Genomic DNA, 57,671 nt, shown 5'->3' with positions numbered 1-57,671 from the left:
TTAAAAGCTTGAGCTAGATTTAAACGTCTGGTCGCGGTGCGTTCGTCACCCATCGAAAGTATAAACGGATTTGCAGTAGTTTCAAGAAAAGCTAATCCAAAAGTTAAAATATATAATGACACCAAAAAGTAACCAAATACCTCAAATTTTGCTGCTGGAAAAAATAGTAACGCCCCAATTGCGTAAAGAATTAAGCCTAAAATAATTCCTTTTTTATAACTGTATTTTCTGACGAAAAGAGCGGCAGGTATGGCCATTGTAGCATAACCACCATAAAAAGCAAATTGCACTAAAGCAGCTTTGGCAGTAGATATTTCCATAACTGTAGCAAAGGCCGCAACCATAGGGTTCGTAATATCATTGGCAAAACCCCAAAGAGCAAATAATGAAGTAATTACTATAAAAGGTATGAGCATCTCTTTAGAGACTACCGGTATTTTTTTTGAGTCAGTCATTGTAAACTTGTTAATGTTAATGCTAAAGTATAAAAAAGCACTATCAATGTTAAGATATATACTATCTAAAAATTAACAGTGCTTTATTGTTATTTATTAAATATTCTAACGGTACTGAGCGTAAATTACTTTAGTTTGCAAGTATTCTTCCATACCGTGTTTTCCATCGGCACCACCTATTCCAGATTTTTTCCATCCGGCATGGAAACCTTGAATGGCTTCAAAGTGCTCTCTGTTGATATATGTTTCTCCATATTCTAATTCTTCTGCAGCATGCATTACTTTGTTAAAGTTTTCAGAGAAGATAGAAGATGTTAATCCAAATTCACAGTCATTTGCTAAAGCAATGGCTTCATCAAGAGTACTAAATTTCATGACTGGTAAAACAGGACCAAATACTTCTTCTTGAATAATTTGCATGTCTTGTCTTATATTAGTTAATAAAGTAGGTTGATAAAAATATCCTTTATCAAACTGTGGAGATCTAGATCCACCTACTAATACTTCAGCACCTTCTTTTTTAGCATATTCTACCATTTCAGTAACTTTGTCTAATTGATCTTTAGAAACCAAAGAACTCATATCTGGATTATTTTCCGAAAAAGCATCTTCTACCTTTATAGATTTCATTTTTTTGGTAACCATATCCAAAAATTGATCATGAATAGATTCTTCTACATATAGGCGTTCTGCACAGTTACATACTTGTCCGCTAAAAATAATTCTAGAAGATACCACAGCATTAACAGCCAATTCTAAATTAGCATCTGCACAAACAATTGCAGGAGCTTTACCACCTAGTTCTAAAGATACTTTTGTAATGTTTTCTGATGCAGCTTCCATTACTTTTTGACCTGCACCAACACTACCAGTTAAGCTGATAATACCTGTGATTGGACTCTTTGAAAGTGCATTACCAACAATACTACCTTTACCACAAACATAATTTAAAACGCCAGCAGGAAGATTTATCTTTTCAACCAATTCAGCAAATTCCATAACTGTATTTGGTGCTACAGAACTCGGGTTAATTACACAAGTGTTACCTGTAATTAATGAACCTGCAACTTTTCTTGCCATTACAAAAAATGGAAAATTCCAAGGTAAAATACCTACAGCTACACCAATTGGTGCTTTATGTAAGAAGATATGTTCTTTACTACGATCACTTTGTATAATTTCTCCTTCAATTCGTCTTGCGAAACCTGCGTAATAATCAAAATAATCTGCAGTAACATCAATTTCTACTTGTGCTAACCCCATAACTTTGGCTTGCTCTGAAGCCAATGTTTCTGCTAGAAAAACTCGATTTTCACGAATTACATCTGCCATTTTATTTAAATAACCAGCTCTTTCTATGGCTGTAAGAGATTTCCATGCGTGCTGAGCGTTTTTGGCAGCATCAAGTGCTTCATTTGCATCTGAAACGGAACCCGTTGGTACATGAGAAATCACTTCTTCTGTACACGGGTTTAAAATTTTTATCATTTCAGACGAAGTAGATTTTACAAATTTTCCATTTATGAATTGCTTAAATTCTTTCATTTTTTCTGTTATTTAAGATTAGTTAAATTAAAATTTATTGAAAGTCAAATAATAAGATTAATTTCTTTTGCATTTAAAAAGTGTCAAAAGAAAATTAGTTAGAAATAAAACTTTATTACGATATAAGCAAACATAATTTATTTAACTAGCGTAGTGTTTATCTGTATTAATCAAAAATATGTACAATTTAAACATAAAATAATACAATGCTAAAAAATCAATTTTTTTCTAGATGTATATAAAATTAGATTTGCGATGTTTTTTACTATCAACAATCCGTTAACCAGTATATTATAAAATGAATTAGGTGTATTTTCCAGATCTATAATTAGCAGGAGTAAGACCTGTAACTAATTTAAAGACTCTCGAAAAGTGATATCGATCTGAAAAACCAAGGTTAAAAGCAACATCTTCAATTGTTTTATTAGTATGTTCAAAAATGTCACATGCTTTTGCTATTTTTCTGTTTTGAATAAAACGATGTAATGTAATTGTCATTTCTTGTTTAAATAATCTTCCAAAGGAATTTGGAGCCATATTTGTTAGAGAAGCTAAATCAGGATTACTTAATTTTTTTTCAATATTTATTTCAATGAAACGGATCACTTTTAAGACGCGATCATCAATGTTAATCGTTTTCCATAACTCAGGACCTATACTAGTTAAAGACTCCTTTATAAAAGCTTGTAGCTTTAGGTTAAAAGTCAATTTAAAGTCTTTATTTTCAATTTTTAGTCTTTCGGTAAGATAAGTCAATCTGTTTTTTAGATAATCAGTTAATTCTATTTTTAGAATTCCAGGATATACATTGTCAAAAGGAATACCAAGATTAAAATGAATAAAAAAATGAATTAAATAATTCTCTTCATAATCCTTTTCATCGTAATTACTATTAAACTGTCTTCCAGATACATGAATTCCGGAATTGTAAATGTGTTTTTTTGTGAAACGTGAAGAGAACGATGTAAATGGAGGTATGATATAGAGGTAATCAGGATCCATATCATAAGTATTCTCATGGTGTATCAATTGTCCTCCTTTATTTTTATTCCAATAAAGCCTCCAAAAAGGAAAAACCATATCGTGACAATCCCATAAGTCTAGTAGCCAATATCTACAACAAAGCAATTTTAATTTTAAGTCTATAAAATTTTGCTTGTTTGATGAAGGATCGCCCAATTCAATGTTTTTTACCAACTTCATTTAGGTGTAATGTTTGAATTAGACACAAAAATACGGATTTTACATATTTGTTGAACTTGATATGAGAGTATTTTTGTAATATAAAATAAGATACATATTATGAAAACTTTAAAACTTCCAATTGAAGTAGAGAATGAATTACAAAAAGTATCCACAGTTGCTGGATATTTATGGCAAAGAGAATGGGCGGAAAGAAACGCAGGTAATATATCAATGAACTTAACCTCTTTTTTTTCAAAAGAAGAAGTAAAAGGTATCGGAAATGAAGTGTCTTTTGATTTTCCAAAAGGGGCAGGAGGAATGGTAATTTATATCACAGGAACGGGTTGTTATCTGAGAGATTTAGTAGATAAACTAGAAGAAGTTTCTTGTATATTATATATAAATGAAGCGGCAACTGCATATTCTATAATTTGGGGCGGTAATAGAGATAATTTTGGACCTACATGTGAATTGATTTCTCATGCAAGTATTCATTTATTCAACTCTATAAATCATCCAGAAAATTTAGCTGTAGTGCATACACATCCTCTTGAGTTAATCTGTATGAGTCATCATGAATTATTTGATGATGAAGAAGAGTTAAATAGACAAATTTGGATGATGTGTCCAGAAGTTAAAGTGTTTGTTCCAAAAGGAATTCATTGTACACCTTATGCTTTGTCTAGTACCGCAGATTTAGCCAAAGTAACAATCGATGCTTTTAAAACGAGAAATGTTTCATTATGGGAAAAACATGGTGCAACAGCAACAGCTCCAGATGTTATGAAGGCATGGGACTTTCTAGATGTTGCGAATAAAGGGGCTAAATTATTAATGATGTGTTGGTCTGCAGGTTTCAAACCAGCGGGTTTGTCTAACGCACAGTTAAAAGAATTAGAACAATTTACATAATTATAAAAACATTATAAATCATGAGTAGATTAATAGGTAGACTACCCAAAGTAGGCATACGTCCGGTAATTGATGGGCGAGAATTAGGCGTTAGAGAATCTTTAGAGGTTCAATGTATGGATATGGCCAAAGCTGCGGCTAAATTAATTGAAGAAACATTACGGTTTCCTAGTGGAGAAAAAGTAGAATGTGTTATTGCTGATACTACAATTGGTGGTGTTGCTGATGCAGCAGCTTGTGCTGATAAATTTAAGAGAGAGGGCGTAGAAGTTTCATTAACGGTAACCCCATGTTGGTGTTACGGTACAGAGGTTATGGATACAGACCCATTAACACCAAAAGCAGTTTGGGGATTTAACGGTACGGAAAGACCTGGTGCAGTATACTTAGCAGCAGCTTTAGCGGGGTATTCTCAAAAAGGATTACCGGCTTTTGGAATTTATGGAAAAGAAGTTCAAGATGAAGGTGATCAGACCATTCCACAAGATGTTTCTGAGAAAATTATACGTTTTGCAAAAGGAGCATTGGCAGTAGCTCAAATGAAAGGAAAATCTTATTTGTCTATCGGCTATAGTTCTATGGGTATTGCAGGTTCTATGGTAGACGTTAATTTTTTACAAGATTATTTAGGAGTTAGAGCAGAGTTTGTAGAATCTGTAGAGCTTTTAAGACGTATTGATAAAGGAATTTATGATCAAGAGGAGTATAAAAAAGCTCTAGCTTGGACTAAAGAAAACTGTAAAGAAGGAAAAGATTATAACGGTGATGAAGCTCAAAAATCTGCCGAAGAAAAAGAGAAAGATTGGGAGAAAGTTGTAAAAATGACGTTGATCTGTAAAGATTTAATGAATGGAAATCCTAAGTTAAAGGAAATGGGGTTTGGGGAAGAGTCTAAAGGGAGGAATGCCATTATGGGCGGATTCCAAGGGCAACGCCAATGGACAGATTATCAGCCAAATGCTGATTTTACAGAGTCTATTTTAAACTCATCTTTTGACTGGAATGGCATACGCCAAGCCTATACTTTTGCCACAGAAAATGATTGTTTAAACGCAATTTCTATGTTATTTGGTCACTTATTGACTAATAAAGCACAGCTGTTTTCAGATGTTCGTACTTATTGGAGTCCAGAATCTGTAGAGCGTGTAACTGGCAAAAAGTTAACTGGAATAGCAGAGAATGGAATTATTCATTTAATCAACTCAGGGTCTACAACGTTAGATGCCACAGCACAACAATCAGATGCTGAAGGAAATCCAACTATGAAGCCTTTCTGGGATATTTCTGAAGAAGAGGTTCAAAAATGCTTAGACAATACAAAATGGCCAGCGGCTATTTTTGAATATTTTAGAGGAGGTGGTTTTTCATCTCAATTTAAAACAAAAGGGAGCATGCCTATTACCATGTGTAGATTAAACTTGATAAAAGGTATAGGGCCTGTTTTACAAATTGCAGAAGGATGGAGTGTTGAATTACCAGAAGACGTTCACTATATTTTAGATGAAAGAACAAACCCAACATGGCCAACAACTTGGTTTGTACCAAGAACCACTGGTAAAGGGTTTTTTAAAGATGTTTATACGGTAATGGCAAAATGGGGAGCAAACCACGGAGCCATTTCTCATGGACATATTGGTGCTGATTTAATAGCATTGGCCTCTATGTTGCGTATTCCGGTAAATATGCATAATGTAGATGAAAATGATGTATTTAGACCAAGTGCATGGTCTGGTTTTGGAGAGGAATTAGAAGGGGCTGATTATAGAGCTTGCGATAATTATGGTCCATTATATGGGTTCAAATAAAAAGTTGAGTTAAGTTTATTATAAAAAGAAGTTTTTCATAAGTGTTTGAGTTAGAATTACTATACTCTTTTTATAATTAGAATTGGTTTTTCATTTGATTTTTCATCATAATCAAATGGAAAACCTTTTTAAATACTAATTACAATATAAAACAGTGAAGAAAGTAATTGCAATCATAGATATTGGAAAAACAAATAAGAAGTTATTTTTATTTGATGAAAACTTTAATGTCGTTTTTAATAACTCCAAGAAATTTGAAGAAATTAGGGATGATGATGGTTTTCCATGTGATGACATTGAAGCGATAGAAAATTGGATTCAGAATCAAATTAAAATAATTCAGGAGACAGGTAGTTTTAAAATTAAGGCTATTAATTTTACCACCCACGGTGCATCATTACTTTTTTTAAATAAAGAAGGGAAGCGTATAACTCCTTTATATAACTATTTAAAACCGTTAGATTTAAAAGATTTTGAGAACCTTTATAAAACAAATGGTGGCGTTGATGAGTTTTCAAGAAAAACAGCATCACCTGCCTATGGAATGTTAAATACAGGCATTCAAATGTTATCGATTAAAGCGAACAAACCAAAAATTTGGAATCAGGTAGATGCTATTCTACATTATCCTCAATATTTAAGTTACTTATTTACTAAAAAAATAACTGCAGATTTTACTTCGGTGGGTGCTCATACAGCTACATGGGATTTTGATACCATGCAATACCACAGTTGGTTAAAAGATGAAAATATTAATTTACCAGAACCATGTAAAGGAAACGAAGCTGTTATGTCAATTATTAATGGTGAAAGTATAGCTGTAGGTACTGGTTTACATGATAGTTCTTCATCAATTATTCCAATACTGAAAAAAGAAAAAGGAAATGACTTTGTGTTATTGTCTACGGGGACTTGGATTATTGCCATGAATCCGTTTAGCAAAGAAACGCTGACACAAGAGCAATTGAAAAATAATTGTTTGTGTTTTATGACTCCAGAAAAGCAGCAAGTAAAATCGTCTATGCAATTTTTGGGTCGCATTCATGAGGTATATTTAAAAGAATTGAGCGATTATTTTACGGTAGATTTGAATACCCATTTGGATCTAGTTTTAAGTAATGCACTATGCAATGAATTAATTGATGAGAATGCAACTATATTCTTGTCTGAAGGAATTGATACTGATTTTGAAGCACATAATGAGATTTTACATAAATTTTCTTCTTATGAATCGGCTTATTATCAATTAGTGTACGAAATCTGTAAAAAAGTAATTTCAGGAATTGATTTGATTACAGATAAAGATGCGAAAATTACAAAGGTTTATATTTCTGGAGGTTTTAATAGAAATAAGGTTTTTGTTAATTTTTTATCTTTACTAAAACCGTCTGTAACTATTAAAATGTCAGATGTTAAAAATGAAAGTGCCTTAGGTGCTGCTTTATTAATGAAAAATTATTTATAATAAGAAGAGCATCATTCTGCATTAGAATTGTTTCCATGTTAATATATTTTACATATTGATATTTACATCCAACACCTATTTTGCTCAAAAATAATTTGGTATTTAAAAACGTTAATTAATTTTACTTTATCAGTTGGCTAGGGGAGTGTCCAAACTGCTTTTTAAAACATCTACTAAAGTATAAAGGATCATTAAAACCTACCATATTGGCAACTTCAGAAACATTGTAATTTTTAGTTTTTAATAAAATTGCTGATTTTTTTAATCGAATTGTTCTTATAAATTCATTGGGCGATAAATCGGTTAATTGTTTTATTTTACGATAAAGTTTTGAAGAACTCATGGCGAGCTCATTACATAAAAACCCAGAAGTTAGTCCGGTATTACTCATGTTTTGTTCAACCAAAACCTTTATTTTTGAGATCAGCTCAATGTCAATTTGAGAGTGTGCCAATGTAATAACATCGGTCTCCACATCGCCAGAAAATTTTTGTTTTAAATTAAAATGGATACCGATAATATTATCAATGCGTGTTTTTAATAGTGAAGGGTCAAATGGTTTTACCAAGTATCCGTCAACACCAATTTTATAGCCTTTTATTCTATTTTCATTTTCTGCCAATGCAGTTAATAAAACGACTGCAGTATGGCTAATATTTTCATCATTTTTTAACTCTTCAACAAACTGGAATCCATCCATTATTGGCATCATAACATCTACAACACAAAGTACGGGTTTAATTTTTCTACAAACTTCTAATCCCTCTTTGCCATTTTCTGCTTGATATACTTTAAAAAAACTTGACAGATATTCAGCTACATACTTTCTTAATTCTAGGTTGTCATCTATTATTAATATTTTATGCTTAATATCAGTATTTGTTTTAATTTGTTTAACATCAATATCGCTTAATAAAGCAGGTTTAATGGTTACAGGTTTCTCAATTTCTACTCCAGTTGGAATAAAATTATATATTTCATCATTTTCATAAGCTTCTTTATAAACAGGGAGTTTAATAGTGAAAATACTACCAGAACCAGGCGTACTTTCTAATTGAATCTTACCCTTATGAATTTCTACAAGAGCTTGAACCAGAGACAAACCTATACCAGTTCCAGTAGTATTTTCTTTACTGTTTTTAGCTTGATAAAAGCGAGAAAATATTTTTTCATGACTTTCAACAGGTATTCCAATTCCGTCATCACTTACTTCAATAGTTAAGGTCTTTTTGTCTTCGGTAATACCCAAAAACAAATCTACATTACCATAGTTATTGGTAAACTTCATAGCATTGGAAAGTAGGTTGTATAAAATTTTAGTGTATTTGTCCATATCTATCCAACATTCTCCAACTTCGTCTTCAATATTTAAGTTAAAGTTTATATTTTTAGATTCAGAAAGTTCTAGAAAGGAATTAAAGATATCATTCGTTTTAGATAAAATTTCAGTTTTAGAAACTTTAAGTTTTAACTCACCAGTTTCTGCTCTTCTAAAATCTAAAATTTGATTCACAAGTCGCAGTAATCTATTCGCATTTTTATAAATTAAATCGACTCTACTTTTGGCATAGCCACTTGCACCGTCTTGATCTAGTAGTTGTTTTACTGGACCTAAAATTAATGTTAAAGGCGTTCTTAGTTCATGTGAAATATTTGTAAAAAAACGTAATTTTTCATTATTTAATTTTTCGTCACGCTCTCGCATTACTTTTTCTAACAATAATTCTTGCTTTAATTTTAGGCGAGATTTAATTTGTTTGCGTCCAAAATACAATAGTAACAAAAGCACTGATAATAATAGAGTTATGCCTTTGTAGCTAAACCAAAATGATGGTAGAATATTAATATTGTATGATGATGTTTCACTCCATTTACCATCGCTATTACTAGCTCTGACCTTAAAAGTATAATTGTTTGAGTATAAATTAGTGTATTGTACAGTTCTGGAATTACTAGTGGTTTCTACCCAATCTTTATCAAATCCTTCTAATTTATATTGAAACTTATTAAGTCGTTCATTTGCAAATGAAGGCACTGAAAATTGGATTGAAAAATTTCGATTACTATAGTTTAGTTCAATGCTTTTACCATAATTGATATCCGTTTGAAATGGTATTTGGCCATTAATTTTATGTCCAGGTAATATTTCTTCATTCTGAACTTTAAAATCAGTTATTATTGGTGCCGGAGACCACTTGTTTTCTTGCATTTTTGATGGGGAAAAATTAATTACTCCATTCTTTCCACCAAGGAATATTTTAGAATAATTAAAATTATAAAATCCACTAGAACTAAAAACATCCAATCTATTTCCGCTATTTACATGATAAATATTAGCAGTATTATTTTTAGTATTAAATTTTGCAATAGTGTTATTATTCATGTTTAACCATAAATTACTTTGCGAATCAATCAAAAAATCTGTAATCCACTTATCGGTAATTTCATTCGGCTCATTAACTTTTATAAAGCTATTCTTACTTTTATTATAAATACTTAAACCTAAACGAGTGGAAGCCCATATTTTACCTTTGTCATCAATAATGATGGCACTTACATTATTATGCGGTAGACCAGCTGTAGAATTTGGCTCAGACATAAATGAATCAATAGATTTTAGTTTATTATCGTATTTTATGATACCATTTTCCGTAGCAAACCATAAATTTTTATCACTGTCTATTGCTACTTTATTTATTTCATAATTTTTTAATAAATGTTCCCAGTTTACTGATGGTTTTAATGTTTTATTATTTATAATAATAGCACCTTCACCAAAGGAACATACAACTAAACTATTAGCATCAAATTCCACAAAACTTAGAACGGCTGAGTCATTAAAACCAATGTCAATTATTTTAGAAGAATTTTTTAAATAATCGTAAACCAAAACTTTACCATTCCACAAACCACAATAAAATATTTTCCCGTCAGTAGAAAAAATACTAGCGATATCAATATTGTCGTTATATAATGGGATAAAAGTATTCTCTTTAGAAATGAAAAGACCGTGGTGTCTTGTGGCTACTATAATTTTATCATCAAAAGACTTTGTAAAGCCACGAATTCTCGGAGCCTGATTATTAATGTATTTAGAGATATCCTTATTAATTTTAAACTGATTTTCGAATGGATCATATTTATCTAAACCATCTTCAGTACCAATCCACAATACGCCAGAACTATCAAAATAAAGTGCAGATATTAAATTATCAACTAATGAAGTACTGTCTGATAACTTAGAATAATGCCATTGAAAATCTCCATTTGCAATATCTTCCAATTGATTACAAACTAATAAACCACCTAAAGTACCCACCCAATACCTACCATCAGGAGCACGAGCTACTGAAAGAAAATAAGGACCCAAATTATCTCTTATTTCATTATCATTAATATATAAATTCTCAAAAGTATTTGTGTCTTTATTGTATTTATAAAGTCCTTCTCTGGTTCCTGCAAAAATTTCAGATTTATCATCTTCATATATAAAATTAATATAGGGGTTAACGGCAACTGAATTGGGAATTGATAAGGTATAATTGTTTACTTCAGTAATTTCACCAGTACTATTTAATTTAATTTTAGCAATTGATGCGGTATCATAAGAACCGACCCAAATATTACCATTTTTATCCTCAAATATTTCTTTTATATAATTATATCCCGGTAGTTCAACTTTTTCAAACCTATTTTCGTCAGGAAAGAATAAAAATAAACCTGTACTTTTTGTTCCTACCCAAATTCTTTTAAATTCATCTATATATACCGATCGAATCTCTTCATCAGGAAAAGTGCCTGGGTTATTTTTGTCTGGTAAAAATGTAGTAAATGTTTGTGTTTCTAACTCTAATCGAGTTAACCCTTTCCTAGTACCAATCCATAAATTATTGGATTCCTCATCAAGTTTTAGAACGGTTATGTCATCATTATACAATTCATTTTTAGTATTTGAATTACTTAAATACGTCTTGAATTGATAACCGTCAAATCTATTTAAGCCAGAAAATGTACCCAGCCATAAGAAACCCTTTCCATCTTGTACAATATGCCGTACTGAATTATGAGAGAGACCATCATTATCATTGTAATGTTCAAATTTTAAATCTTGAGCACCAATTTGCGTACTTATAGCAAGTATAAAAACGAATAAAAATCTCTTCATAAAGTTTAAAAAATTTCCCACTTAAATTGAATATATACTTCGATCCTAATATAAGGTTTTTAACCGTTTTATAGTATTTGAATCTAAATTTATTTGGAAGTGATTTGAAGGTTCTCCCTGACACATTTTTAAAAATAATTGTGCCCATAATTTTAATTGTGGATTGTCAGAATGTTTTAATTGATTACAGACAATTTTATAAGCTTCTAACCGATTTTTGTCAATATCAGTAAATGCCAATTCATCAGCATTTTTTATTTTATAAAAGTCATGAATCATGTCTAATCCATTCCATTTTTCATATGATTCAATGTCAATATTTTTTGCAGTCATTTCTCGCTTAAAGTTGTCATAACTAATGGCATCTTTAAAACCAAATTGCAGTAATTTTTTTCCTGACGAGTTGATCAACAATTCTCTAAATTCACGAGGCCAATCCTTTTTTAAAAAACGGAGTCTAACCAATTCTTTTAAATGAAATTCTGTAAAGTCCTTATAGGTTGAAGTAGTTAAAATGTCTTTATTCCAAATCGTATTTTCTTTTTCATTTTCTAAATGCTCATATTCGGCTTCATATAGTGGAAATAAAGATGTAAAGTCAGGTACACTATCAATTACAATCGTTTCAATTTCATAAACGTTTTTATCTTTAATTGTAAGTAACTTATAGGCGGGTACATAAGCTGCTAGGGATGGGATTTGAATATTTACTAAACTACCTGAATCTGTACTTCTATATCCAGTATCATTGATATGCATATGTCCGCCAAAATGTATTTTTATACCTGCTTTAATAAAGAATTCAGCAACAGACTCATCAGGAAGTCGATGCATTTGCATCTTGTCTTCTCCAAATAATTCCTTAATTTCTGCTGAGGCATCATCATTAAAATCAATGGTAGGATAATGACTAAATACGATTAGTGTTTTACCCAATTTTTTGGCACGTTCAGTTACTGATTGAAGCCATTTAAATAAGTGTTTTTTATGGGCCAAAACGTGGTTGTATCCTACGCTTGCGTTACTGTAATCTTTAGGATTTTTAGAGGTTTCTGAAATGTTATTTATAGGTACATATACGTTGGCATCTATTGCTAAAAACCACAAATCGTCAGCAGGTTCTACGAGGTAACTAACATCTGGAAGGGTATTGTTAGTTGCAGAAACAATGTAGTTTCTTTCGCTTAAAGACGATTGTTTTAAGGCATTTTCAAAAGTATAATCTTTATAAAGATAATTAGTAAATGGTGTTTCCCAATAGACATCTGAAGCTTTAGGGTAAAAACCAAAATCTTTTAACTCCGTTAGTATTTCTTTGTGACCTAGTTTTGCAATATCTTTTGTAATTACTACTGGTAATGCACTAGAGTCTCTTTTGGTATAGATTTCTGAAGTACTAAAAATGGGTTGTTTTCTACCATTTTCTCCTAAGAAATCTCGTTTGCCAGCATCTTGATAAAAGGGACGAACAGGATCATGATTACCTGTAGTTATGATAAATTGAATACCATGATTTTTAGTATACTTGTTTAGTATATGTTTTAAGCCTCTAATATTTATGGCTTGACCATCATCACTGAAATCGCCTGGTAAAACTACATATTTCACATTTTTTTTAACCACATCATCTAAAGCTGCTATAAAGGCAAAATAATTTTCGTTAAATAATCGTGTAGATTGCAACTGTGATTGCATTGTCCTTACTAAAGTATAGTTACCTGTTTTGGGATTTAATACACCTTTATAATCTGTGTCTGAAAATTCTCCGTAAATATCTTGTAAATGAACATCACTTAAAAATGCAATTTGAATATTAGTATTATTATTATTATTATTATTATTATTATTGGACACTTCATTGCCTTTCTTGCATGAAAATACCAGTAATAATATGAAGAACAGAGATGAAAAATTTATCTTAAAATTCAATTGAATACATTTTTACATTTTAGTTTCTTGAGGAAAGGCATATGAATTTTTCCAACCTCCTAAATCAATAAGAATTTGATCAATCATTACACCTGGATCTACCATCCAAATTTTTAGTGTATGTTTTCCTGCCTTATTTACAACTTGTTTTCCAACTTGAATTGTGGCATTTTTTAATACATTTTTTTTCCAATTTTCACTTCGACCAAACGTTTGAAAATCGAGTAGTACTGGCTCAGCATTATCAATAGAAACGGCACACCTAACACCTCTATCTTTAAAAAAAGCATGAGTGGGTACCGCTTGTATATTTACATTAACATCACCAAAATTAAAGGTATAAAAATCATATTCTAAAACAGGACTATTTTTCACTATATTTTCTATTGTAATTTGTGACTTTGCTGTTCTAGGTAATGCAACACTAACATTATCAGAATATCCTAGTCCACTATAAATTTCCCATTTAGCTTCATTTCCATCAGTTTTACGTGAATAATTTTCGGCATTTATAGATACAAAACCTTTGTCTTCAATGAAACCTTTATAAGTATTTAACACCTCTAGTTTCGGATTAAATACGGATACTCCAATGGTAATCACGGTATCATTTGATATTAAATCTATAGCAGAATTGACTTTGTAACTTGGTGGAATTAACTGATAATCATGGCCTAAAGGAGCTTCTTTTTTTGCTTCACCTTTTGGTACTTTATCCCAATCTATGGTTACCCAAAGTCGTTCTTCAAGATTGTTTTTATTAAGTTTTCCTTCTACTTTACTAATCTTAATCCAGTCTGCTTTAGGCTTAGCTTCCCATATCAATTCTCCATTGCCTTTTAGAAAAATATCTAGGAAATAACTATTTTTAGTATATGAATTAAAAACAGGAAGTACATCAGCATAACTATTTATAACTGAATTGTTTGCTTCCATTTGGTAACTTTCTAAAGCCAAACCTAATTCTGGAATATTGTTTTGAGTAGGAGCAGCGTAGGAGGGTTTAGAGAATACAGGTAAATGCCTTGGAGCCATACTCATAATATGATCCCATTTTCCATTCTTCAATGTCTTATTAAAATAGGTGGTTTCTTCTATTATGGATTCATAAGCTAGGGCTGATTTTTCTGCAAAATAGAGTGCACTTTGTCTTCCTTGTGATGCTAAGAATTTGTTTTTGTAGGCATATAACCATTTGTGATTCAAGTTTGCCGCACCAATAACAGGGTAGTAAATTAATTGATAAAAGGCATCTTGATCCTCTTTAGAAATTTTAGATTTTAGTGTGGTAACATCATTAATTAAATTCTGATAGGCACCAATTCGTTGAGACACTTCATCTCCATAATGGTATTGTGTAAATTCTGTTGGATTTGACTTTGTAACGGGTTCTACTTGACTCCATGCCATAAACTCTGGCCGTCTTTTAAACGCCAACGTATAGTATGAATGCATTAAATTGGAAATGCTTGTTGCATTTTCAGCACCAAATTCTCTTGAAGCCCAGCTTGTTTGATGTTTACTGATATCTTTATTTTTTTTGAAATCATTCATATTCCAAGCCATATCTAAAAATAATTCGATACTGTATTCATGTGGCTTAATATCTCCACAATTTAGTATCCATAAATCTTGCGATTTAAACTCATAGGCTTTAGACATTTCTTCCCACATTAAAACAGGGTTTGTAGAGTTTAACCATAAATAATCATGTGGTCTTCCCCAATACGAAGTGTGATAATAAACACCGGCTCCACCTGAACGCGATTGTTCATCAGGATTACTTAACTGACGCATATATCCATAATTATCGTCTGTCCAAACTAGGGTTATATCTTCTGGTAATTTTAATCCACTTTGGTAATAATGTAATACTTCTTTGTAAGGCACGAACGCTTGGGGTTTATCAACACCATTTTTAGAATATTTGTTAAGAATAGCTCTTTGGTCAGCAATTACTTGTTCTAATAAAGAAACCTGAGCGTCCGTATTATCTTCACCAACAATCATAGGTGAATCATGCTCTCCACGCATACCAACAGTGTAAATTCCATCAAAATTTTGAGTTTCTTTAGCTCGTTTTTTAAATAAATCCTTTATGACTTCGGCATTAGTATCATATCGATATTCTCCCATACTTTCGTGATTCCATTCTGCATTAATGTTGCACAACATGGGTTCTGCATGCGAACTCCCGATAACAATGGCATAATCATCAGCTACTTCCTTGTTTTTAGGATAATGGTAAAATGCTTTGGTACATTTATGCATGGCGGGCCAAATAGTATTGGCTCGTAAACGCAATAGTAATTCAAATACTTTAGCATATGTTTTAGGCCCAATATCACCGGTTTCAGGCTCAAAATTTAAAGCTGCCCAACGTTGTAATCCCCAATCTTCATCATTTAAAAAGATACCACGATATTTTACCGATGGTGAACCGTAAGTTGTAGTGACTATTGGAATAACTAATTCTTCTTTTTTAGTAGGGACAGCATCTGCCCACCATTCCCATGGAGAAACACCAATCATTCTAGATAATTCTAGTAATCCAAAAGCCGTAGCTCTTCGATCAGAACCTATAATAACTAATGCTTTTTTAATTTCTTTTGAAGGATTCTCAATGACTTGAATAGTATAGGTTTCCCATTTCCCAGAAACTTTTGAGACATCAATCTTATGTTTTGAAACGAACTGATCTATAAGTTTACTTTGTCCTAAGGTGCCTGCGATTATTTGATAAGGATTATTTTTAGTATCAGTTACTAGTTTTTTTTGAGTTACTTTAAAAATGTCATCTATTAACATTTCTGCAGCAATAGATACTACTTTGGCATCTCGTTTGTCAATGCGTAATGTGGCATTATTTTCATCTGAAATTAAGGGAAAGTTAATTGCAGTTTGTGCATTAAGTTGTAAACAAAACAAAAAACCAAGAAGTACAAATTTCAAATAATATTTGTTTCTAAACATCTTAATTCTTTTTAATTCTTTCATAACTATCATCATCAAATATTACTTTAAAATCAGATTTAAACAAAGTAGAGGGTATGTAATAATCTGTAGAGATTACTTGTGCACCAGATGCTTTAGCCTTTTCAAATCGTAAATAACTACTATTTCTTGCTTCCTTCGTTCCTGCATCTGCTCGTGTTCTTACCATATAACCTTTGGAAACTAACTCTTTGATATAATTGAAATTTTGAATTGGATCGTTAATAATTCTAAAAGCAGCTTCAGGGTTGCCTTCTTTGCTATTTACAAAAAGTACTCTGCCTTTTAAAGAAGGGTGTCCGTCCAAATAGCTATTGATTCTTTCTTCTTTTTCATCTAGTACAAATAAAAACTTTCCTTTTAAAGTATTTAGTTCTGGCCAACCCAATTTTAAAATAGCCTTCTCTAATGTTTTAAAGTTTCCACGTACATCATCAGGTGTGATTAATTTGGTATTAGAAAAAACACTTTTAATTTCTTTATCTATACTATTCAGTGCGTTTTTATCAAATGGTAATGGGTTTCTAGTTTGATCAACTTTTTGATCTTTTGTGTTCATTAAAATAATTATAGGGTAGTGGTCGGGGTGCTCTTCAGACCATTTTTTTAGTGCTTTTAAACCTTCTGTGAAAAGTAAATGATGACTTCTAAAATCGATATCTTGGATATGAAACATTTTTAAGCCAGGTAATTTTAGTTTCTCCTCACTATCAAAAGGCAACGGTTCTTGTCCAGCTAATTTCACAATATCTAATCCTTTAGGGTTTGAAAAGTATCCGCCTTTTGGGTCATAAAAAACATCTAATTCTAGATTCCTTAAACCTAAATCTAATTGCTTTATTAATGATATATGTCCATATTGCAAGCCTTTCATTTTCTTTGAATCTATTTTTTCTAAATAATCAAACAAAGGTTTTTCAATAGGAATTTTATAGGAGTTATGACTGCCAATTACTTGAATGTCATTTAAATGTTGAGCATTACTATCGTTGATTAAAATAAATATAAAAACCAGAACGAAGGGCAAATAATATGTTGAATAATTTTTCACTAATTGCTATTTTTATTTTTTTGAGTAAAAGTTTTGGCAAGTCGTTTACCAAATAACCTTTGACTTTGTGAATCAAAATGTAAATTATCTCCTTTATGATTGAAATCAGAAGTACTAATGACATACAAAAATTTATCTTTTTTGGCATGGTTATTAATAATTTGATTAATCGATTTCCAAGAATCACTATTTTTTCGATAGCCCCCAAGTTCTCCTACTAAAATGGGTAATTTTCTATTTCCTGTAGACCTACGGAATTTTTTAAATAGAATTTTTAAATTTTTATCGTAATTAAGAATACCATTTTTATTTGCATCACTTTCACCTTGGTGCCACAGTATACCTTTTACAATTCCATATTTTTTGGCTAATGTTACTTTCTCTTTAAAATTGGATAATAATTTGACATTTCTATGAATAGAATCACCAATCCATTGACTTATACTACTACCACCAACAGCAGTTGGGATCAATAATATAGATGTATTCTCTGGAGCATTTTTTAAAAGGTTTCTTGCAAAAGACATTCCACAATCAAGCCCTTCCATGTTAGGTTCATAGATATTAAGAGGTTCTTTTGCCTGTATTATTTCTTTGTTTTTATTAATTGTCAATATACGAGGAGAAGAAATAGTATCACTAGGTTCCACAAAAGCACGACCTGCCATATTGGATTGTCCTGCCATTAAAAATACCCAAACATTTTCTTTTTTAGGTGAATTCAGCAAAGGTTCTTCTTTCTTAGGAAAATTCAGTTCTCTTTGATATTTAGCAATTTCTCTTGAATCTAACCAATTTTCCATCCATTTTGCTGCCAAAGTGGGCCATGTTTCTGCAGCTATATTACCTGCTCTTAATCCATAACCATGTCCTCCTTTAGCTAACATATGCAATTCTATAGGAACTTTTTTATCTCTTAATGCTGTTGCCATCACCAACGAACTATTACCATAAGAATCATCACTAGTGCCAAAAATAAAAAATGGTGGTGTATTTTTATCAATCTTTAATTCAGGACTTAAATTTCTATTGTCTCCTTTATCTAAATATGCGGGATAGATAAGCATGGCAAAATTAGGTCGACTTGAAATATCATCAATAACATCAATACTTGAATATGATTTTTTATGATAATTTATAGCAGCATTAGCTGACAAATGACCGCCGGCCGAAAAACCCATAATGCCAATTTTTTGTGGGTCTAAATTAAATTCAACGGACTTACTTCTCACCAAGCGAATTGCTCGTTGAACATCTTGTAAAGCACCTTTTTCTTTTTTAGGAACTCTATACTCTAAAACAAAAGCCGTATAACCTAATTCATTTAACCATTGAGCAATTTCGTAACCTTCTTTATCTATAGCCAAAATTTGATAGCCACCGCCCGGACATACGATAATTGCTGCTTTTGATGCATTAGGATTTTCTGGTTTAAAGACAGTTAACGAGGGATTAGTAATATCTGTTAATCGTTTCACATTTCCGGAAACATTTTTAGTTTGAATTGCAGCGTGCTTATTTTCAGTTTCATTAGGAACTTTATCTGACCACAAATAAATCGTATCTTTGATTTGTCCTATAGTTACTAGTGAGAATAGGTAAAAAAAAGTAAATATTTTAAATTTATTTTTTATGTTCGTCATATTGTAATATTAAATAATTCTTAGGAATTATTCGAATTCAATTTTAAACCCAGTAATGGGAATTTCATTTTTAGAATAAGTTGGTAATTTTAACTCCAATCCCGTATTGGATTGTTTCCATTTTACGCTAGTTTTAGTATCTAATTGTATAATGCTTTTAATATTTGCGACACTTTTAGATGAAAGTGATTGAATGCTTATATTTTTATTATTAAAACTACAGATATATGCGTAAACAAAACCATCTTTTTTAGTAAATCTAATTTCAGGAAATATTTCTTTGGAAGTAGCATCATTAACAGCATCTTTCATCGTGTTTTTGTCATTCTGTTGTTTTACAACCTTTCTTTTTATAGAATATGAAGGTAATTCCTTTTGAATTTTCCAAGGGCTAGACCCATAAATACCTTCTGAATTTTTCTCCATCCATTTTCCAATTTCTGCTAATCTTTCTTGAGCCAAATCTGTAATTTCACCTTTCCCAGTTGGACCATTATTGAGTAACAAATTACCACCTTTACTTACAATTTCTAACAATTGTCTAGTGATCAATTCTGCCGATTTGTATACCGTATCATATTCAATATAGCCCCAATTTTTACCCATAGTAATACAGGCTTCCCAAGGTTTAACTTCTAAATTGTCAGCAATTTTCTGTTCCTCTACTTTATAGTCACCTAAATCATTTCCAATTCGGCTATTAATAATACAGTTTGGTTGTAACTTTAGAATTAATTCACGTAATTCTTTACTTTCTTCCAAACTAATATCATGTGGCGTATCAAACCACATAATGTCTATTTTTCCGTATTGTGTAAGCAATTCTTTTACTTGAGGTTTAACTTTCCTATCAAAATATTTATGGAATACTTTTATATCTTCATTTGGATAATCTACGAGGTTACTTCTCCCTCCTTTATTGGGCCAATTGGTAGGAACATCCGGGTCTTCCCAATCTCGTCCTAATGAATAATAAAATCCAAATTTCATATTGTATTTATGACAAGCATCCACAAGTTCTTTCATGGGGTCTTTGGCATAAGGCGTTTTCTCTTTGATGTTATAGCTATTAGAAGGAGAGTCAAACATAGCAAAACCATCGTGGTGCTTTGAGGTAATAATGATATATTGCATACCTGCTTGTTTTGCAGTTAACACCCATTTTTCAGCATCAAAATTAACAGGGTTAAAATCATTTGCAATTTTGCCATATTCTTTTAAGGATATTTTTTCATGAATCATGAAATGCTCATTTCCTTTTGCAATGTGTCCATCCCAATAACCTGCTGTTTGCGAATACAAACCCCAATGCATAAACATACCAAACTTGGCATCTTTCCACCAATCCATTTTATTGTTAGTTTGGGCCAAAGTGGTAGTTAAGGAGAAGCTTATAAAGCATAAACTTAATAAAATATTTTTGTTAAATAGTATTTTCATTTTTTACAAAATTATTATTGATTTAATACAATTGTTTTATTTAAGCGAATCTTTCACCTTGATGTAATAGTATACCTTTTATGCTTCCATACATTTTAGTATGGATCGCTTGTTTTTAAAATTGGATAATAATTTTACATTTCTATGATTGCAATCTCAATCCATCTATACTATGCATTTAACCATTGTACAATTTCACACCATCTCTATTTATAGCCAAAACCTGATAAACATCTCAGGTATTAAATAATCCTTAGGAATTATTCGAATTCAATTTTAAACCCAGTGATGGGAATTTCATTTTTAGAATAAGTAGGTAGTTTTAACTCCAATCCCGTTTGAGTTTGTTTCCCTTTTACGATAGTTTTAGTATCTAATTGTACAATGCTTTTAATATTTGCGACACTTTTAGATGAAAGTGATTGAATACTTATATTTTTATTGTTAAAACTACAGACATATGCGTAAACAAATCCATCTTTTTCAGTAAATCTAATTTCAGGAAATATTTTTTTGGAAGTGGCATCATTAACAGCATCTTTCATTGTGTTTTTGTCATTCTGTTCCTTTTCAGCATTTGTTTTGATAAAACTTGAAGGTAATTCCTTTTGAATTTTCCAAGGGCTCGACCCGTAAATACCTTCTGAGTTTTTCTCCATCCATTTTCCAATTTCTGCTAATCTTTCTTGAGCCAAATCTGTAATTTCACCTTTAGCAGTAGGGCCATTATTAAGTAATAAATTTCCGCCTTTACTCACTATTTCGAGCAATTGTCGCGTCAATAATTCTGAAGATTTATAAATAGTATCATACTCGATATATCCCCAATTCTTGCCCATGGTTATACAAGCTTCCCATGGTTTTGGTTCTACATCTTTGGCAATTTTTTGTTCCTTTACGTTATAATCGCCAAGGTTGTTACTTATTCTACTATTTATTATGCAGTGTGGTTGAATGCTTAAAATCAAATCTTTTAACTCCTGGCTTTCTTCCAATGTAATGTCCTGTGGTGTATCAAACCAAATTACATCTATTTTACCATATTGAGTCAATAATTCTTTAACTTGTGGTTTTAACTTTCTTTCAAAATATTTGTGAAATACTTTTATATCCTCATCGGGATAATCAACCAGATTGCTTCTACCACCTTTAAAGGGCTTGTCGGTTGGTACATCAGGGTCTTCCCAATCGCGACCCAAAGAATAATAAAATCCAAATTTCATATCGTGTTTATGGCAAGCATCCACAAGTTCTTTCATGGGGTCTTTGGCATAAGGCGTTTTCTCTTTGATGTTATAACTATTTGAAGGGGAGTCAAACATTGCAAAGCCATCGTGGTGTTTTGAGGTAATAATGATGTATTTCATACCAGCATTTTTAGCGGTAAGTACCCATTTTTCAGCATCAAAATTTACAGGGTTAAAATCATTGGCTATTTTACCATATTCTTTTAAGGAAATTTTTTCATGAATCATGAAATGCTCACTGCCTTTTGCTTTATGTCCATCCCAATAACCTGCTGTTTGAGAGTACAAACCCCAATGCATAAACATACCAAACTTGGCATCTTTCCACCAATCCATTTTATTGTTAGTTTGGGCTAAAGATGTAGTTAAGAAGAAGCCTATAAAGCATAAACTTAATAAAATATTTTTGTGAAATAGTATTTTCATTTTTGATAAAATTATTATTGATTTAATACAATTGTTTTCTTTAAGCGAATATCTTCAGAAGAAGCTCCTAGCATAAATTCATAGTCACCATTTGTAAAACTCCATTGTTTAGTTTCTTCATCCCAAAATTGTAATTCCTTTTTTAAAACTTCAAATTGTACTTGGTTTGATTTTCCGATATGTTGAGAAATTCTATTGAAACCAATTAACTTCTTTATGGGACTTTTATTAACAGATTCAGGTGCTTTAAAGTATAATTGAACTACTTCATCACCATTATAATTACCTATGTTTTTTACGGTAGCTGAAATAATAATCTTTTCGTCATTTTCTTTAATTTTTAAATCGCTGTAATCAAATTGAGTATAACTTAAACCATATCCAAAAGGATATAACACGTCTCCTTGAAAATACATATAGGTTCTACCATTTGATACTTCATAATCTTCCATTGGAGGCAAGTCATCAACAGATTTATAAAAGGTAAATGGCAATCTGCCGGCAGGATTGTAATCACCAAATAAAACATCAGCAATAGCTGTTCCTCCAGATTCTCCCGGATACCAAGCATCAATAATGGCTGGTATGTTATCGTCCATCCAATTAATAGCTAAAGAACTGCCAGCCACCAAAACAACAATCATATTTTGGTTTAGAGCATACATCTCTTTTAGATAATTAATTTGATCTTCAGGTAAATTTAATGATGTTCTATCTTTTCCTTCTTTTTCAATAGATTTATTTATTCCCATTACGGCGATCACATAATCACTTGATTTAGCAGCTTCTTTATCCTCTTGGTATATATCCTCAGTGCTATTTGGTACTTCCCATAGTAGTTGACAAATGGCGTCGCCACCATTATCAAAATACTCTAATTTAATAGCATATTTTTCGCCAGCTTCCATATTAATTTTGACTTGATCTGTAGTCGCTCCTCGATTGTGCCATTCATCTACAACCAACTTGTTGTTTAGCCATAACCGTATTCCATCATCAGAGTTCACTCCAATTTTATAGGAACCTGAAAAATTGGGCGTGATATAACCAGTCCATCGTATGGATTTATGTCTGTAATTGGTGTATGGATCTGGAGGGTTATTTACAGGGTCGAAATTTACAACTTTGTCAATACGAGTTTGCGGTGTGCCTTCTAAGAATTTATCATCAAAATATTCGCCAAATAAACCTGATTCATCATTAAAATCATTTCGTAAATTTTCTGCTTCCAAAAGATTTAAATTTCTTGCAGCCGTTTTCCATTTGACATAAGTAACAGCTATTTTATCACCTACTTTATTTCGAATACCTTCAAGTGGCGATATTGGTTTTATAACTGATAGTCCACTATAATCACCAAAAACAACCTGATTAGCGTTAAAACCAACTACTGCTATTTTTTTTATTTTATCAGAATTTAAAGGTAACGTATTATTGTGATTTTTTAAAAGAACAATGGATTGCCTTGATGTTTCAAGAGCCAAATCTTGATGTTTTTTAGAACCAATAACATCAGGTGAAATTTTTGTATATGGATTTTTTTCCGTGGAATCAAAAATACCTAATTTAAATCGTGCTCTTAAAACTCGGATAACCGATTTGTCAATTGATGCTTGTGAAACTAACCCATTTTTATAAGCCGTTAATAAGTGCTTTGCATAAATATCATCACCACATTCTAAGTCTAAACCACCTTCTATAGCAACTTTTGCAGCTTGTTCTTTAGTTTTTACAAATTGGTGTGATTTCACTAAATAGGTTGGAGCTCCACAATCACTCACTACATAACCTTTAAAGCCCCATTCTTCTCTTAATATAGTATTTAAAAGCCAATTATTTGCAGTACTTGGAATACCGTTTATGGCATTATAGGCACTCATTATAGACTGAACATTTCCTTCTTTAATAGCTGCTTTATAAGCAGGAAAATAATATTCACGTAATGATTTTTCTGAAACTACAGCGTTATAAGCAAATCGATTATCTTCTTGATTATTAGCAACAAAGTGTTTTGGAGTTGAAACTACTTTTAGGTATTTTTTATCATTTCCTTGCAGTCCTTTTACAAAAGAAACTCCAATTCTACTAGTTAGATATGGATCTTCACCATAGGTTTCTGGAGTTCGTCCCCATCTAGGGTCTCTCGCCATATTTATGGTTGGCGACCAAAAGGTTAGTAAATCGCTATAAACATTTTTTTGGTCTAAACCCTGATTGTAAAAATTCCATTTGGCTCTTGCTTCATCAGAAATAGCAGATGATACGTTATAAATTAAATCAGGATTCCAAGTTGCTGACAAGGCTATTGCTTGAGGGAAAACGGTAAAACGTCCACCTTTTACAACACCATGTAACGCTTCATTTCCATGATAATACTTTGCAACGTTTAATCTCGGAATTGCTACGGCTGTGGAAACTAATAAAGAAACTTTTTCTTCTATAGTTAATCGGTCTAAAAGATCAGTTACTCTCTTTTCAGTTGACAATTTTTGATTTTGAAAAGGAAACTGTTCTTGAGCTATTCCTAAAATTGGAAATAAACAGAGTATAAATAGTATGTACTTAGTTAATTTCATGAGGTAATAAAATCTTATTTTAATATTGATATTTTTACAATGAATTTCATGAATAGAATAACTACTTATTTATGAATTCTACGTTCGTAATTTTAACCACAATGGGATTATGCCATATTTTATTATTGTAGAGTCGTTGTGCTCTACTCACAGAAATCTCTAACAAATCGTCATGCTGCGTAAACCGTGTAGTGGGAGTATTTTCTGGCCAATATTCTACTACTAAATCACTTTGACCCAAAACTGAAACTTTGGTGTTTTTTGTCGCTTTCATGTTTTTTAACAGAAAATTTCTTCTAAAACCTTTAAACCAATTTTGCTGGTTTGTTATAAAAACGTAGGCTGTATTTTCCTTTTTATCTTTTGTAAACCACATATCACCATCTTTAATAATTGTAGGTAACGTTCTTGTGTTTTTTACACCTTCTTCATTTACGTACATCCAAAGTGCTACTTCACGTAAGCGTTCTTCTTGTTCTATAGGTATTTCTCCATTAGGTTTTGGACCAATATTTAATAAGAAATTACCTCCTTTAGCTCTAATTTCAATTAATTTTTCAATTAACTCTGAACCACTTTTATAATTCTCATTGGTTGGTTTGTATTGCCATTGTGTACCCATTGTCATACAGGTTTCCCACGGTCCTGGCATTGCACCTCCAGGAATACTCTGCTCTGGAGTTTTCATTTCGCCTCTCGTTACAATTATTGATGGATCTTTTTTGTGAACATGTTTTACAATATCAGCTTTATGAAAAGAGTCAAAAAACATAATGTCTGGTTTATATTTATCTATTAATTCATCTATTTGTTCTTTGTCATATGCTAGTAATTCTGGATTTTTATTTACACTACTCATTTCACCTTTACGAGAAATTAAATGCCCTTGTCTTCGTAAAACACTAAAATCTTCTGGCGAAAAATACAAGCCTACCTTTAACCCTTGTTTACGTAAAGCTATAACAAGTTGTCCTACAATGTCTTTACCGTAGGGTGTATTCATAATATTAAAATCGGTAGTTTTAGTATCCCACATACAAAAACCGTTGTGGTGTTTTGCTGTAAAAACAACATATTCAGCACCTGTTATTTTAAATAATCGGGCCCATTCATCAGCATCAAATTTATCTGGATAAAATGTTTTTGGAAGTTCATTATAATACTTATCTATATAATCGTCTGAAGCACCAACTAATGAGTGACTTATAACACTACCCAATTGAGAATCGACACTCCAATGAATAAATAAACCAAAGCCCATATCCATATAGTCTTCTACGAGGTCAGGGTTGTTTTTAAGTTGAGCAAAAGTTGTAATGCAAACGGCAAAAAACAAAGTGATAGTAATTTTTATCTTCGTTCTCATAATATTTTAATTTTTTAAAGTTTCTTCACTTGTCATTTCTAAAATTAATGTTCCTCCCTTAATAACGTCGCTATGAATTAATTTATAGTTTTCAACTGGCTTATTATTCAACATAACCTTATTGACTAGGGTATTGGTTGGACCATTATTTATTGTTTTTATTGTAAAGGTACTGTCTGAATAATAATCAGGATTTAATTTAATCGTTATTTCATCAAAAATAGGACTTCCTATCTGATATTCTGAATCACTATCCGTTCCACCATTCATTTGAAACAAACCAATCTTCATTAACACGGCTAGACTGCCCATTAATCCTTGATCTTCATCTCCATTATATCCTGTTGAGGGTGCCAAACCTCCAAAAGCTTTATCTACAATTTTTCTAGACCAATATTGAGTTAAATCTGGACGCCCCAATTTGTTAAATATATAAGCAGTCTGAATAGAAGGCTGGTTTCCATAATTTATTGGAATCCGCCTATATTCTGGATGTAATTCTTGAGAATGTGAATTACCTGCTGTAAAATTCAATTTTTCAGCTGTTTTGAATTGATTGTTTAGTTTTTCAATAGCTTTTTCATCTCCACCCATTAAGTTAGCTAACCCTTTTAAATCATGAGGTACAAACCATGTAGATTGTGCACCGTTTGATTCTATAAAACCATTTTCTACTTGATAGGGATCAAAATCATTTTTCCATATACCATTCACATTTTTTGGTCGCATCCAGCCCGTTTCAGCATCAAATACATTTGAATAATTTTTTGACCTATTCAAGAAATAATCATAATCTTCTTGATGTCCCAGTTTTTTTGCTAATTGAGCTAAGGTCCAATCTTGATAAGCATATTCCATAGTAAGGCTTGCACCATCTTGATGACCTCCAAATTTTCCTTCAGGAATAGGGTAGGGTACGTATCCCTTATCGATATAATACGTTAAACCACCACCAAGATTTGTTTTATGTTCGTATCCTGCTTTTTCCATTATGCCACCTGGCATATGATTCTTTTTAAGTGCTAGGTATATAGTTTCTAAATCTTCCTTAATTATACCTTGCTGAATTGCACTTACTATAAATGGTGTACTCGAAGCACCTGTCATTACATAGGTATAATTACCACCAGATGGGCCTCTTGGAATTAAACCTCCATCTTTTTCATATTGTAAAAGTGATTGTACAAATTCTTCTTTTATTTCTGGATAAACGAGTCCCCATAACGTATTAATGGTCCATTGTGCACCCCAAAAAGAGTCTGAATTAAAATGATTAAATTTTGGTTTTCCATCTTTATTTAACGGAAGCTGACCTAATTTAAAAGTAGCTCCTGTATTATCTGGATAGGCACCATTTACATCACTAATTATCCTTCTGCCTTGTAAAGCATGCCAAAGATCAGTATAAAAACGTCTTTGTTCTTGATCCGTTCCTCCTTTGACCTTAATTCGACCTAATAAACCTTCCCATTCATTATGAGAATCTTTTACAATTTTATCAAAATTCCATTTAGGTAACTCTGAGGCTATATTATTCGAAGCATTTTCAATTGAAGTATATGATATACCCGTTTTCATTAAAATAGGTTCTTCTGAAGCATCAAACCGGATTAAATAATTACCAGTTTCATCATCATGTTCAATGGATTTGAAAGCTCGATTAAGCTCAACTTTAAAGTATATGGTTAAGGGTTTTGGCCTGCGATGTGTAGCGGCTGCAATAAGCTTTCCAGAAAATTCTTTATCACCTATTTTTTCTAACTCACCATTAATATTTTCACAAGGACCCAATACAGTATTCAGATTGAATAAAATACCCGAATTTTTTTCTTTCGGAAATGCATATTTATGAAAGCCAACACGCTTTGTGCTTGTTAACTCAGCATTGATACCATATCTTTCAAGTTTAACCTTATGATATCCTGGTTTAATCACTTCGTTTTGGTGACTAAATTTTGAATAGAAATCGGTAAAAATTGTTTTATTATTTTCCTCAGAAAGTGTTACAGGCATTACGGAGAGACCTGAAATTTGCCAAGCATGAATATGGCTAAATCCTTTTATAGTATCAATGGCATATCGATATCCACTTCCCCAGGCACCATTAATTTCAGTATCAGGACTTAAATTTACCATTCCAAACGGTCGGCTTGCTGATGTAAAGAAAAACCATCTAGAATTTTCTGTATCTAAAATAGGGTACACTTTATCAGTCAAATATACTTCTACTTCTGAAGTATTTTGTGCTTCTTTTTCTCCTTCATTTTTACAAGAAAGAAACGTAATAGAAAGGATGCTAAGTATTAAGAACCCTAAGGTTAAAATATTTTTTATTTTCATGTGTTTATGGTTATTATTTTTCAATGGTCATCCCGTCCCGACGCTTCGGGATCGGGACTGTTCGCAATTAAACATTCATTTGGATGATGAAATTCTGAACATGCTCGTTTCATTTAATTACTTTTTATTTTCATCAAATTGGTATGAATGGCTTCAAGCATTTCTTTGGATGGAAATCCATTATTTGGCCTTCTGATTTCTGGATTATACCAATTTTTCCATTTTTTATTCTTGTCGCCTTCCAAACTTCTTTTAAGAATGATGTCTAATTTCTTATGGGCTTCGTCTAATAATTGAATAGCCTTAGCTAATTCACTGTTATCATTTGTTTCTTCAAATGCCCTTTTAAATTTCGACATCCTATGTAAACAATTTTCAAAATCTATTAAATCCAAATAAAGATGAATTGGAAGTACGATATAATCGTTATAAAAATTGTCGCCTTCAGATACAAATTGTAGTCCTTTAGTTGCAAAGTCTAGTGACTCTTTTGCCAACGTTAAACGTTTATCGATATGCTCATAATTTTCAGCAACAGCCTCGTAATTAAAAGGCACTGGTGTTTTACCAGGCCGTCTAATTGGTGAATTACTCAAGTAAGACACTGTTTCTCTAATTTCCCATAAATGTTCTACGTAACCGCCTCTATTTAATTGTGCTTCATGTAACTTTTTCATTGATTTAATAGCAAAGTCAGCAGCTTCATTATTAAAATATCTTTGTGTCCATTCTTTATAAAAGGTATCACCATCAAAGGCTTCAACATTTTTTGATAACTCAGAGAAGGCTTCCATATTTAAAAGAAAGGGACGAAATGTTTGCCCATTAACCAAACAATATTTGTCAGCTTTATATTTTCTTACCATACTTTTCATTATGGTATCTATTTTATTAGGGTAGGGGTCATGTACGGTATGGTTAAGCCAAAATCCGGCATGCATATAGGTTCCGAAATCATAACCTTTTGTACTTTCAGGTAGATGCTTAAAACCGCTAAATCCATCATCTGACCATGCTACTAACCAATCTTTAGGAGGACTGAAATTGTTATTAAACATTTCCATTCCATCCGCATAACAGACCAATACTTTTTTAGCATTCGGATTGTGTTTATCAATTAAGTCACCTAAAACTTGATATACTTCATTAAATACCTCTGTTTTATCTTCACCACAAGAACTTTTATATTCCCAATCCCATACTTGATTTCTGGGGCGTAATGAGAAAATATCAGCTTTTGCAAAGGGTGTTTCCTCAAAATAGTAGGTCCATGTATCTATCCAATCTTGTTTGTAATCTGTCCAACAGTCCGCTTTATTTTGATCTAATGGTTTTATTTTATAACCTAAGCTAATGTCAATTTGAACCATCATCCCTTTTTCATGTGCATAGTTTATCAAACTATCAACATAAGAAACGCGAAGTTTATAATCTGGATTTAATTTTTTATATTCAGGTCTGGTAAAAAATTCAGGACGACCCAACATGTCAAAAAGTTGAATGGCATTATAACGCATTCTAACTAAAGAATTTATTAGTTCGGTATAACTTTCCCAATCATATTCTAATAACTTACCACGGTAATTTGCCAATTCATCGACATCATTTTCAAAATAACCTAATATTGGTATTTGTGGTGGGGAAATAGTTCTTTCTTCAAAATCAAAAAAGTTTATTTTCTTATTTTTATTTGGCTGTGTACCTGTCCAATATTCTAATGCATCTACACCTAGAATTTCCTTAGAGTAATCATAGATGGCATATTGCATACCTTGTACATCAGAACCTGCTATTACAATAGCTTGTATGTTGTTTTTTATTTCTTTTTTAGCCCAAATACCACCCCTTGGTCCAGGTTGAATTACACTAATAGCTAATCCATCATTGGTTGCCATTTTTGAGATTAAAGTACTTGATGTTGGAGTGCCAAGTACAAAGAATATACCCTGAGAAGGTGTCTCTTTATTTTCTGAAATTATATGAATATCAGTATCACTGATTTTAGTTAAATCTACTTTTAAATCGTTTATAGCATTTAATTCTAATTCTGAAGCATTTTCACCATAGATTAAATAAATAGTATGGTTTTTGGCAACGTCTGGCTTACATGATATTAATAAGCTGATGCTTAAAATTGTATAAAAAAAGATTACCCTATGACGTATGATTTTTGCCATTTTAATTACGCTATTGTTAAAATATAGGCAGGTAGTATAATTACCTGCCTATATAAAAAACTAACTCAAATAATATATTTTAAATACTCTGATTTATTCTTAGTAACCAGGATTTTGTGTCATGGTTTCTGGAGAAATCTCAATCTCTTTTACAGGGATAGGACGCAATAAATGTTTAGAAGCATCAAACGCACCGTGATCTACATAATGAGGATTATATATTAATCTTTCCTCTAATTTCCCCATACGTTTTAAAACAGTCCATCTATTTTCTTCACCTATTAGCTCTAATGCTCTTTCAACAAGAATATCATCTAAATCAATAGAGGTGTAATAATCAGCAACACCCGTTGCTCGTTCTCTAACTCTATTTAAATGAAATAAAGCCTGTGCAGTATTACCAGCACCTAAAAAAGCTTCTGCTGCCATTAAATGGGTACCAGCTATTCTATAAATGAAATTGTCACGAGCACCACTACCACTTTCTTCAAAAATTTCATCATCAAATTTCTTTAATATTGGAAAACTAATAAACTCTGGATTTAACGAATACTTATAAACTACTCCATCAATATCATCAGGTCTACCAAATAAATATTGATCTGGTTGATATACCCAATAACGATCTAACTTATCTTTAAGTTCTGTTTCATTCAATGCATATTTCGGAAAATAGATAATAGTATCACCTGGATTAATTATATCAGTACCTAATCCACTTTCTTCGTCTGCTATTATTGTTCTATGAATAGTTACATCTTCTCTAGAATCGTTATCGGTAAATAAAGAGTAAAAGTAAGGAGTGGGCATTGTATTGCTAAGTTTAACACCATAAGGGTTTTTTCTACTTACACCAGGTAAATTAAATACTTGATACATACCAAAAGAGTGCATGTTATTGCCATTGTCTTCTGAAAAACCAGTATCTCCATATTGTCCAGCAAAAAGAATTTCGTCATTCACTTGATTGTCATAAGCAAAAACTTCAGCAAAAGATTGACTTCTAATGTCATAACCATCAATGGCTTGTACAGCTAAATCGGCTGCAGTTTGAAAATCAGTGCTTTGTCCATAATCTTTATAAGCTCTTGTTAAATATACTTCTGCCAATACATGTTGTGCGGCACGTTTAGAAAATCTACCTGTTTCAGGATCAGCTTTTAAATCTGGAATAACAGCTTCTAACTCACTAATAATTAAAGTATATGTTTCTTGCTCTGAAGAACGTGTGTAGTCATTACGAATACTTTGAGGTTCTTCTAAATCTAGAACTACACCTCCAAATTGTTGTACCAAATTAAAAAAGGCAACAGCTCTCAAAGCTCTTATTTGAGCTAACCCATAGGTCTTATCAGCTAATTTACCAGAACTCCAGTTAATTTCATTTTCAAATCTGTTTAAAGCCGTGTTCGCCTTTGAAATTATACCATAATTAGCATTCCAAATACCGTTGGTTTGTGAGGCATTAAAACTGACATAATCATTTTCACTAGAAGTGTTAAAAATTTCTAATTGTGTGGTGAAAACATCGGTTCCTAAATATTTGTAACCACTATTTAGAAAAGCACCTCTTACATTTCCATATAGACCTACAACTAATTGATCTGCGGTATTTTCATCAATAAAGTTCTCACTTGTAATACCGCTATAAATATCTTCTTCTATATACTTGTTACAGGCACTAAATAATAGTGTAATACCAAGTAAGACGATAATCTGATTTATATTTTTTATTTTTTTCATCTATAATAATATTTTAAAATTAATATGATACCTTAAGTCCGAATAATACTGTTTTTGTCATGTAACCCGCATTATAAGAGTTTTGTAATGCAGTTTCAGGGTCAGGTCCTTTGTAACCCGTAAATGTAAATGGATTTTGTACATCTAAAGACAATCTTAAACTAGCCATTTTTAATTTATCTAATACACCTTGTGATGCATTATAGCCTAAACCAATGTTACCCACTTTCACAAAACTTAAATCTTCATAATACCAATTTGTATTGCCATATTCTGGAGCAGGATACTTGGCATCTGGATTATTTGGTGTCCAAAAATTCATATCCAGACTATTAAATTTAGCATCATCACCGTTATAAGGAGTAAAGTGCGAATAAAACTCTGAATGACCGTAAGATCCTTGTCTTGTATATATTTGAATTGATAAATCTAAATTCTTATATGTAAAAGTATTTGTCATACCTCCAATCCAATCTGGAGAAACTTGACCCAAGACAACTTTATCTTCCGCCCCATAAGTGCCACTATTATCTTGATCTATTACTTTATATTGTCCAGGGAAGGCTCCGTAAACTGCAGCTTCAGCCGCTTCGTCTATTTGCCATATGCCATCGTTTTTGTAGCCATAAATTGCATCAACTGGTTGACCTACTTGAAGTACACCATGTGATCCATAAGTCTCTTTATCTAATGAACCATCCAATTTTAAAATTGAGTTTTTATTCTTAGCAAAATTTAAACTTGTAGACCATTTGAAATTATCCGTTTGAACATTTACAGTATTTAAAGTGATTTCAATACCCTTATTCTCTACAGAACCATAATTTCCAATTGCCGATCCATAACCAGTAATATTTGATAAAGTTCTACTAAGAATTGCATCTACTGTTTTTTTTCTATAAAGCTCTAAACCTAAACGCACTCTATTATTTATAATTCCTAGATCGATACCAAAGTTAACTTCTTTAGAACGTTCCCAAGTTAAATCATAATTAGGTAATCCATTTACATCTACACCATTAGTATGTGTATCTCCGAAAAGATAATCAGCACCACCTAAAAAGGCTAAAGAACTGTAAGCACTAACCGGACTATCATTACCTGATTCACCATAACTTAAACGGAATTTTAAATTACTTAACCAACTTGTATCTTGTAAAAAATCTTCTTCACTGGCTTTCCATGCAAATGCTGCAGAAGGAAAGAATGCCCATTTGTTATTTACCGCTAATTTAGAAGATCCGTCATACCTACCTGTGAATGTAAATAAATACTTATCTAAAATATTGTAATTTAAACGACCCGCAAAGGAAGATAAAGTTTCTTTTCTATAATTTGTTTTATAAGCTCTAACATCTAGACCTGCAGAAGTATTGTAAAATGAATACGCGTCTGTATCAAAATTCCGTGTCTCAATATTACTGTATTCACTTTGATTATAATAAACCGAAGAAATTAAAGTAGCCTTTAAGTTTTGGGTATCTGTAATATCAAAATCAAAATCTATAATATTATCCCAAGTATAAGATGTTTTAAAAGAAGCATCATAATGTGATTGGATTCTTGAAGGGTCATTCCGTGCCGCTTTTGTATATAAACCTCTATATTCACCAAATCTAGAGTTCTTAATATTTGGAGCAAATTGCGTTTTAAAGCTCATCCATTCTGTAGGCTTATATTGTAAAAACACATTAGCAATCACATCTAAAGATTTTGTATTCACTTTCCAAGCACCTTTATCTTCATAATAAGGATTGGTAAAACGACCATCTTGATCATCTGGGAATAAAATAACATTACCATCTGGATCAAATGAGTTAACTGTTGGAGCTAAACGTAGTGTACTTCTAAATAACTCTCTACTTCCTTCTTCTCGTTCAGACAATGATAAGTAAGCTTTTACACCCGCTGTAAATTTATCAGTAATTTTTTTTGTTATAGAAGCACTTAAATTGTAACGCTCATAACCTTCAATACCCATAACTCCTTCATCATTTAAATATCCAATTGAACCGTTATAGGTAAGGCCGTTTGCACCACCAGACATTGCTAAATTATGACTTGTTTGTATGCCTGTTTTTCTATAATCACCAGCCCAGTCTGTATAACGACGATTGGCTACATTATCAGCTTCTTCATTGGTGTTTTTAAATTCTCTCGTCAAATCAACTGTTAGGCCATTATAGTCAGCCACAGTACCTTCATATCCATTTTTAAATAATCCTTTCCAAGCTGTACTTCTTAATACCTTATCTACAAAGCCAACATATTCATCACCATTGTAAAAATCAGGAATGTTAGTAGCAGAACGCACCCCTAAAGTAGCCTCATAGCTAAAAACTGTTTTTCCTTCAATACCATTTTTGGTAGTGATAATAACAACACCATTAGCACCTCTAGCACCATAAATGGCAGTTGCTGATGCATCCTTTAATACATCCATTTGTTGGATGTCTGCAGGGTTTAAAATATTAATGTCGTCAAAGAATATTCCATCAACTACATAAAGTGGTTTGGAAAGGTCACTATCAAGATTATCACTAATTCCATCACGTCCTGCGTCATTATTTTTTATTACGGTATTACCCCTAATATCTATTGAAAGTGGAGCTCCAGGCTTATTACTTAACGCTCTAACATCTACCCCTGCAATTCTACCTTGAATTGCTTGACCGATATCTGTTTTTTTCTGTTCTGTTATTGTGGCTGCACTAATAGAAGCAACAGCTCCTGTTAAGTCAGTCTTTTTTACAGAACCGTAACCAATGACAACTACTTCGTCTAAAGCATTTGCACCAACCTCTAATTGAACAGTGTAATTAGATGATCCATCTAAGCTGATTTCCTTCGTTTCAAAACCTATAAACGAGATTAATAAACGAGCATTTTCATTTTTAACGGTAATAGTGAATTTACCATCAAAATCGGTTACAACTCCATTGTTTGTACCTTTTACAACAACGCTTGCTCCTGGTAAAGGTTCTTGTAAATCATCTAATACTGTACCTGAAACTGTAGTTTGGGCCCATGTATTAACTGAAAAACCTACCATAAAGACAATTAGTAAGAGTTTTAATTTTTCCATATTTAATTGTTTAGTTAAAATTTAAGTTAATTATTTGTTGTTATTAATATTTTGTTAAAATTACATAAGATGGAGAGTTGTAGAATGGATTTTTTATTCAAAAACATGGAAAGTTCAATGAGTTTTCTAAATTCTTTAACATTTATAAAAACTAAAATTCACTTAATTTTAACATTATCATCGTCTAATTGAATCGGTCTAAATGGATTACTCACAAAGATTTATCGTTGAATTTGTCCATAATTTTGAAATATTAGTCCATCTTTTCAATAGAAATATATAATATATTTATTCGCAAGGTTACGATAGATTAATAACGGATAGCCAATAAATTTAAAATTTAAAAAAATATGGATATGATAAATGATAATCCGATGGATAATATTGACGATTGGGAAGATAACTTAAAAGAGCGTTACCCCAACCCGAAGGCTACTAACAAAGAAAAGGAGGAATTTAGAAATTATATAGATTCTGAACGCGTAGATACGGTAAAGGAGTTTTACCGCGTAAACCATATCAATCAAACTTATCAATTTGTGTGTGACAAAGAAAATGAATTTTTAAAGTTTGATAAAAGAGAAATGTCGCTTTGGGATGCCGTAGATTTTCTGAACACCTTGGTAGATGATAGTGATCCTGATATTGATTTAGATCAATTTCAACATCTATTGCAAACGTCTGAAGCGATAAGAGCAGATGGACATCCAGATTGGTTTGTGCTTACAGGTTTTATTCATGATTTAGGTAAGGTATTATGTCTTTTTGGTGAACCGCAATGGGCAGTTGTTGGTGATACTTTTCCAGTAGGTTGTAAATTTTCAGAAACCATTGTATATCCTGAATTTTTTGAGAAGAACCCAGACGCTAAAGATGAACGATATAATACTAAATATGGAATTTATACTCCTAATTGTGGATTAGATAAGGTGAAAATGAGTTGGGGTCATGATGAATATTTATACCAAATATTAAAAAATTACTTACCAGAACCTGCATTATACATGATTAGATACCATTCTTTTTATGCACAACATCGTGAGAATGCCTATACGCATTTGATGAATGAAAAGGATCTAGAAATGTTTGAATGGGTAAAAAAGTTTAATCCCTATGATTTGTATTCAAAAGCTCCCGTAGAACCAGATGCAAAAGCTCTCAGACCTTATTATGAAGAGCTAGTATCAAAATACCTACCATCTTCGTTAAAATTTTAATCACTAACTAACTAATCAACACTTTTACTATGTTTTATACCTATTTGGGTTTTTTTGGATTTACTTTTTTTGTAATATTTTACACTGTTTTTAAACTTCGTAAAGATAAATTCACAACTTCAAAAGGGTATTTTTTAGCAGGTAAAAGTCTAACAGGACCTATTATTGCTGGTTCAATGATACTTACTAACATTTCTACCGAACATTTAATAGGTATGAATGGAAGCTCCTATAAAAATGGTATCATTATTATTGCATGGGAAGTCACTTCCGCGATAGCTTTAGTAATTGCAGCTATTTATTTCATTCCTAAATTTATGAAAATGGGTATTTTTACCATACCCGAGTTTTTAGAAAAACGTTTTGATGGAGCTGTACGTTCAGTAGTCGCCTTTTTGTTAATGTCATCATTTGTTATCACCTTATTACCTATAGTATTGTATTCTGGTGCAATTAATATTGATAGTGTATTTGATTTCTCAAATATGTTCAACATTTCTAAACAGCATTCACTTATTTTTACGGTTTTGGTTATTGGAGTTATTGGAGCTTTCTATGCCGTTTTTGGTGGCTTAAAAGCTATTGCATATTCAGATAGTTTAAATGGTATAGGATTAATGCTTGGTGGTTTACTAATACCAACGATTGCACTTTATCAAATTGGTGATGGTAATATGCTTACCGGATTAAGTACTGTTTATGATTTTGCACCTGATAAATTTGATATTATTGGAAAACCTGATTCCGTGCTCCCGTTTTCTGTATTATTTACGGGGTTAATGATTAACCAGCTCTATTTCTGGGGTATGAATCAAGCTATTATTCAACGGGCTTTTGGTGCAAAAAACTTAGTAGAAGCACAAAAAGGATTGATATATACAGGAGTTTTAAAGTTATTTGTTCCGGCGATTATAGTTTTACCAGGTCTTATAGCATTCTATTATTTTCAAGATCAATATTATGAAACCCCTGATTTAATTTACCCAATGTTGGTTAAAAAAGTGTTACCTACGTATTTATATGGGTTCTTTGCAGCTGTTATTTTAGGAGCAGTATTGAGCACTTTTAACAGTGTTTTAAACTCAGCCAGTACTATTTTCTGCTTAGATATTTACAAAAAGATAATAGATAAGAATGTCTCAGATGCAAAATTAGTGAAATATGGAAAATTGTCTTCTGTAGTTTTAGCCATAATTGCTATCTGTGTAGCTCCAATGGTAGCTTATGCTCCAGAAGGTTTGTACCAATTGCTTCAAGAATTAAATGGAATCTTTTTTATTCCCATTTCTTCAATAATTATAGCTGGTATCTTTTTTAAACAAATTAATACGAAAGGGGCTAAGGCGGGACTCTTTTTTGGATTTACTTTTTATATTTTAACCACATTTATTTTAGATTTAAACATTCATTTTGTACACCTTTGGGGGATAGAATTTGTGCTTAATTTTATCATCATGTTTTTAGTTTCATACTTATTTCCAACCGTTGAAGAGCATCCTTATATGGATAAAGGTTCTGATGAAAAATCATGGCCGGCTGTAAAAACGGCAGGACTTATACTTGTTACATTAACAATACTAATTTATGTATTACTTTCTTAAGAAGTTAAAATAATCTAATTCCACATTAAAGTCTTCGGTTCCCTTAAATGTTAAATACAAATCTGTTTTTCCTTTTAAGCAATTGATATTATTTAAGATGTATTTCTTTTGTAAATTATCTGATTCAATAGATATTCTTCCTAAAATTTGACCAGATAAATTACCTTGTCTTATTTCTAAATAGCCTTTGCCCCGAACACTATTTAGTTGCAGTTGAAATTCATAATTTTCATTTTCGAATAACATTTCAGCATATCGAATCCAGCTTCCATCTTTTATGTTCGTCAATCTAAATCCTTTATTCATCAGCCCTCGCTTTTTAATATTTGATGATTTTTCATAATACCATTCTGCTTCAATTTTTTTCCACGATGCGTTATACTGACCAACACCATTGCTAAAATGTTTATCTAAGAAGTTGGTGTCAGTAACTATTTGTCCATTATCATCAATATGGCAATAACTTATAATGCTTTCTCTAAACTTATATCCATCTCGTATGTAATAACACCAAATATGATAAAACTGACCTTTCCACCAAAAAAAACTACCATGTGCAAATTCACCCAACTTATATCCTCTACCAACAGCATCAACACATTCATAAGGACCATAAATATTCTTGGATATGGCATATTGATTTCCCCAACTTAGATAGTATAATTCTTTATATTTGAAAAGATAGTTTTTATCCATCCATTCAGGTGCATCTTTCCAAGCATCTCCTTTTATTTCTATTGGTTTGGGAGTTTCTGCCGTAGAAATCATATCATTATTTAACTTAACAATATAATATGCATCTGTTTTATCTCCATAAATTAGATAAGGCGTTTTGTTCTTATCATCATCTGTAAATAGAGTAGGGTCATGCAAGGGAGAAACTAAAGGTTTGTTTAAGACATCTGTAAAATTTCCGGCTGGATGTTTAGATTTCATGACACCAATACCTCGTTTTCTGTCTGAGAAGTAAAAGTAGTAATTTCCATTTCTCGCACTGGCATCACTAGCCCAACAATCTTCGCTACCATCATCCATATAATTATCTTTAGGAGTGATAGTTTGTAAATGTTTCCAATCTAAAAGATTTGTTGTTGCAAAAACACGCCAATCTTTCATCACCCATGTTTTATCATTTGGGGCAGCATCATGTCCGCTATAAAGATAAATAGTGTCATTAAAAACGCGAATGTGTGGGTCTGAAATACCCTTAAAAGTTGTAATCGGGTTTTGTGCCAGAGCAACTTTTCCAATTAGACAGAATACTAATAAAATAATAGAGTGGAAAGTTATGTTTATGAAGGTTTTCATCTAAGCTATAAATAAATAGGTTGTCATTGGTTCTATACAATAGCTTCCCTTACTGCAGATTTTAATTAGTGATTTAAATATCAGTTCTAAACGGATAAGCAGGTAAGTTATTTTCGTTGACTAAATTCACATCTGGTTTTCCAGCAAAGGCATAACGAATGTATAAAGGCTTCTCTATTGTTGAATTATGGAGTAGTACGGTTTCTCCTTCAATTTTCGCATCGGCAATTTCCCATTTTAATGAGCTATCTGCAATCCAAAATCCTGTTGGTGCTTTTCTGTTAACCGTTTTTAAACCTTTACTATTTTTAAAATGAACTATTAAAGTGTTGTCATAAGTTTCAACAGTATCAAATATTGGACCTTCAGCAACAATGTTTTTATTGAGGGTGTATTTTGCGGCTTGTAAAGCCAGTCGTTGTGCCAACGGAAATTTATCGGTTGGATGAATATTTTTTTCATCACCTAAATCAATCGTGTTAACAACACTTGTATTTGGGATTTCTAATGCTTTCAGTTGAGATTCACGCATCCATGCCCAAGAGGCTGCAGTTGGACTTTTAGAATCGATATCAGAATTAGCCACTGTGCCTTGGCCAAAACCAGGAAGCATTACAATTGAAAAGTGCATGTTGTCATTCTGCCATTCTTTTCTGTAACGTTCAATCCATAATTTTAAAACGTCTCCATATTCTTTCATACCTATTACATTATGAAACCAGTTGGCTTCTGTAACATCGGGTACTCCTGTTAAATATCTCGTATTACGTTCTCCTTGATACCATACCAAACCTCTACATGCGTAAGGAGCTAATGGTTTTATCATGGCATTGTAAAGTATATTAGGTTGCCGTCTCATAAATATATCTTCTTTGTTAGTCCAGCCATTTTTAGCATTTAGAGACTTTTGAATTTTGTTCTGTGTAGTTATATCATTATCAAAATCTTCCATTATTTTTTTAAAATAGGGGAGATCATGAGTCATATCTTTAGGCATCCAGGCTTCAATAGAAGAACTGCCCCATGAAGCATGAATAATCCCCACAGGAACATCACCAATGGATTCCAAAAAATAAGCAAATCCAAATGCTACCGCACTGCTGGGAAGGGTAGTAGACCAACTCCCAATTACATTATCTTCTTCTTTAAATGAAACTGTTCTTTTCACTTCAAAACTCCGAATGTTTCTCGCAAAAGGGATCAATGATTCTATTTCAGGAACGGCTTTTACCGAAAATTGCATGTTCGATTGACCAGAACAAATCCATACTTCACCTACCAAAATATTAGAAAGTATAATTTCAGAATTCCCGCTAATACTCATTTTCCTTCCTGTTTTTGAAATCGAGAGCGGATCTAATTTTACCATCCATTTACCATCAATACCAGTAATGGTAGATTTACTTTGGTTGGCAAATTTCACTGTAATTTTTTCATTGGGTTTTGAAATTCCCCAAACAGGAACCGACATACCTTGCTGCAACACCATATTGTCAGTAAATAGGGATGCTGTTTTTAATTCTTGAGTGTAGCCAAGTGCTATTTGAAAAAAATATATAAATATATAAAATGTGAATTTTCTCATTACCTAAACTTAAAAAATTAATAATTCCCTTTAATAGTATGTTTTCCACTATCCAATTTAAGTATTGATTGGTCGCCATTAATTGTAACGTCATTAAAGGAAACATTTTTAAAATGTTGTGGAATAATGAACTCTGCCATCATGCCTGATGGAATTTCAAAACTAAAGAGAACCTCTTTTTTAGGATTAACTTCAAATTCTGCCAAAATACTCCCAATAATTGTTGGAACTTTTATTTTTGTAAACGTTAAGTTATCTAATTGAGGTTTAATTGTAGCTACTTTATATCCGGGTGTTTTCGGTTGAATACCCCACATATGTCTTATGATGGCATTTAATGGAGCTGTACCCCATGCATGGTTCCAGTCGGCATTAGGTTTGTATTTAACATCCCATGCTTCCATTGCCATGGTAGAGCCCACTCTAATCATATTCCACCAATTTCTATCACCTGTGGTGTTGGTAATTAAGCCTGTTGCATATAATGCTTCATTATTTTTATACAATCCTTCCAATAAAAATTGAGATCCATAAACACTGCAGGCCATACCTCTAGATTTAATAAATGAGGTCACTGATTTTATATGTTCGGTAGGTACTAAATCAAATGCCAAAGGGAACATATTGGCATGTAATGAGGAATGACTTGAGCCAATTCCGTCAACATAAACTCCTTTTGTAGTATCAAAGAATTTATCATTTATAGCCTTTTTAGTGATGATGGCTTTATTTTTAAAAAGTAAGGCATCTTCTTTTTTACCCAAATGTTCGGCAATCTCTGACATTAATTTTAGATTGATATAATAAAATGCATTTACTACGGTATTAGTATCAACTATTTCATAGCCATCTCTTTCACCTTCTGGTCTAGCCAGTTTCCAGCCTGTATCTTTTTGTCCAGGAGGCCAATCTATAATATCACTTATTTGTTTATCTCCTTTCTCAAATCCTAATTGTGCCATAAGCTCATCAGTTAGATTGGATGATTTTGAGCTTATCAAGCCATCGCTTCCTTCTAAATCCATCAAGGTTTTTAGCTTCAAAGCATCATAGTATTTCTTTAAAGGTTCTAAATCTCCTGTGTACATGTAGTCCGCATGAAACATCAATACGGTATGTAATAACCATTCCGTTGGCCAGGTAGGATTTTTTATAAAATATTCATTTGTTCTTCTTCCCATAGTGTATTCACTATCTACACTGTAATGGCTTAATTGATTGATATATGCATCTGCTTCGTAAGGAATCCGTTCTCTGTCTCCATCTACATAAAAACCAGTAAAACTAGTTGCCTTAATCGTGTGTTTAAACATGTCATATAGAGAATCTAAAACCACATTAGAAGAGGAGAAGTAACTTGCATTATCATTAAATTTATAATGCACTGCTTTTTGCTGAATCTCAAGAGCTTCTATCGGGATTTTTAAATTTTCAATTTCTAAATATCTAAAGGGTATAATGGCTCCCAAAGATTCGGGTAGTAGGATAGCGGCACCAGTAGTGTTCCTTTTATAGGGAACCAGTTTAACTGTAGTTACTTTATTTTTTTGTAAATGCTCTAATGTTACTTTTTGATACCTAATGTTTTTACCTGGATTATCATCGATTTGAAGTTCACTTTTTAATTTTTCTCCAAGTTGAAAGGTGAGTGGCTCTTTTTGTGCAACCGTAGATTTTAGTTGTACGTTTCCAAAAAAGGCTCTACCAAAATCTATAAAATAATGTCCTTCTTTTATTTTAGTAATTTTCTTTGGACTTATTAGCGTTGTTTCTAATTCTATTTTTTCTTCAGTTTTTTGTGCATTAATGGCAATTATTGAACTCAAAAGAAATATAAAAATAAAATGTTTTTTCATGTTGAAATTATTTAATAATTAATCTTATTGTAAATATAAGCTAATAAAAAAAGTTGTTCAAAAATTATGCCTATCATTATTAAAACGAATTTAATAAACATCATTTTGAACAACTTTTAACATTGTTTAAATTACGCTTTGTTAGCGTTTTTAATACATATATTATCTATTTTTCCAACCGTCGTTTTGCTCCCAAACCACATCTTTGTTACGATCAATAACCGTCTGAGGAATTGGAAATGTATTAAAATCAAAGGTTAAACTGTTTACTTGATAGTCATATTTAGCATATCTTCTAATACGATCAGATGCCACATTACCACCCATACGTAATAAGGTATTCCATCTACTTTCTTCACCAAAAAGCTCTCTAGCTCTTTCATCTAAAATAAAATCAATATCAACCATAGCAGCCGTTGCCTCTATATTGCATTGAGCTCTATTTCTAATGATATTAATGTCATCAGCAGCACCAGCCGCATCGCCCTTACGTAACTTAGCTTCTGCTCTTAATAAGATAGTTTCTGGTAAACGAATTACATAATCATCTCTCCAAATATTTTGTCTTCTTTCCCCATCATCTAAACCTTCAAATTGATCTGTTGTAAATTTCTCATAAATAGGGTAGTACGCACCATCAGCTAAACCAACATTGGCTGCATCCAATTCATCTTGCGGTACAACTTGACCAACTAAAGAGCCTCCTTCATAAGATGGATTATTATAATAAACGGTTCTTCTGATATTACTTTCTTCACCTCTCATATCTCCATCGGAAATACTAGGCTCCCAAATAACAGTTTCTGTTAAATCAGTAGGTCTTAAATAAGCAACACCTCTTCCTCCCGTATATTCATCTTCTCCTTGAACACCTGGTATAGCACGCCAAACGGGGCTCATATAATATGGTAAGGCTAATCTAGCTCCTTCATCACCTGCTTTGTATGCCTCATAATCAAATATATATGTCCAAATACTTTCCGTATTTCCATCAGCGTAATTTTGGTTATTCAATCTAAATAAATCCCAATACACATTTTTACCAGCTTCACCGGCTCTTGAACCAAAACGATCTGTCATTAAAGAATAAACTCCTCCATCAATAACATCTGAAGCATATTTAATAGCCTGATCATAAGCGGTATTGTCTCCAGTTTCAATACCAAGCCCTAAGTAAAACTCACTTAAATAATGTTGTGCAGCTCCTTTTACTACTCTACCTGACTCCGTTGTTGTTTCTGGTAAATCATCAAGAATTGACTCTAAATCATTTATGGCAAACTGATATATTTCTGACCTTTCTGCTTGTTCATAGTCAAATCTTACCGTTGTTGTTGGCTCATCCACTATGGCAACTCTTCCAAAAAGTTCTGCTGCTTGCCCATGTGCCTTAGCTCTAAAAAACTTAGCTTGTGCCAAAACATATCTACGAACTTCTTCTGATTCAAAAGTAAGACTTTCTTGTTCTGCTAAGGAAATAGCCAAATTAGCACGAGATATCATCTGATACAAATCAGCATATATATTATTTAAACGCCCGGCATTTGGGGTGATAGTGGAATTATAATCACTGAAATTCGTGTTTTTACGAAAAGTAGGAACTGTAAGCACATCAGTACCTTGCCCATACATTACGCGTCCTTGATTATTATCTACATAACCATGCAAAGCACGATCTTGTTGATACATGGTTAATACCAATTGATCAACTTGTACACCAGAGGTAAATACATTATCCACCGTTAGAAATGTTTCTGGTTTTTGATCTAAAAATCCATCATCGTCACAGCTAAATGCCATCATAGCCATTAAAACTAATGCTATTTTATTTATATATTTTATATTCATAATATCTTTTTTTAAATTAAAAACTAACATTTATTCCAAAAGTATATGCACTCATAATAGGTAAGGTACCACTTTGTGCTGCTATTCCTCTTTCAGGATCTCCGCCACCGTACCAGTTTGTAAAAAGAAGAGGATTGTCTGCACTTGCATACATCTCAAAAGAGCTAATACCAACACCTAATCTTTCAAGCATATTTTTATCAAATTTGTACGTTAAATTTACATTCTGTAACCTTACAAAACCTCTTGACTGCAAACCTTTATAACGACTATCATTAAAAGTTGGACCTAAGTTTGTTGTACTTTGATTTTCAGGAGTCCACCATGCACCATTGTCTACATCATTATAATCAAATCTATTTTGTAATGAATTACTTCTTGGGTTAGAACCTAAAAAATAATCATTACCTCCAAAGGTTCCTGTAAACAACATGTACAAACTAAAGTTTTTATACGTAAAGGTGTTTGAAAAACCCATTCGGAAATTAGGCGTACTAAACCCTAAAATTTTACGATCACCTGCAGCCGTAATTCCTGGCTCACCATCTAAATCTCTATACATGGCATCTCCTGGTGAAGCACCGGTATCAGCAATGTATTGTGTGTCATCTGTTTGTACAACACCAATATAATCATAACCATAAATAGCACCTAAAGACTCTCCAATAAATAAACTATTAGAAATGTCGTCATCTTCTACACCGTCACCATCAATATCATCACCATACAGCTCCGTAATTTTATTACTGTTTTTCCAATAGGTTAAATTAGAAGACCAACTAAAATTTTCGGTATCAACATTTTTTGTACCTAAAGAAATCTCAACCCCTTTGTTATCTATTTGTCCTAAACTGGCCAATATAGAAGTAAATCCGCTTGTACTTGGAATGTTTCGTTTAAAAATTTGATCACTTGTTTTTGAGAAATAGATATCAGCATCCAACGTAATTCTGCTATTTAACCAAGCGGAATGTAACCCAAAGTTTAATGCGGTGGTAGATTCCCAACCTAAATCAGCATTTCCTAAACTCGTTTGCTCTATACCGTATTGACTCACTGAAGGATTATCTCCAAAGGCATATTCAATATCACCAGGTACACCTGTAATAACACCTGAAAGTGTTTGGTATGGACTTAATCCTTGATTTCCATTTGTTCCGTAAGAAGCATTGATTTTTAGATAATTCAAAATCTTATTATCTCTTAAGAAATTTTCATTACTAAGTGTCCATGCACCACCGACAGACCAAAAAGTACCAAATCTTTTTTCTGAACCAAATACGGATGCACCATCTCTACGGACAGCTGCTGTTAGATTATATTTGTTATCAAAACCATAAGATAATCTACCTAAATACCCCACATTAGATCTTTCAGATAAATCATAAGAATTGGTCTGTGTTGTGGCAAACGTAATTCCATTTACACCTAAACTTGTATTTCCTAACGCAGCAAAATCATTACCATCTAAAACAGATTGGTCAGTCTTTCGATAGTCTCTTGTAGCCACTAAAGTCACATCAACATTATGTTTACCAAAACTGTTGTTGTAATTGATAATATTATCCATTACATAATTGTAATCTTTATAACGAGCATTAGATCCATTGGCTTGAGATAAATTGGCTTGTATAGCTGTTTGAGAATATCTGTCATAGTAAGGTGTACCCTCAGTAGGTAGTCCTATATAATAATCTTCATAATAAAAATTATCCACGCTTCTATATTGTCCACTAAGCGAGTAGTTAAATGTATACTTCAAGCCTTTTATCCAAGGGACTTTAACGGTAGCATTTGCGGCAAGTCTAAAATAATTTCTTTTATCGAATGAATCTCGAGTTCCGTCTGTTCCCCATAAAGGACTCGGTACGTTGTTTGCCGTAGGATATCTTTCTAGAGCTGTTGATGTATTAGAAGCTGTATTAAATGGTTGACCGTCATAACGGTACGGATACCCAATAGGTGCCATAACCATTGCTCGTCCAACGTCGGGGGTAACTCCTGAATAATCACTATTGGTATACGACCCGTCAAGACCTAATTCTAACCAATCGGTAACATCAGCAGATACACGAGAACGCAAAGAAACTCTATTAAATTCATCTCCTAAAATAACACCTTCTTGTTCTTCATAACCTCCAGAGAAAAAATAATTCACATTTTCTGATCTACCAGATACGGAAAGATTGTGTTTTTGAATACTTCCTTTACGTGAAACAAGATCAATCCAATCCGTATCAACGCCTTCATCTTGTAATACTCCTCTATACTCTTCTTCCCACACAATAGCATCTACCGACGCTGCACCTACCTGAGTTGCATATTTTTCCAAGTAGCTATCACGTGATAATAAATTTGGCTTATTTTGCCATACATTAACACCTGTAGATGAAGAAAGTTTAATAACTGGTTTAGAAGTCTTTCCTTTTTTTGTATTAATTATAATAACACCATTACCCGCACGAGAGCCATATACTACTGCCGCAGAAGCATCTTTTAAAATGTCGATAGAAGCTATATCATTTGGATTGATATCACTTACACTACCTAAAAATACAACACCATCTAATACAATTAAAGGATTATTATTTCCATTGATAGAGTTTTGCCCTCTTACAATAATACTTGGTGTTGTCCCAACTTGATTCTGAGTTCCAATGTTAATACCAGGAGTTGCCCCTCGTATGGTTTGTAAAACACTTGTGTTTGATGACAATGCTATTGGAGAATCTTCTAAATTTACACGTTCTACCGAACCTGTAATATCTTTACGTTTTGCTGTACCATAACCTACAACAATTACCTCATCTAAACTTTGAGCATCAGGTTGTAAAACTACATTAATGCTACTTTTACCATTAATAGTAATTTCCTGAGTTGTAAAACCAACAAACGAAACCAATACTATGGCATTTTCATCTTTTAGTGTTATAGAAAAATTACCATCAAAATCAGATGTTGTGCCATTTGTAGTTCCTTTTTCAATGATACTAGCACCGGGTAGCGGGTTATTTTCATTGTCTAATACGGTACCTGTAATGGTTGTAGTTTGTTGAAATGTATCAAATTCAATATTGTCAATTACATTATTTTCAGTTGACGTAGCATTTATTCCATACGAACATGAAATAATCATAAGTCCAAATAGTTTTAAATGCATGTTTTTTTTTACGTGATTTGTTAGAAATACACGTAATTTTTTTAATAATTTTTTTTTCATAAATAATAGTTTAGTTATATTGAGTGAATCGAAAATAATCTTAACGTTTTGTTTTTATCTAATAGAATTTTCGATTATTTATTAAAGATATATCAAAGGTTAAAAAGCACCGTCCTGCACTGTACTGTAGTATGTTAAAATTATAAATTGTTGATTTTTTTATCTAGATTTGACATAGAAGTAAAATAATCATATTATTGATTAATAGATTGTTAAATATTTGAAAGTAAGTGTTTTATGAAAATACAAAACCTAATTAAAATAGATGAAAATTCAAGAAAACCGAAGTACAAACAAATTGTAGATTCTATTATTTATAATATTTCAAATGGTAATTTAAAAATGGATGATAAAATACCATCTATTAACATGTTCAGCGAAGAGTTTTATCTGTCAAGAGATACTGTAGAAAAAGCATATAATGTACTAAAGGAACGAAAAATTATTACTTCAATTAGAGGCAAAGGATATTATGTTACCAGAACTAAATTAATCTCTAAAGTAAATATACTTTTTTTAATAAATAAATTAAGTACTTATAAAATGAAGATATATAATTCGTTTTTAAATAAAATGGGGAGTACTTCACATATCGATTTATATATTTATCATTGTGATGAAACGCTATTTTTAAATTTAATGGAAAAAAATATTAATGCCTATGATTATTTTGTAATAATGCCTCATTTTAAGACCGAAGAATTAAAACATGTTAGTTTTACAAAGTCGACTGAAGATGTAATAAAAAAAATACCAAAGGGAAAACTTTTACTTTTAGATAATCAAAAATCAAATATTGATGCAGACATTATTTATCAGGATTTTGAAAATGACATTTATAATGCATTAAATGATGGTATTATTAAAATTTCTAGGTATAAAAAAATGTTTTTAGCCTATCCCAATAATACGTTATATCCCTATCCAAGAAGGATTTTGCATGGATTTAGGAAGTTTTGTGTAGAAAATAAACTTGAATTCGAAATTATAAATGAAATATTTGATGATATTATTCTCAAAAAAGGTGATTTATTCATCACAATTGAAGAATCTGATTTAGTTAATCTAGTGCATCGAATTAGAGAAGATGAATTTGAATTAGGAAAAGATATTGGTGTTATTTCATATAATGATACTCCTTTAAAAGAATTGTTAAACATAACGTGTATTTCAACTGATTTTAAGGTGATGGGTGAGACAGCGGCAGATATGATTCTTAATAGAAAAAAAGGAAAAATTAAAAATCCTTTTAATTTTATTGATCGTGAATCGGTGTAAAGAAATCTGAAAAAATTAGTAACTTAAATGTTAGCTTTTACGTTTGATGATGGTTCTTTTAATTGGGTAGTGCTGGGTTAAGTCTATGGAATGTTCAGGTTACCGACATCTGCTTTCTCCACCTAAACTTTACAATTAAAACTAAAAATAGATATAAATAAAAAGACAAGGTGTTTATGTATTTTAATTTTAAACACCTTGTCAAAAATTGGATGATTGTTATACCGTTAACGTATTTTTAATTACCCAAATTGTTAAATTTAGGATCCCAATGTACAATTGTTTCATTGTACATGGCATCTAAGCCCATCTGTACGCAAATAGCAGCTTTTGCTCCTGATATTACATTCGATTTTGGCATTGTATTATTTAAAATATTGTCTCTGAAATCTATCATGGCTTGCTTTGTAGGCTCTTCATGTTCAATGTTAATTGGGACACCATAGCCATATTTTGCTTTTGCAGTAGCCCCTGAAACGCCATCAACATCTTGTTGTACTGCTTTTGTTTTTCCTTCAGGGTAAAAAGTTGCTTTATCATAATCAAGTAAAATGGTGCCTTTATCGCCCATAATTTTTATTTGATACCCTTCATTTGCATTGCTTGTTAAACAAGAGAATTTAGCATTAACACCATTGGGATAGCTATAAATTAAATGAACATTATCATACGTTTCACGACCATCTTTCCAATAATCTACCCCACCAGTTCCCATTACTTTTTCAGGAGTGGCTTCTAAAACCCAATTCACAAAGTCTATTTGGTGCGAACATAATTCAGCGATAAGACCACCTGAATATTCTTTGTACATTCGCCAATTTATAATGCGTTCCATTTCAGGATTATCAACTTTTCTTCTCCAGTTTCCATTTCTATTCCATTGACATTCAAAAGCGGCAATTTTTCCTACTTTTCCATTTTTTATGAGGTCCACAATATGTTCATATAATTTTGAACAGTGATATTGATGTCCAGATTGAAATATTTTAGAAGAAGATTTAGTACTATTTAATAAATCAATAATTCCATCATATCCTTTTGCTAATGTTTTTTCACAATATACATGCTTATTTGCCTTAACAGCGGCCTTTGCTATTTCGTCATGCATGCTAAAAGTAGCAGAAACAATTACAGCATCAATCGCTTTATCTTTCAAAAGTTCTTTGTAATCAGAATAGCCTTTTACATTTTTACCTGCCCGCTTTAAACCTTCTTCTAAGCGAAATGGTATAATATCGCAACATGCATAGAGGGTAACATTTTCTATACTGTTTAATAAGGGCATTAATCCTTTACCACGATCGCCAGTGCCAATAATAGCAATGTTTATGTTTTTATCATTGGTTAAACCATAACTAACACCGGCTAAAATACTTGATGTTCCTAATAAAACTGCGGAAACTGTTCCGCTTTTTTTTATAAACTTCCTTCTATCCATAATTAAAAATTAAAATAGCATGTATCTAAATGGATTTAATTTCCCAACCTGGCTCATACGTTCTTGACCATAATTTCATGGCTTCTCTATTGTATATTCTTCCTGTAGTTTCATCAACTTCAAATCCATTATCTATTCTTGATGAAATATTTGCATAGTGTGTTAACATTTGACTAATTACACCTTGTTCAATAGGTGAGGTGAGTGGTGCTTTTCCTCTAATAGCATCAAAAAAGTTTAAAGTATGGAAGGTAGAAAGTTTTCCACCGCCACCTAGGCTGTTACCAGATTCGATACCTTTAACAATATTCTCTTTTGTTACTTCTCCTTTATTGTTGTATAATTTATAACCATCTCTGTCTATAAAAACACAACCTTTAGAACCATATATGATGGTACCTCTACCTGCTCCAAATTTTCGATATCCATTTCTACTTTGTCCATCCCATTTAATGGTTCGGTTACCAGAAAATTTAAATTGAGCTTCCATAGTATCATACATTTCCCAACCATCATCTTTATAATGAAATTTACCTGCATTCACAGATACACTTTCAGGATACTTAACATCTAATGCCCAACGAGCAATATCTAATTCATGTGTGGCATTATTTCCCATTTCTGCAGTACCATAATCCCATCCATACCAATGCCAATTGTAATTCCAAGTATCATGTGTATAATCTCTTCTAGGAGCCGGACCTTGAAAAAGTTCCCAATCTAAACCTTCCGGTGGATTTGCTTTTTCTTGATTTGGAACTCGCCCTCTACTACTAGTATAAAATGCTGTAGCTTCAAAAACATCACCTATAATACCATTGTGAATATCATTAATAATTTCTTGAGATTGTAATGAAGAACGCTGTTGGTTCCCCATTTGAACCATTTTATTATATTTCTGTTGATAGGCAACTAATAATTCACCTTCTTTTGGATTATGACTACATGGTTTTTCTAAATATACATGTTTACCCGCTTGCATAGCCATACATGCACCTGGGGCATGCCAATGGTCTGGAGTTGCCATAAAAATGGCATCAATATCTTTATCATCAATTATCTTACGAATATCATTTTCTAATTTAAATTTATTCTTTAAAACTTTTGATACTACTTCAGAAGCTTTGTCTCGTTGACTTTTCATTACATCACATAAATAATGCAATTCTACATTACTATCTTTTGCTGCAATAGCACCTAAATAAGCTTGGTATCTTCTACCTAAACCCTGAATAGCAATATGAATGCGATCATTTGACCCTATTATTTTGGAATAGCTTTTTGCACTCATTGCATTTAAGTTACTTGTTAGTGCAATACCTGCCGAACCTACCGCAGCTTTTTTTATGAAATTTCTTCTACTTGACATATTGTTGGGTTTAGTTTGATTTGATTTTTATATTTTTAAATGATACTCTATCACCGTGATCTTGTAATAAAATTTGCCCTTTTTCTAATAATCCGAATTTAGGCCATTTTACATATTTACTTTCGGATACTAATTTTAAAAAGTCATCACTACCACGTTCATATTCTAATACTTTTACATCATTAAGCCAATGTTCTACATGATTGTCTTTAGAAATGATGTGTGCTGTGTTCCATTCCCCAATTGGATGAATTGGTTTATTAACATCTGCTTGAATTAAATCATATAAAGAACTTACTGTTCTACTACCATCATGATTACCTAATTTAGCATCAGGATGTAAATCATCATCAAGAATCTGATATTCTAACCCGATAGAAGATCCTGCTCCTTTATTAATATTTGTATCTACATAATATTTTATGCCACTATTTGCACCTGGAGTTAGTTTAAAGTCAACTTTAAGTTCAAAATTGCCATATAAATCATCCGTAACAATATCACCACCAGCAGCAGATTCTGCACCGCCAGAAGGTAAAACAGTAAGAATGCCATCTGTTATTTCCCATCCATTTTCAGGAAACTTATCAAGTTTAGCACCTCTCCATCCTTTAGTTGATGTACCATCCCAAAGTAATTTCCAACCATTTTTAGCTTCGTCTATTGTCAATTGATTTTTTGTTATGATCGGTGTTAAAGGTGATTTTTTTGAATATTTTTGTAAACTATCTGTAAGTATTTTTACATTTTTCCAAATAATTTCTGTGCCTTCGGCTTTATCTTCATGTATGCTATGTACTTGAAGTCCAATAAAGCCAGAAGCCGTTTTGTCGTCTATTAAGTATGCCGCAGGAATTTCATTGATCCATGTTTTAATGGTATCTCCTATAGCTTCTATTCTATAATGGTTCCAATCATTTTGCTTGAATGCTTTTTGAGCTTCCGGATTATCTGTCATAGGGTTTAACCAACCGCGTCTACTTTCATCATAAATTCCTGCACTCCATGCTCTTTCAGAAGGATCAATTTCAATTTGATAACCATGTACACGACCATCTCTATAATTAGGAAAGCTATTAGATCTTATCTGAATTCCCGAATTCATGGTTGAATCTACCTTATAATCTAATTCAAGTATAAAATCGCCATACATTTTATCAGACCTTAAAAAGGTATTTGGCGTATTTCTAACAGTTCTACCTACAATTGAATTGTTTTCAACGTCATAAGTGGCTTTTCCTCCAATTATAGACCAACCATCTAAGGTTTTTCCATCGAAAATTTCTACCCAAGGGGTATCATCTACTTCTGTTTTTTTACAATTAGTTAATCCAACGGCTACAACTAAAAATAAAGCTAATTTTAGAATGTGTGCATTCTTGCTCATAATGATAAATATTTTTATTTTATATGGTATAAAAGTAGCCATAATCTTACAATTTAGTATGGATAATTTATGCAAATACATGATTAATTCACTCAATTGAATGGGATTTCCGTGGTATTTCTGCTTTTTCCTTATTCTCACTTTTATTGAAGTCAATTTATAAATATTGATTTTATTATTTGTTTTAGGTATTTAAAACTTTGGTATTCTAATTAAGAAATGCGTTCTTAGATTTCTAATAAGCCTTTAGTTACTTCTATGAAAAAAAATTTACTGCTATTTGTACTTTATCTTTTTATATTTCATTTAGGATACAGCCAAAATATAAAAAAGAACGACAGTTTAAAAGAATTGTTGATTACAATAAATCCAGATTCGTTACAATTGAAGTCACAAGTTTATGGTAATATTATTTGGAATTATGCAACTACAAGAATTAAACTTGATTCTGCACGTATGTATAATGACACCTTATTTGCATATTCAAAAGAAGCTAGTTTTGATAAAGGTATTGCTTCATCTCACTATTATTATGGATTCATAAACAGATTAGAAGGGAATCATAAAGAAGGTTTAGAGTATTTAGAAAAATATATAGATTATGCTCGAATACACAAAGACAGTACTAAAATAATAAATGGTCTTTTTCAAATTGCCGTTATTCATTCCAATATGGGTAATTTTTCAGAGAGTTTGGCAACCCATTATAAGCTACTTGAAATATACAAATCAAGAAAAAATAAAAACAGCGAAGCTTACGAGCTTCAAGCCATCGGTCACTTATTAAGAAAGGTGGGGAAACATAAAGAAGCCATTGAAGCATATGAAGATGCTATACAACTTTTTAAAGAAACAATTATTGATAAAATTGGTCTTTCTATGGCCTATGAAAGTTTAGGAAATACGTATTCTGAACTTAAAGACTATCCGAAATCAGAAAATTTTTACTTAGAAGCTTTAGCTTACGCAAAATCAGAAAACAATAGCGATGGAATTGCTTCAGTAACTGAAAATTTGGGAAATTTATTTTATGAAAAAGGTGATTACAAAAATGCCTTAGAATACTTTTCCGAAGCTCTGAATGCTAGAGAGAATATGCCTTCGAAAAGAAATATAGCCATTAGTCTAAGTACCGTTGGTAAAACCTATTTAAGTTTAGAACAAGATGATAAGGCAGAGGAATACCTTTTAAAGAGTATGACTATTGCTAAAGAAAATGATATGAAACCTGAATTGGTAGGAATCTATGAAAATTTAATAAAATTAAATAAGAAACAAAATAAATTTAAAAATGCTTTTAACTATCAAACTGCCTACATGGTAATTAATGATTCTATTTTAGGAAAAGAAAAAATGAATCAGATGCTTGAATTAAATGCAAAATATGAAACTGAAAAAAAAGATACACAACTTCAATTATTAAAGGTAGAGACGGAACAAAAAGAACAACAAAACAGATTGTATTTTACGCTTGCTATTGCTGGTTTGGTTATAGCCTGTCTTTTAGGATTTTTTGGATATAAAAACAAGAAAAACAACACTATTTTGGCAAAGCAAAAGAAATTGTTACAAGTTGCCTTAGATGAAAAAAACACCCTTTTAAAAGAAGTACACCATCGTGTAAAAAATAGTTTTCAAATTGTATCATCGCTACTTTATTTACAATCTGAGAACATGGAAGATAAAGAGGGTAAATTAGCCATAAAAGAGGCAGAGAATAGAGTTCGTTCAATGGTACTTGTACATCAAAAATTGTATAATAATGAAGAATTAGTGGGTATTGATACTAAAGAATATATTAATGATTTGGTAAAAGATATTTTTGATAGCCATCAATTTCAGAAAGAAACCATTACTTATGAATTAGATGTAGAGTCTATTGTTTTAGATATAGAAACGGTAACCCCAATTGGACTTATTTTAAACGAACTTATTATTAACACCTTAAAACATGCCTTTAAGGAAGTTAATAGTTTTAGTAAACTGAATATAAATTTTGCAAAAGCAAACAATCAGTTGGTTTTAACAGTAAGAGACAACGGTAAAGGCTTTGAAGGAGAGATAAAAAGTAGCTCATTTGGTATTATGCTTATGAAAGCTCTTTCTAAAAAATTAAAAGCAACATTAAAATATAATTCAACTATAGGTATGGGTACGGTTGCGGTATTAAATATTAATAAATTTAGTCAATTATCATAATTGCATAATAAATATTCTTGTTTACTAAAAAAAGCATGTTATTTACTAAATATTCAATTCATATCAAGTAGTTTTAACGTAGTTTGCAAAACCTAATAAAACGATATTGAAATTTATAAGTATATATATTGTTGAAGATGAACCTTTGATCGCAGCCACAATTGAAACTGCTTTGTTAAAGCAAGGTTACAATGTTGTTGGTGATGCTGAAGATGTAATTACGGCCCTTAAAGATATAGCTCAATTACAACCCGATTTAATTCTTGTAGATATTCAATTAGATGGCGATAAAGACGGTGTAGATTTAGCTATTGAACTAGATAAGCAACAAATTCCCTATTTATACCTTACCTCACAAACTGATTTTGAAACCATTGAACGCGTAAAAGCAACACAGCCTTTGGGCTATATTGTAAAGCCCTTTACTGAACATAGCTTACGAAGTAATATTGAGCTAGCCTGGCACAATTACGAGGAAGAAAATGCCGGTTTTTTAATTCTTAAATCCGATGGTCGTACACATAAAGTGAATCAAAATAGTATTTTATATTTAAAAGCTTTTGATAACTATTGCTATGTTTATACCACAACAAGATCGTATTTAGTACCACACACTCTAAAATACATGTCTGAGCAACTGAATAGTTCTCTTTTTGTTCAAGCTCACCGTTCATATTGGGTTAATATCAATCATATAGAGGGTATAGAAAGCAACAAGCTTTTTTTAAAAACAGAACCTATTCCTTTAAGTGCTTCACAAAAAAAAGAGGTAATGCGTAAATTAAAACGCTCATAGCTACAATTACCCGCATTCACTAAAAAAACAATCGCATTTACTAAATAAAATCTTCAACCCTTATTGTAAAGGGTAGTTTTATTGCGTTCTTAAGCAGAATGCATTTGTCTGTTTATGTATACAACCTAAAACATGCAAGCTATGAAGAAATTTACCATTACCTTTTTATTACTATTAGTTACCTATTATGGGTTTACGCAAACCACCTATGTCCCTGACGATAACTTTGAACAAGCCTTAATTGATTTAGGGTATGATTCAGGTCCTTTAGATGATTATGTGCCAACTGCAAATATTAATACGGTATTATTTTTAAGTGTATCATCAAAAAACATTAGCGATTTAACCGGTATTGAAGATTTTGTTGCTCTTGAAGAATTACTATGTTTTAATAACCAACTAAGCAATTTAGACATCAGCAACAATTTAGCCTTAAAAGAATTAAAATGCTATAGCAACAACTTAACCAATTTAAATGTTAAAAATAATACAGCACTTACATTATTACATTGTTACTATAATGATATAACCGCCTTAGATGTTTCATACAATATATCATTAGAAGATTTAAGATGTGGCAATTCATTATTGACAGCACTAGATGTAACCAATAATATTAATCTTCAAAAGTTAATTGTTGCTAATGCGGCATTGACTAGTCTAAACCTATCCAATAATAATTTGTTAGAATGGTTACGTTGTAATGATAATGAACTTGCAAGTCTTAATATAAAAAATGATAATAATACTATTATTACACAATTTTATGCCAATAATAATCCAAATTTAACCTGTATTAAAGTTGACGATGTAACCTATAGCACAAGCAATTGGACAAACATTGACACACAAACAAGTTTTAGTGTAGATTGTATTCCGCCTCAATTAACCTACGTACCTGACGATAATTTTGAACAAGCCTTAATTGATTTAGGTTATGATGCTGGCCCTTTAGATGATTATGTGCCAACTGCAAATATTAATACCATAACAGACCTAGATATTCGTAATAAAAACATT

General features: G+C 31.9%; 32 protein-coding genes and 1 pseudogene (1 of these 33 running past the window's edge). 9 read left to right on the top strand and 24 right to left on the bottom strand.

What is annotated here, in order from left to right; translation table 11 throughout:
* The 3 genes from fucP to JBL43_RS16785 all read right to left on the bottom strand — a co-directional run.
* On the bottom strand, positions 1–455 hold the start of the coding sequence (fucP, locus tag JBL43_RS16795; RefSeq protein ID WP_198842570.1) for an L-fucose:H+ symporter permease. The gene continues 844 nt to the left of window position 1, outside the view; the window shows 455 of its 1,299 coding nt (coding positions 1–455); its start codon is at positions 453–455; its stop codon lies beyond the left edge, outside the window.
* 105 nt (positions 456–560) lie between these two features.
* Complete coding sequence (gene aldA, locus JBL43_RS16790) at positions 561–2,000, bottom strand: aldehyde dehydrogenase (RefSeq protein WP_198842569.1); 1,440 nt, start codon at positions 1,998–2,000, stop codon at positions 561–563.
* Between the two features lie 303 nt (positions 2,001–2,303).
* Positions 2,304–3,203 (bottom strand): AraC family transcriptional regulator, encoded by a 900-nt coding sequence (locus tag JBL43_RS16785; protein WP_198842568.1) that lies wholly within the window; start codon positions 3,201–3,203, stop codon positions 2,304–2,306.
* 99 nt (positions 3,204–3,302) lie between these two features.
* On the opposite strand from JBL43_RS16785, the gene rhaD reads away from it, so the two are divergent.
* From rhaD to JBL43_RS16770, 3 genes are all read left to right on the top strand, one after another.
* Entirely contained in the window at positions 3,303–4,097 is a 795-nt protein-coding gene (gene rhaD / locus JBL43_RS16780) for a rhamnulose-1-phosphate aldolase (protein WP_198842567.1), read from the top strand.
* A gap of 20 nt (positions 4,098–4,117) precedes the next feature.
* Entirely contained in the window at positions 4,118–5,902 is a 1,785-nt protein-coding gene (locus JBL43_RS16775; RefSeq protein WP_198842566.1) for an L-fucose isomerase, read from the top strand.
* A 154-nt stretch (positions 5,903–6,056) separates the two neighbouring features.
* Positions 6,057–7,367: an FGGY family carbohydrate kinase gene (locus tag JBL43_RS16770; protein ID WP_198842565.1), complete on the top strand. Its 1,311-nt coding sequence runs from the start codon at positions 6,057–6,059 to the stop codon at positions 7,365–7,367.
* Positions 7,368–7,488: 121 nt separating this feature from the next.
* Here JBL43_RS16770 and JBL43_RS16765 read toward each other — a convergent pair whose 3' ends face one another.
* The 13 genes from JBL43_RS16765 to JBL43_RS16705 all read right to left on the bottom strand — a co-directional run bounded on the left by JBL43_RS16765 (position 7,489) and on the right by JBL43_RS16705 (position 35,549).
* Positions 7,489–11,532: a hybrid sensor histidine kinase/response regulator transcription factor gene (locus tag JBL43_RS16765; RefSeq protein WP_198842564.1), complete on the bottom strand. Its 4,044-nt coding sequence runs from the start codon at positions 11,530–11,532 to the stop codon at positions 7,489–7,491.
* Positions 11,533–11,577: 45 nt separating this feature from the next.
* Positions 11,578–13,461: a metallophosphoesterase gene (locus JBL43_RS16760; protein WP_198842563.1), complete on the bottom strand. Its 1,884-nt coding sequence runs from the start codon at positions 13,459–13,461 to the stop codon at positions 11,578–11,580.
* A gap of 12 nt (positions 13,462–13,473) precedes the next feature.
* Positions 13,474–16,434 (bottom strand): glycosyl hydrolase 115 family protein, encoded by a 2,961-nt coding sequence (locus JBL43_RS16755; RefSeq protein ID WP_198842562.1) that lies wholly within the window; start codon positions 16,432–16,434, stop codon positions 13,474–13,476.
* 1 nt (position 16,435) lies between these two features.
* A complete protein-coding gene (locus tag JBL43_RS16750; protein ID WP_198842561.1) occupies positions 16,436–17,506 on the bottom strand; it encodes a phosphatidylinositol-specific phospholipase C1-like protein in 1,071 nt (356 codons plus the stop codon).
* Complete coding sequence (locus JBL43_RS16745; protein ID WP_198842560.1) at positions 17,506–19,149, bottom strand: sialate O-acetylesterase; 1,644 nt, start codon at positions 19,147–19,149, stop codon at positions 17,506–17,508. The genes JBL43_RS16750 and JBL43_RS16745 overlap by 1 nt, the downstream gene beginning before the upstream one ends.
* Positions 19,150–19,176: 27 nt before the next feature.
* Positions 19,177–20,589 (bottom strand): alpha-L-fucosidase, encoded by a 1,413-nt coding sequence (locus tag JBL43_RS16740; RefSeq protein WP_262896275.1) that lies wholly within the window; start codon positions 20,587–20,589, stop codon positions 19,177–19,179.
* 260 nt (positions 20,590–20,849) lie between these two features.
* Positions 20,850–22,262: an alpha-L-fucosidase gene (locus JBL43_RS16735; protein ID WP_262896274.1), complete on the bottom strand. Its 1,413-nt coding sequence runs from the start codon at positions 22,260–22,262 to the stop codon at positions 20,850–20,852.
* A gap of 14 nt (positions 22,263–22,276) precedes the next feature.
* Positions 22,277–24,838, bottom strand: a complete 2,562-nt coding sequence (locus tag JBL43_RS16730; protein WP_198842557.1) for a glycoside hydrolase family 3 protein — start codon at positions 24,836–24,838, stop codon at positions 22,277–22,279.
* Between the two features lie 61 nt (positions 24,839–24,899).
* The gene (locus JBL43_RS16725; protein ID WP_198842556.1) at positions 24,900–26,204 is read right to left on the bottom strand and encodes an alpha-L-fucosidase; all 1,305 of its coding nucleotides are present in this window, start codon (positions 26,202–26,204) and stop codon (positions 24,900–24,902) included.
* Between the two features lie 6 nt (positions 26,205–26,210).
* The gene (locus JBL43_RS16720; protein WP_198842555.1) at positions 26,211–28,544 is read right to left on the bottom strand and encodes a GH92 family glycosyl hydrolase; all 2,334 of its coding nucleotides are present in this window, start codon (positions 28,542–28,544) and stop codon (positions 26,211–26,213) included.
* A gap of 113 nt (positions 28,545–28,657) precedes the next feature.
* Positions 28,658–30,721, bottom strand: a complete 2,064-nt coding sequence (locus tag JBL43_RS16715) for a glycosyl hydrolase 115 family protein (protein WP_198842554.1) — start codon at positions 30,719–30,721, stop codon at positions 28,658–28,660.
* Positions 30,722–30,820: 99 nt separating this feature from the next.
* Positions 30,821–32,464: a RagB/SusD family nutrient uptake outer membrane protein gene (locus JBL43_RS16710; RefSeq protein WP_198842553.1), complete on the bottom strand. Its 1,644-nt coding sequence runs from the start codon at positions 32,462–32,464 to the stop codon at positions 30,821–30,823.
* 19 nt (positions 32,465–32,483) lie between these two features.
* Entirely contained in the window at positions 32,484–35,549 is a 3,066-nt protein-coding gene (locus tag JBL43_RS16705) for a SusC/RagA family TonB-linked outer membrane protein (protein ID WP_198842552.1), read from the bottom strand.
* A gap of 350 nt (positions 35,550–35,899) precedes the next feature.
* Here JBL43_RS16705 and JBL43_RS16700 point away from each other — a divergent pair, with 350 nt between their 5' ends.
* Together JBL43_RS16700 and JBL43_RS16695 are read left to right on the top strand one after the other, a co-directional pair.
* Positions 35,900–36,766: an inositol oxygenase family protein gene (locus tag JBL43_RS16700; protein ID WP_198842551.1), complete on the top strand. Its 867-nt coding sequence runs from the start codon at positions 35,900–35,902 to the stop codon at positions 36,764–36,766.
* 29 nt (positions 36,767–36,795) lie between these two features.
* Positions 36,796–38,367, top strand: coding sequence for a solute:sodium symporter family transporter (locus JBL43_RS16695; protein ID WP_198842550.1), 1,572 nt, complete (start codon positions 36,796–36,798; stop codon positions 38,365–38,367).
* Here the strand turns inward: JBL43_RS16695 and JBL43_RS16690 are convergent.
* The 5 genes from JBL43_RS16690 to JBL43_RS16670 form a co-directional block, all read right to left on the bottom strand.
* Positions 38,356–39,675 carry a family 43 glycosylhydrolase gene (locus JBL43_RS16690; protein WP_198842549.1) on the bottom strand — a complete coding sequence of 440 codons (1,320 nt, stop codon included), beginning with the start codon at positions 39,673–39,675 and terminating at the stop codon, positions 38,356–38,358. The two genes, JBL43_RS16695 and JBL43_RS16690, sit on opposite strands and share 12 nt — an antisense overlap.
* Before the next feature lie 73 nt (positions 39,676–39,748).
* Positions 39,749–41,260 (bottom strand): sialate O-acetylesterase, encoded by a 1,512-nt coding sequence (locus tag JBL43_RS16685; protein WP_198842548.1) that lies wholly within the window; start codon positions 41,258–41,260, stop codon positions 39,749–39,751.
* Between the two features lie 17 nt (positions 41,261–41,277).
* Complete coding sequence (locus JBL43_RS16680) at positions 41,278–43,116, bottom strand: family 78 glycoside hydrolase catalytic domain (RefSeq protein WP_198842547.1); 1,839 nt, start codon at positions 43,114–43,116, stop codon at positions 41,278–41,280.
* A gap of 162 nt (positions 43,117–43,278) precedes the next feature.
* Positions 43,279–44,964, bottom strand: a complete 1,686-nt coding sequence (locus tag JBL43_RS16675) for a RagB/SusD family nutrient uptake outer membrane protein (RefSeq protein ID WP_198842546.1) — start codon at positions 44,962–44,964, stop codon at positions 43,279–43,281.
* Between the two features lie 16 nt (positions 44,965–44,980).
* Positions 44,981–48,184, bottom strand: coding sequence for a SusC/RagA family TonB-linked outer membrane protein (locus JBL43_RS16670; protein ID WP_198842545.1), 3,204 nt, complete (start codon positions 48,182–48,184; stop codon positions 44,981–44,983).
* A gap of 237 nt (positions 48,185–48,421) precedes the next feature.
* Here JBL43_RS16670 and JBL43_RS16665 point away from each other — a divergent pair, with 237 nt between their 5' ends.
* The gene (locus JBL43_RS16665; RefSeq protein ID WP_198842544.1) at positions 48,422–49,462 is read left to right on the top strand and encodes a GntR family transcriptional regulator; all 1,041 of its coding nucleotides are present in this window, start codon (positions 48,422–48,424) and stop codon (positions 49,460–49,462) included.
* Between the two features lie 238 nt (positions 49,463–49,700).
* On the opposite strand, the gene JBL43_RS16660 is transcribed toward JBL43_RS16665, so the two are convergent.
* The 3 genes from JBL43_RS16660 to JBL43_RS16650 are packed head-to-tail and all read right to left on the bottom strand — an operon-like array spanning position 49,701 to position 53,698.
* Positions 49,701–50,900 carry a Gfo/Idh/MocA family protein gene (locus tag JBL43_RS16660; RefSeq protein ID WP_198842543.1) on the bottom strand — a complete coding sequence of 400 codons (1,200 nt, stop codon included), beginning with the start codon at positions 50,898–50,900 and terminating at the stop codon, positions 49,701–49,703.
* A 25-nt stretch (positions 50,901–50,925) separates the two neighbouring features.
* Complete coding sequence (locus tag JBL43_RS16655) at positions 50,926–52,269, bottom strand: Gfo/Idh/MocA family protein (RefSeq protein WP_198842542.1); 1,344 nt, start codon at positions 52,267–52,269, stop codon at positions 50,926–50,928.
* Between the two features lie 10 nt (positions 52,270–52,279).
* Positions 52,280–53,698, bottom strand: a complete 1,419-nt coding sequence (locus JBL43_RS16650; RefSeq protein ID WP_438839436.1) for a 3-keto-disaccharide hydrolase — start codon at positions 53,696–53,698, stop codon at positions 52,280–52,282.
* A gap of 216 nt (positions 53,699–53,914) precedes the next feature.
* On the opposite strand from JBL43_RS16650, the gene JBL43_RS16645 reads away from it, so the two are divergent.
* From JBL43_RS16645 to JBL43_RS16635, 3 genes and pseudogenes are all read left to right on the top strand, one after another.
* Positions 53,915–55,855: a tetratricopeptide repeat-containing sensor histidine kinase gene (locus tag JBL43_RS16645; protein ID WP_198842541.1), complete on the top strand. Its 1,941-nt coding sequence runs from the start codon at positions 53,915–53,917 to the stop codon at positions 55,853–55,855.
* Positions 55,856–55,961: 106 nt separating this feature from the next.
* Positions 55,962–56,651: a LytR/AlgR family response regulator transcription factor gene (locus JBL43_RS16640; protein ID WP_198842540.1), complete on the top strand. Its 690-nt coding sequence runs from the start codon at positions 55,962–55,964 to the stop codon at positions 56,649–56,651.
* 141 nt (positions 56,652–56,792) lie between these two features.
* Positions 56,793–57,671 (top strand): annotated as a pseudogene (locus JBL43_RS16635) (LamG-like jellyroll fold domain-containing protein); the annotation flags it as partial.

The sequence above is a fragment of the Aureibaculum flavum genome (genome assembly GCF_016406085.1).
GTDB lineage: Bacteria > Bacteroidota > Bacteroidia > Flavobacteriales > Flavobacteriaceae > Aureibaculum > Aureibaculum flavum.
The sequence above is the reverse complement of the archived record's forward strand: the minus strand, read 5'-3'. Positions and strand labels throughout refer to the sequence as shown.

Coding starts and splice junctions, on each gene's coding strand:
- JBL43_RS16685 (WP_198842548.1), bottom strand. CDS start 41,260: ATGAGAAAATTCACATTTTATATATTTATATATTTTTTTCAAATAGCA.
- JBL43_RS16735 (WP_262896274.1), bottom strand. CDS start 22,262: ATGAAAATACTATTTCACAAAAATATTTTATTAAGTTTATGCTTTATA.
- JBL43_RS16725 (WP_198842556.1), bottom strand. CDS start 26,204: ATGAGAACGAAGATAAAAATTACTATCACTTTGTTTTTTGCCGTTTGC.
- JBL43_RS16720 (WP_198842555.1), bottom strand. CDS start 28,544: ATGAAAATAAAAAATATTTTAACCTTAGGGTTCTTAATACTTAGCATC.
- JBL43_RS16650 (WP_438839436.1), bottom strand. CDS start 53,698: ATGGCTACTTTTATACCATATAAAATAAAAATATTTATCATTATGAGC.
- JBL43_RS16740 (WP_262896275.1), bottom strand. CDS start 20,589: ATGAAAATACTATTTAACAAAAATATTTTATTAAGTTTATGCTTTATA.
- JBL43_RS16715 (WP_198842554.1), bottom strand. CDS start 30,721: ATGGCAAAAATCATACGTCATAGGGTAATCTTTTTTTATACAATTTTA.
- JBL43_RS16785 (WP_198842568.1), bottom strand. CDS start 3,203: ATGAAGTTGGTAAAAAACATTGAATTGGGCGATCCTTCATCAAACAAG.
- aldA (WP_198842569.1), bottom strand. CDS start 2,000: ATGAAAGAATTTAAGCAATTCATAAATGGAAAATTTGTAAAATCTACT.
- JBL43_RS16690 (WP_198842549.1), bottom strand. CDS start 39,675: ATGAAAACCTTCATAAACATAACTTTCCACTCTATTATTTTATTAGTA.
- JBL43_RS16755 (WP_198842562.1), bottom strand. CDS start 16,434: ATGTTTAGAAACAAATATTATTTGAAATTTGTACTTCTTGGTTTTTTG.
- JBL43_RS16695 (WP_198842550.1), top strand. CDS start 36,796: ATGTTTTATACCTATTTGGGTTTTTTTGGATTTACTTTTTTTGTAATA.
- JBL43_RS16705 (WP_198842552.1), bottom strand. CDS start 35,549: ATGGAAAAATTAAAACTCTTACTAATTGTCTTTATGGTAGGTTTTTCA.
- rhaD (WP_198842567.1), top strand. CDS start 3,303: ATGAAAACTTTAAAACTTCCAATTGAAGTAGAGAATGAATTACAAAAA.
- JBL43_RS16775 (WP_198842566.1), top strand. CDS start 4,118: ATGAGTAGATTAATAGGTAGACTACCCAAAGTAGGCATACGTCCGGTA.
- JBL43_RS16765 (WP_198842564.1), bottom strand. CDS start 11,532: ATGAAGAGATTTTTATTCGTTTTTATACTTGCTATAAGTACGCAAATT.
- JBL43_RS16680 (WP_198842547.1), bottom strand. CDS start 43,116: ATGAAAAAACATTTTATTTTTATATTTCTTTTGAGTTCAATAATTGCC.
- JBL43_RS16675 (WP_198842546.1), bottom strand. CDS start 44,964: ATGAATATAAAATATATAAATAAAATAGCATTAGTTTTAATGGCTATG.
- JBL43_RS16665 (WP_198842544.1), top strand. CDS start 48,422: ATGAAAATACAAAACCTAATTAAAATAGATGAAAATTCAAGAAAACCG.
- JBL43_RS16700 (WP_198842551.1), top strand. CDS start 35,900: ATGGATATGATAAATGATAATCCGATGGATAATATTGACGATTGGGAA.
- JBL43_RS16645 (WP_198842541.1), top strand. CDS start 53,915: ATGAAAAAAAATTTACTGCTATTTGTACTTTATCTTTTTATATTTCAT.
- JBL43_RS16745 (WP_198842560.1), bottom strand. CDS start 19,149: ATGACGAACATAAAAAATAAATTTAAAATATTTACTTTTTTTTACCTA.
- JBL43_RS16655 (WP_198842542.1), bottom strand. CDS start 52,269: ATGTCAAGTAGAAGAAATTTCATAAAAAAAGCTGCGGTAGGTTCGGCA.
- JBL43_RS16710 (WP_198842553.1), bottom strand. CDS start 32,464: ATGAAAAAAATAAAAAATATAAATCAGATTATCGTCTTACTTGGTATT.
- JBL43_RS16730 (WP_198842557.1), bottom strand. CDS start 24,838: ATGAAATTAACTAAGTACATACTATTTATACTCTGTTTATTTCCAATT.
- JBL43_RS16670 (WP_198842545.1), bottom strand. CDS start 48,184: ATGAAAAAAAAATTATTAAAAAAATTACGTGTATTTCTAACAAATCAC.
- JBL43_RS16660 (WP_198842543.1), bottom strand. CDS start 50,900: ATGGATAGAAGGAAGTTTATAAAAAAAAGCGGAACAGTTTCCGCAGTT.